This window comes from Arthrobacter sp. 10L430 (assembly GCF_056395245.1).
In genome coordinates this window covers 228686-286356 of sequence record NZ_JBFTJD010000002.1, presented here as the reverse complement: position 1 = coordinate 286356, position 57671 = coordinate 228686, and the positions used below count along the sequence as shown (strand labels likewise).

Here is a 57671-nt window from a genome sequence, read left to right as displayed (position 1 = left end):
ACTGGGAGGCGGCAGACCATGAGCTGGCCAGCTACCCCACGGAGGTGAACGAGGGGGCAGCCACTTTTGGCGGCGGCATCCAGGTGCTGCGCGGTCTGGGCTTCCTCCGCCAGGGACAGCTGGAACGGGCCTACCGGATTCTCCTGCCAGCTGTTGAAGCCCTGCGCGTCAATGATCCGCTCCAGCAGTTCCGGTTCGGTTCGTCCCTCGCTTTCTACGCCGCCGCGCGCCTGGGGGATGGAGCGCAGGCCCAGCGCCTCGAACAGGATCTGATCGCCGCCAGGCACGCCAGCGGACCCGGGTGCGAACTGCTCGCCGAAGGGTACGCGGCCGCCGCGGCTGAATATCTGGACCGCAAGGGCAGCGGCCTCGCCAAGCTTCGTGAGCTGGCCGCGTCACCTCCGGTCGCCGCGCAGCCGGGAACCAGCATGGAGTGCCTGATTCTTTGTTCCGATCTTGGCGACCGCTCGGTAATTGAAGAGCTCGCATCACTTTCGGACGCCGTCGAGGGCCGCTGGGCAGCAGGCTGGCACCAGGTCGCCCAGGCGTGGGCCACCGGGGACGCAGACGTGCTCATGGAAACCGCCGCCGGGCTGGAGGAGGCGGGCCTGATCAACCTCGCCCGCGAGGCGTATGCCCAGGCGGGCGCCATCTGGGACGCTGCGGGGGAGCGGCGCCGCGCCCGGCAGGCAGTGGCCCACCGCGAGAAATGTGACCAGGAGCTTGGTGAGCGGTTCCGGGAGAGTCCCTTCATTGCCTCGGTGCCCAGCGTCCACCTGACACGCCGGGAGCGGGACATCGTGGAGCTGGCCGTACAAGGACTCTCTGACCGGGAGATCGCCCAGCAGCTGATGGTGTCGGTCAGGACTGTTGAAGGGCATCTGTACCGAAGCTACGTCAAGCTTGGAGTGCGCCGGCGGGACGAGCTCGCCCTGGCACTTCCCAAAAAGTAATCACTTCCCAAGAGGTAAGCGCTTCCCAAAAAGTAGGCCTTTCCCAAGACGTAAGCGCTGCCTAAAAAGTAAGCCCTTCCCAGAAGTACGCGCCCTATGCCGCCGTTTTTAATGCCATGCCCGCAGTTAAACCTGTGCTTTTCCGCGCCAGCATGACCACCTGCGGAAACCAGTAGTCGAGTACCTGAAAAAACGAGTACTCGGTACTCGTGCTGTGGGTTCCAGTACGCGATTAACTGTTAGTGGCAGCGGAATGCGGAGGAGGACTCCATCGCCGAAGCTGCCACCAGCACATCAGGTCTCGCACACGAACTTCCGGCCCCAGGGACCGGGTTCAGGCGGGGCCGGCGACGTCAGAGCCTTCTGAGACCGAGGCTCTCCCCCCAGCCGTCGCCGGCCCTTACAAGTAGTAGAACAGCCGGCACGCGCCGGCACAGCGAGGGCGGCCCTCCAGTTGGACGGGCCGCTTTCGCTGCCGTTTGGACAAGACTGCTCTGTGGGACAATTGAGAGGTACCTCAAGGCATCCCAAGGAGTCCCATTGGCCGTAATATCAACGCCAACCACGCTGGAGCGCGCCCTTCCCGCGATGGATAATGCCGAGGTCCTGCGGATCCGGAACGACTTTCCCGTCCTGGACCAGCTGGTCAATGGCCGACCGCTCATTTATCTGGATTCCGGTGCCACGTCGCAGAATCCGCTGAGCGTTATCGAGGCCGAGCAGGAATTCTACGAGCAGCGGAACGCCGCGGTACACCGGGGCGCGCACCACCTTGCCGTGGAGGCCACGGAGGTATTCGAGGACGCACGGCAGACGGTTGCCGATTTCGTCGGCGCTCAGTACGAGGAAATCGTCTGGACGTCCAACGCCACGGAGGGCCTGAACCTCATCAGCTATGCGCTGTCCAACGCCAGCCTGTGGGCTGCGCAGGGGCGCGGTGATGCGCGGCTCCGGGAACTTGGGCTCGGCCCGGGGGACGAGATCGTGGTCACCGAGATGGAACATCACGCGAACCTGATCCCCTGGCAGGAACTTGCCTACAGAACCGGAGCCACGCTCCGCCACATTCCGGTGGACGACGCCGGCGCGCTGCACCTGGACCAGGCGGCGGAAATCGTGGGCGGACGGACGCGGCTTCTCGCCTTCGCGCATGCGTCCAACGTACTCGGCACGATCAATCCGGTACACGAGCTCGTGGCGCTGGCGAGGCGGGCCGGCGCCCTGGTGGTGCTGGATGCGTGCCAGTCGGCGCCGCACCTGTCCCTCGACGTCAAGGAGCTGGACGTCGACTTTGCCGTGTTCTCGGGCCACAAAATGCTGGGCCCCACCGGCATCGGCGTACTGTACGGCAAGCAGGAGCTCCTGGACGTGCTGCCTCCTTTCCTGACCGGCGGTTCCATGATCACCACCGTGACCATGGACCGGGCAGAATACCTTCCGGCACCGCAGCGGTTCGAGGCCGGGACGCAAAAGATCTCCCAGGCCGTGGCCCTCGCCGCAGCCGTCAGCTACCTGACCGAGACCGGCATCGACCGTGTCCACCGCTGGGAATCCGAACTGGGCCAGCGCATGGTGGCAGGCCTTGAAGCCATCGACGGCGTCCGTGTGCTTGGCCCGGGGGCCGGCAAGGAGCGTATTGGCCTGGCGGCGTTCGATGTCGCGGGCGTCCACGCGCACGACGTCGGGCAGTTCCTCGATGCGCGCGGAATCGCCGTCCGCGTGGGTCACCACTGCGCCCAGCCGCTGCACCGGCGCCTCGGCCTGACGGCCACAACGCGCGCCAGCGCCTATTTGTACAACACCACCGACGACGTCGACGAATTCCTGGACGCAGTGTCCGGGGTCCGCGCCTACTTCCGCGCCTAGTGCCGGGATCCATGAAGACAGGTACCGCAGCATGAGCCTCGACCAGCTTTACCAGCAGATCATCCTGGACCATTCCAAGGCCCGGCACGGGAGCGGTCTGTCAGAAACGGCAGCACCCGAGGGCGCGTCCACCGGGCAGTCACACCAGCTGAATCCTGTCTGCGGTGATGAAGTCACCCTGCGTGTCGCCGTGGACCACGGCACCGTTGCGCAGCTGTCCTGGGACGGTGCAGGCTGTTCCATCTCCATGGCCTCCGCTTCCGTATTGAGCGAGATGGCGGAAGGCATGTCTGTGGACGAGCTGCGCTCGGTGATCGGTAACTTCCGGGAAGTTCTCCGCTCGCGCGGAAAGGTCCACGCGGACCCCGAGGTGCTTGGCGATGCCGCCGCGTTTGAAGGGGTGGCCCGCTATGCAGCGCGGGTAAAGTGCGCCATGATCTCCTGGGTTGCCGCGGAGGACGCGCTCAACCAGGCGGCCTAAGCCACCGTACCGCGGCCTACCCGTCCCTCTCCGCGGCGGGCTCGAACACGTCAGGGACGCCGTCGCCGTCGTCGTCCCGCTTTTCCTCCGCCTCCACGCGGCGGTAGTGGCGGTTTCGTGCCTTAAGCACGACGGCGGCAATCGCCGCAGCGGTCACGGAACCGGCCAGGATGGCAACCTTTGCGTGATCGTCGTGGGCCGATCCCGCCCCGAAACTCAACTCGGCGATCAGCAGCGAAACGGTGAATCCGACTCCGGCGAGGACGGACAGTCCGGCGATGTCGATCCACTTCAGCCCGGCGTCAAGCGTTGCCCGCGTGGTTTTGGTGATCAGGTACGTAGCCCCGAAAACGCCGAGGGCCTTGCCCGCAACCAGCGCGGCCACGATTCCCACGGCCACGGGGTCGGCCAGGGCGGATGCCAGCCCAGCGCCTCCGCCGATGGCCACACCCGCGGAAAAGAACGCAAAGACCGGCACGGCGAATCCTGCAGAGAGCGGCCGCAGCCGATGTTCGATGCGTTCTGCCATGCCCCTTTCTGCCAAGGCCCGGTTCGCCGTGGCCTCGTCTGCCGTGTCCCTTTCCATGGCACGTTGGGGCTCCTGCCGGGACGCGAGCACGGGAACCGTGAATCCGAGCAGAACACCCGCTACCGTGGCGTGGACGCCCGAGGCGTGGACCAGCGCCCAGGTCGCTGCCGCCAGCGGCACCAAGAGGTACCAGCGGCCGATGTGCTTCTGGACGAGCACAGCAAAGAGCGCCAGCGGGACCAAGGACGCCAGCAGCAGGAGGGGCAGCAGGCCGGCCGAGTAAAAGAAGGCGATGATGCCGATGGCGATCAGGTCATCCACCACGGCCAAGGTCAGCAGGAACGTCCGGAGCGCGGCCGGCAGATGCGTGTTGATGACGGCCAGCACGGCCAGGGCGAAGGCGATGTCCGTGGCGGTGGGGATCGCCCACCCCCGCAGTGCCTCGGCGCCCTGGCCCCAGTTAATGGACGCGTAGATGAGGGCCGGCAGGACCACCCCGCCCACGGCCGCGGTCACCGGGACAACCGCCTTGGCCGGCCTCCGGAGCTCCCCGGAAACAAACTCCCGCTTCAGCTCGAGTCCGGCAATGAAGAAGAAGACTGCAAGCAGGCCGTCCGACGCCCAATGGCCCACGCTCAGCCGCAGATGCCAAGGCTCAAAACCCACTTCCAGGTCCCGCAGGCCGAAGTAGGTGCCCGCAGCGGGGGAGTTCGCCCAGATCAGCGCCGCCGCTGTCGCAATGAGCAGGAGGGCCCCGCCGACGGTTTCGAGCCGGAGGATGGCGGAAATCCGCAGGTACTCCGGGTACGTCGAACGGCTGAAGACTGCGGACTTGCGGGAGGGGGCAGGGGGTCGGCTGGGCATCTCGGCTCCTGGCTTGGGGTCGGCAAACATGTTGCCGACCAGACTTCCCGGCGCACCCTAAATACAGCTGTTCCCAGCTTAGCCCAGGAGGGCGGCCGCACCCGGAAATTGCTCAACCTGGACGCTCAGCCCGGAAAACGCTCAGCCCGGAAAATGCTCAACCGGGAAACGTTCAGCCCAAAAGCCCGGCGATTCCGATGCCGGCCGTGGCGGCACCCAACACCATGGATACTGCCACGAGGACCACATGGACGGTGAGGAACTTGGTGGCCTTGCCGCCGGCGTCCCGCGCCCGCGGGTCTTTCATCACCCGGCGCAGGAACTGCGGCCACACCACGAGCGACCAGAAACCCGAAATGACCAGGACCCAGGCCAGGACGGTGGGAACTTCCATGGCCTAGTGGCTTTCGAGCCAGGCCTGCGCCTGCTGGGACTGGATGTTCAGGGCCTTGCCGACCATCGGCTCGGCTGCTTCGGCGATCTTGCCGCCCAGGAAAGGCACGGACGAGGTGACGTTGCCCTCGAGTTCAACCCGGGTGCTGCCGCCGTCTGCGACGAGCCGCTGAACGGCTGTGACATCGATGGGGGCGCCGGCGATCTTGAGCGAGATGGTGCTCTGGCGGGAGCCATCCGCAGAGGGAGCGTCCCAGTTCTCCACCTGGGTCACTTTGAGGGTGTCGCCCACGAACTTGCGCGCGATCTCCGGCAGGCGGGTGGTGGGCAGGGTGCGCACGGAGGTGGTGCTGAAGGCCCCTGCAACGTCGCCGTCGACAGTGAAGGACTCGAGGCTGCCGCCCACGTATTCGCTCGTGTGGCGCTGGAATTCCTCGTTCGTGAAGACTGCTGTGATGCTGTCGACGGCGTGGGGAAGGGTAGTGGAAGCACTCAGTGCCATGGATCCTCCATTGTTGCAGGGTCAAAACATTGTTGCGGGGTCAGAACGCTTTTTGCTCCCCACATCCTACGGGGTGGGCACGGACTCTTCCGCACTGACGATCTTCCGGGCCGCCGCTGTGATGTTGCGGGACATGGCGGGAAAGATCAGGCTGTGGAACGGGAGCACGGCCAGCCAGTAGAGCCTGCCGCTGAGCCCTTTGGGGAAGAAGATGGCCCGCTGCCGGTACCGGCTGCCGGCTCCGTCCGGCTCCACGCAAAGCTCCAGCCAGGCGCGTCCCGGTGCGCGCATTTCCGCACGCAGGCGGAGCAGTTTGCCCCGCTCGATCCGTTCCACCCGCCACCAGTCCACTACCTCGCCTGCGACGAGATTGTGGGGATGCCGGCGGCCCCTGAGCAGGCCGGCTCCGCCGGAGAGCTTGTCCAGCCAGCCGCGGACGCTCCACGCCAGCGGCAGGGAATACCAGCCGTTGCGGCCGCCGATGCCCTCGATGATGGTCCAGACGTGCGAGGGCTCCACATCGCTGTGGAAGGTCCGCTCGTCCACATAGACCTTGTGCCCGGCCCACTGCGGGTCGCTGGGCAGCGGATCGGCGTCCGCCCCGGCGTTGGCCCACGTGGTTTCCACCTGCCCGTCGCGTTCCTTGCCAAGCGCCAGGGCCACTGCCTTGCGGTAGCCGGTGAGGCCGCCGTCGGGCTGGTTGATGTAGTTGTCGATGTCGTGTTCGGCGGAGACGGCGTCGTGCTGCAGCGACTGGACCAGCGGCACGGACATGGACAGCGGGATGGGGGTCACGAGCGCCACCCACAGCCCGGCAAGCCTGGGCGCCGGCACGGGGAGTGCCAGGACCAGGCGCAGCGGCAGCCCGGCTTCGGCTGCATATTCCTTCATCATGCCGGCGTAGCTCAGGACGTCCCGGGACCCGATGTCGAACGTCCGGTTGAGGCGCTCCTTCAGTGAGGCTGCGCCCACCAGGTAGTGCAACACGTCCCTGACGGCGATGGCCTCGATCCGGTTCCGCACCCAGCTGGGCGCCGGCATGACAGGCAGGGTCTCGGAAAGGTGCCGGATCATTTCGAAGGACGCCGAGCCGGAGCCGATCACCACTCCGGCCTGGAAGACGATGGCGTCCACGGGCCCGGCCAGGAAGACTTCACCCACCGCTTCGCGTGAGCGCATGTGGGTGGACAATTCGGTGTTGCGAGGGTGCAGGCCGCCCAGGTAGACGATCCGCTGCACCTCAGCAGCCGCGGCAGCGGCGGCCACGAGCTCCGCCATGGACTTTTCCTTGGCTTCGAAACCGGACCCGGCCGCCATGGAGTGAACCAGGTAGTACAGGACGTCCACGCCCTTAAGTGCTTCTTCCACGGCAGCGGAATCATCGAGGCTGCTGCGCACCACCTCCACTTGGTCGAACCACGGCACCCCGGCGATCTTTTCGGGGGAGCGGACCAGTACTTTGACGCGGTGCCCCGCGTCGAGCAGCCGGGGGACCAGCCTGCCGCCGATGTAGCCCGTGGCTCCGGTGACCAGCACCGTCCGCCCGCTGGTGAATGCGCTGCTGTCATTTCCGGTCTGGTCGCTCACGGGAGTCTCCTTAGGATGGCGGCATTGCTGGGCCCAACATCACCTGCCAAGCAAGCTTAGCAACGGGCCCGGCCTCCACTCCGGACGCGTGCCCGGACGCCGCTCCAAGCGCGTGCCGCGTCCACTCCGATCGCGTGCCGCGTCTCCGCCGGATGCCGCCCGGTCACCGGCAGGGGTAGGCTGGGATGACCCGGCATTCTCGCGAATTTCGGGTTTTCGTGTTGCCTGCGTTCGAAGTGAATACCCCAGGAGATCCTGCCATGAGCCCCACCGGCCAGCCAATCAAAGGCCTGCCCCTCAGCGGCCTGCGACGCGTACTAGCCGCAGACAAGACGTTCGCCCGTGTGCAGGCTGAGGCGTCCAGGACCTTCAGCGTCCGTAGTGAGGACTACCAGATCAGTGCCCCGGCGGGCCTGCGCCCTGTGCTGCTCGCGGAGATGGCGGACGGGCTCGCGAAAGCCGACGGCGGCCGTCCGGGGATGGTCCTGGCCGTCACCGCGACGGGACGCGAGGCGGAGGATCTGACCGCCGCCCTGCGCGCGTACCTGCCGGCCGATTCCGTGGCGGAGTTCCCCAGCTGGGAAACGCTCCCTCACGAGCGGCTGTCGCCGCGTTCGGACACCGTTGGACGGCGGCTCTCCGTACTGCGCCGGCTGGCGCACCCGGAGACCTCGACGGCGGGACCCCTGCGTGTGATGGTGGCTCCGGTCCGCGCCGTGGTCCAGCCGCTTGTGGCCGGCCTGGGCGAACTGGTTCCGGTCACGCTGAAGGTGGGCCAGGAGGTCCCCTTCAGCAGCGTCGTAAAGAACCTCGCCGACGCCGCCTACGCCCGCGTGGACATGGTGACCCGCCGTGGCGAGTTCGCCGTCCGCGGCGGCATGCTGGACGTCTTCCCGCCCACCGAGGACCACCCCATCCGGGTCGAGTTCTTTGGCGACGAGGTGGACCAGATGCGCTGGTTCGCCGTCGCCGACCAGCGCTCGCTGTCCTCTCCGGGCCTGCACCACCCCACCGAACTCCATGCCCCGCCGTGCCGCGAAATCCTGATCACACCGTCGGTGATGTCCCGGGCGGCCACGCTGAAATCACAGCTCCCCGCCGCAGCAGACATGCTGGAGAAGATCGCCGGCGGCATCGCCGTCGAAGGCATGGAATCGTTGGCCCCCGTACTGGTGGACGCCATGGTTCCGCTCATGGAGCAGCTGCCGGCAGGTTCCATCTCCGTGGTGATCGAGCCGGAGAAGGTCCGCACCCGGGCCCACGACCTCGCCGCCACGAATGAGGAATTCCTGGAGGCAGCGTGGTCCACCGCGTCCGACGGCGGAACCGCGCCGCTGGACCTCAGCTCCCAGGCCTCAGCGGCCCTGCACTCCGCCAGCTTCCGCTCGCTGACCGATACCCGTTCCGCGGCCTTGGGCCATGACGTGTCCTGGTGGTCCATCACCTCGCTGGCCACCGATGAGGAACTCACCCCCGACATCAACGTGCTCAACCTCCATGCCCGTGAACCGCGGGGGTACCAGGGCGACGTAGCCGAAATGATGGACTTCATCGGTTCCCACGTGCGGAACCAGTGGCGCATCGTGGTGGCCACGGAAGGGCCCGGGCCGGCGCAGCGGCTCGCAGAGCTGTTCCACGACGCCGACATCCCGTGCGCGCGGGTGGACTCCCTGGACCGGGAACCCCAGGCGGGAATCATCGAGGTGACCACCGCCGCCGTCGGACGCGGTTTTGTCCTGGACGGGCTGAAACTCGGCCTGCTCACGGAAGCGGACCTGCTGGGACGCACGTCGGCCGGGTCCACGAAGGACATGCGACGCATGCCGTCCAAACGGCGGAATGCCGTGGACCCGCTGCAGCTGCTGGCTGGCGACCACGTGGTGCACGAACAGCACGGAATCGGCAGGTTCGTGGAACTCATCCAGCGCAAAGTCGCCGGCGGCGGAGACGGCGTCCGCGAGTATCTGGTGCTGGAGTATGCGCCGTCCAAGCGCGGGGCTCCGGGGGACAGGCTGTTCGTCCCCACCGACCAGCTGGACCAGGTGACGCGCTACGTGGGCGGTGACACCCCCGTGCTGAGCAAGATGGGCGGCTCCGACTGGGCCAGCACGAAGTCGAAGGCGCGCAAGGCGGTCAAGGAGATCGCCGGCGAACTCATCCGGCTGTACTCGGCGCGCATGGCCTCCCGCGGGCATGCCTTTGGCCCGGACACCCCCTGGCAGCGCGAGCTTGAGGAAGCCTTCCCGTATGTGGAGACGCCGGACCAGCTGACCACCATCAACGAGGTCAAGGCTGACATGGAGCGTGAGATCCCCATGGACCGGCTGGTGTCCGGCGACGTGGGCTACGGCAAGACCGAAATTGCCGTCCGTGCCGCGTTCAAGGCCGTGCAGGACGGCAAGCAGGTGGCCGTGCTGGTGCCCACCACCCTGCTCGCGCAGCAGCACTACGAGACGTTCACTGAGCGGTTCTCCGGCTTCCCGCTGAAGGTGAAGCCGCTGTCCCGCTTCCAAGCCGCCAAGGAAGCCAAGGAGACGGCAGAGGGCGTGAAGAACGGGACCGTGGACGTGGTGATCGGCACGCACCGGCTGCTCTCCAAGGACTTCGCCTTCAAGGACCTGGGCCTGGTGATCGTGGACGAAGAGCAGCGCTTCGGTGTTGAACACAAGGAAGCGCTGAAAAAGATGCGCACCAACGTGGACGTGCTCGCCATGAGCGCCACGCCGATTCCCCGCACCCTCGAGATGTCCCTGACGGGTATCCGCGAGACGTCCACCCTGGCCACGCCCCCGGAGGAACGGCACCCGGTGCTCACTTACGTGGGGCCGTACACGGACAAGCAGACCTCGGCCGCGGTCCGGCGCGAGCTCATGCGCGAGGGCCAGGTGTTCTTCGTGCACAACCGGGTTTCCACCATTGAACGGACGGCCGCCAAGATCCGCGAGCTCGTCCCCGAAGCCAGGGTTGAAGTGGCCCATGGGCAGATGTCCGAAAGCCGCTTGGAACAGATCATCGTGGACTTCTGGGAGAAGCGCTTCGACGTCCTGGTGTGCACCACCATCATTGAGACGGGCCTGGACATCTCCAACGCGAACACGCTGATCGTGGACGGCGCGGACAAGTACGGGCTGTCCCAGCTCCACCAGCTGCGCGGTCGCGTCGGGCGCGGCCGTGAACGGGCCTACGCCTACTTCCTGTACCCCTCTGAAAAGCCGCTGGGCGAGGTGGCGCTGGAGCGGCTGAAGGCGGTGGCGACGCACAACGAGCTCGGCGCCGGCATGCAGCTGGCCATGAAGGACCTCGAAATCCGCGGCGCCGGCAACCTCCTGGGCGGTGAACAGTCCGGCCACATCCAGGGTGTCGGCTTCGACCTGTACATCCGGCTGGTGGGTGAAGCCGTGGCGGATTATCGCGGCGAAGCCGAGGAAAAGGCCGCCGAAATGAAGATCGAGCTGCCGGTCAACGCCCACCTGCCGCACGACTACGTGCCCGGGGAACGCCTCCGCCTCGAGGCGTACCGGAAACTGGCCGGCGCGCTCACGAACGAGGCAATAGACGAGGTCCTTGCCGAGCTCGTGGACCGCTACGGCGAGCCGCCACTTCCCGCGCTGAACCTGATCGCCGTGGCCCGCTTCCGGGTCGGTGCCCGCGAAGCCGGCCTGTCCGACGTCGCCCTGCAGGGGAACTTCATCAAGTTCTCTCCCGCGCAGCTTCCCGAATCGAAGACCATGCGGCTCAACCGCATGTATCCGGGCGCGCAGACCAAGCCGGCTCTCGACGCCGTGCTCATTCCGAAGCCGAAGACGGCAAAAATCGGAGGCCGGGACCTGCAGGACGCCGAGATCCTGGAATGGGCGAACGGCGTGATCCGCAATATCTTCTCCGACGCCCCTCTGACAGTGGGCTAGGCGTGATGGGAGGACACCACGCCGCGTCAGGAGCCGCGGCGTGGATAGCTGTTGCCTCGACGGGACCGTACGCCCTGGGCTGGTACCCTCTGGATGCCACCGGCGTACTGATCGGCGGCATGGCGACCGCGGGGACCGCCCTGGTGTGCGACTGGGACCACCGCTCCAGCACCATCGCGCACTCGCTGCCGCCGCTGTCCAATGCAATTGCGGTGGGCATCGAGAACGCCAGCGGCGGGCACAGGCAGGGCACGCATTCGGTGCTGGGGGCAGCCTTCTTCGTGCTTCTTGCAGCCATGGCCGGCCAGATCCAGCTGCAGACGGGCTCTGGGGTACTCTCGGTGGGCGCCGGCGTGCTGTGCATGTTCATGATCAACATCGCGGCCAAGGCCCTGAAGCTGTTTCCGAAGTCCGGCTGGATCACCAACTGGGTCTTCGCCCTCACCATGGCAGGGCTGGTTACCTGGTTCGCGCCGGACCAGTGGACCTGGCTGCCGGTGTCCATGCTGACCGGCGTCGTGGTCCACATCGTCGGGGACCTCGTGACCACCGGGGGAGTGCCGCTCCTCTGGCCGCTCGTGATCAGGCCACCGAAGTTCTTACGCCGCCTGCCGGTGCTGAAGAGCTTCTGGCGGCCGAACGGGGCGCTGTCCATCCCTCTCTTGGGACGGGCTGGATCCCGGCGGGAATGGCTCGTGCTCATTCCGGTCAGCGCCTACGCCATGGTGGGCATGTGCCTCGCAGCGTGGACCCTGGCGGGCACCCACTTTCCCGCCGCCCTGGCCCTCGCCGGCAGACTCGCCAACAGCCTGCCGGGCCTGCCCTGACAGTTGAAACCGCCTTAAACGCCCGAAGCTCCGGAAAGTTCCGGAGCTTCGGGTATTTAGGCTGCGCCGGGCGGGTCAGTGCTCGCCGGCGGAGTCCGAGCGGCCGAGGATGGTCTGCGGGATCCAGAAGGCGAGGGCGAACAGGCCCAGGCATACGGCCATCGGCCAGGGGTTCTCCAGCGACAGGAAGGACAGCGAGTAGATGGCTCCCAGGAAAAGGGCCATCATCACTGCGAAGAGGACAACGCTGGTGACCAGGCTGTTCTCGTTCTGGGGTGTCTGCGTGTCGATCTTGCTGGACATTCGTTCCTCCTCGGCCCCGTGGGGCTCAAACTGTGGCGGCCGCCGGCGGATCAGTAAGCGGACGAACCCTGTTCGCCCTTGACGATCGCAATTCCGGAGCTGGCACCAATACGTGTTGCACCTGCAGCAATCATAGCCTGAGCGTCCGCCAGGGAACGCACCCCGCCGGAGGCCTTGACGCCGAGGCCGGGACCGACCGTCCGGCGCATCAGGGCGACATCTTCCACGGTGGCGCCGCCGCCGTTGAAGCCTGTGGATGTCTTGACGAAGTCGGCTCCGGCCTCGACGGCTGCCTCGCAGGCCAGGATCTTCTGGTCGTCGCTGAGCAGGGCGGTCTCGATGATGACCTTCAGGATTGCCTCGCCGGCGTGGACGGCCTCGGCCACCGCCTTGATGTCGTCCACGAGCGCGCCCTTGTCTGCGGCGCGCGCGTCGGCGATGTTGATGACCATGTCGATCTCGTCGGCACCGTCCAGCACGGCGCCACGCGCCTCGAAGGCCTTGACGTCGCTGGGGGTCGCTCCGAGCGGGAATCCGATCACCGAGCAGGTCAGCACGCCGGAGCCCTTGAGGGCGGTTTTCACGGTCTTGACCCAGACGGGGTTGACGCAGACCGACTTGAACCGGTACTCGGCAGCCTCGGCACAGACCTTGAGGATCTCCGCCTCACTGGCTTCCGGCTTGAGCAGCGTGTGGTCGATATAGGAGGCGATGTTGGACGGTTCAGCACCGGCGGCAGGGGTTCCTGCGGGGCTTGTTGTAGTGCCCGCTCCCGGGCTGGCTTCGTTGCTCATGCTGGTCCTTTCCATGGGCCTCGTGGGCCGCAGTCTCCGCGGTTGTCGCGGTTCCTTGAGTGACCATCTTGCCATAGCCCGCCGCCCCTGCCGGAGGCTATGCGGCTGCAGCCAGCCGGACGTCCGGGACTGCTGTCATCAGCTCTGCCGCGCAGACGCCCGCGGCGGAATCTGAGGCCACCAGCAGGCCCAGCCTGACGCCGTCGAACGACCCCGCGTCACCGATTGCCCAGATGCCGGGCACTGACGAGCGGAAGTCCCTGCCGACGGCGACGCCGCCGGACGCGGCAGTCTGGACCCCTGCGCTGGCTGCGAGGCGGTCCCGGGCGATCCGGTCTTCGGCGAGCACCACGAGGTCGCCGTTCATGCGGCTGCCGTCATCGAAAACAATGCCGGCGGCCGGCAGTACGGAGCCGGCCGGGGAGGGGACGACGGCGGCTGGCCGGGCGGTCGTCCGGACGGGTCGGACACCCCTGGCGCGGAGCACGGCCTCGGCCTGCCCTGCGGCAGCGCCGGTGCCGACGAGGATTCCGAGCGGCCGCCGGCCAAGGACCCTCGTGACCACCTTGACGGCGTCGCCGATCTTCGCGGCGTCATCGATGGTGGAGTAGCTGAGGCACCGGCTGGAGCCCTCAACCAGCGAGTGGGCAGGCGCCGAGCCGGTGGCGATCACCAGCTGGTCATAGCCAAAGTCCATACCGTCGGCTGTGGTGACCACACGGGCCGCGGCGTCGATGTGGCTTGCAGGCTGGCCGAAGCGCACGGAGACAAACGGCAGGGCCGCGAGTTCCAGCAGCTCATCGGGCGCGTCGTCAAGGCTGCTCAGCACGGTGACAGTTCCCCGGAACCTGGCCGTGGCGAGCTGGCGGACCAGCGCCTGGGCGGCGGGGCCTGCGCCGGCGATGACAATCTTTGGCGCCAAAGCAGGCGAACCTACGGGGGATGCGGATGCGGATTCGGAGGCGGGTGCGGTGCCAAATGGCGGGAACTGTGCCGGAGCGGACATGTGGGGGTCCTTTCAGATGCTGCACCAGGCGGGCCGGATCTCGGGCCCTGTTGTGCTGATGGGACCCAGCGTAGGCGGCCGGTTTTTCGCTCAGGTTTCCCGGCTGTTGCGGAAATATCCCTGCCTGTTCGCCAGTGTTTACCCGCCGGTAATACAACCAACGCGGGGTCACTCCGCGCCCATTCCACACGCTGGGATGGGCGCGGAGTGACCCCGCGTTGCTGAGGCTGTCCGTGCGCTAGACGCGGATCCGGTAGCCCCGCTTGACCACGGTTTCCACCAGGCTGCCGTCCGGCAGGGACGACCGCAGCCGGCTCACGGTCATGTCGAGCGCGTGCACCGAGCCGCGCAGTTCCAGGAGTTCGGAGAGCGACTCCCGGGAGAGGACCGCACCTCCCGCGCCGAGGAGTGCCCGCAGGAGCAGCAGGGGCGCCGGGGCAACCTCCACCGGCTCGCCGTCGATGCGCAGCGAGCGTCCGCGCAGTTCCACGAGGCCCGAGCGGGTGTCCAGCCGGCGGACGTGGTTCAGGGCCAGGTGCTCGCACACCAGCCGGATCAGCGCGCCCATCCGGAACCGTTCCGGAACCAGCGGGGTGATCCCGGCGTCCAGCAGCGGCTGGGCCGTCACGGGACCTACGACGGCGGTGGTGACGGTGGTCTTCAGGCATTCCACGAGCTGCTTGTACAGTCCCATTTCGTGCGCTGTGCTCCACATTGCGTCCACCGCCGGGGCGCTCGTGAAGGTCAGGACGTCCAGGTTGCCGCTGCAGGCGGCCTCGATCAGGCGCGGTAGGCGATCGGCGCCGTCGGGCTTAACCCAGCGGTACGGGGTGACGGTGAGGACTGTGGCGCCGGACATCCGGAGCCGCTCGAGCTGGCGCACGTCCGTGTAGCCGTGCAGCTGCACCGCCACGGTCTTGCCGCGCACACCCTCGGCCAGCAGCATGTCCACCAGGGTGGCGGTGGTTTCGTCGCTGCTGATGCCGACGTCGGCAAGGCCGGCCGCGCGGACAGCGCCGCGCGCTTTGGGCCCCCTGACGAACATCCGGCAGGCAGCCAGGGTTTCGAGCAGTTCCTCACCGATCCCGGAGGCGTCCGCCGCTTCGCACCAGCGGCGCATGCCGTAGGCGGTCGTGGCGATGCAGAGGTCGGGCTTCGCGGCAATGATCGCCTTCGTGTCCTCGATGAGGCTGATGTCCTCGTTCACCGGGGCGATCTTGAGGGCGGGGGCGTGCAGCACTTCGGCGCCGCGGCGCTCCAGTGCCTCGATCAGGTCGCGGGAGCGGCGGTGTGAGGTGACGCCGATCCGGAATCCTTCCAGCGGAGATTCGGCAGCCTCAGGCGCAGCCGATTCCTGCAGCTGTGATCCTGTCTGGCCTGTTGCGGCGGGGGCAATGGCATTCAATGCGCTCATGTCGTTCACGAACCCAGCAGCGAGGCCGCCAGGCGTTCAAGATCGGCGGCGGCCTCGGCATGCCCGCGGTTGGCCTCAGCCACGCGCACCACCTCGCCGATGACCAGGACGGCGGGGTTGCTGCAGCCGGCGGCGGCGGAGGTGATCGTCCCTAGTTCGGCGATCGTGGTCCGCTGTCCGGGCCGGTAGCCGCGCTCGACCACGGCCATCGGCATGTCGGCGCGCATGCCGGCCCGGCGCAGTCCCGCGGCCAGGTGGTGCAGCGTGCCAATACCCATCAGGACCACAATCGTGCCGCCCAGGCCGGCCAGGTGGGTGAGCTCCTTGTCGGTCAGCGGCGCGTGGCCGGACACCACGGTGAACATGTGGCTGACTTCGCGGTGCGTCACGGGGATGCCGGCTGCAGCCGGCACCGAGATGGCGCTGGTGACGCCGGAAATCACGCGGACGGGAACGCCGGCGGCGACGCAGGAGGCAACTTCCTCGCCGCCGCGGCCGAAGACGTAGGGGTCCCCGCCCTTGAGGCGGACCACGTTGTTGCCCGCCAGGGCGCTTTCCACCATGAGCTTCTCGATGTCGCCCTGGCTGACTTTGTGGTGCCCGGGCTTCTTGCCGACGTCCACGAGTTCGGCCGAGGTAAGGGACGGGAGCTCCTGGTAGGGGGCCAGCCGGTCGTAGAACACGACGTCGGCATCGCGCAGCGCCTTAACGGCCGCCACGGTCAGCAGTTCGGTGGTGCCGGGGCCGCCGCCCACGAGAGTCACGTGGCCGACCGGGCCGGCTGCCGGTTCTGCAGCCACCGGGATGCCGGTTGCGCGGCACCTGTCCAGCAGGGCCTCCCAGCCAGGCTGGCCGTCGTCGATCGCCGCCACGAGGAACGGGCGTTCAGGCAGCGGGCCGTCATGCCCGGCACCCTGCGGGGTGCTGAGGCGGTAGACGACGGCGCCGGCGGCCTCGTAGCGGCGCGCGGCCTGGCGGGCTGCGTGGTCGGAGCCGGTGACCAGGACTTCACGGCCGGTGAGATCAATGCTGAGCTGCATGCCTATACCTCGTTCTCATCGCGGGGCCTCATGGGGATGGAAGCCCCGATCAGGACCTTCCCTTTTTCCTCTGCCGTGGCCGGGCGCATCTGGCCGCGCTCGTCGGGGACGAAGGAAATGGAGTCGTCCTTCTGGTCGGGGGCGTTGACGAAGGAGCGGAACCGGCGCAGGCGCTCCGGATCCTTCAGGGTGTCAGCCCATTCGTCCTCGTAGGTGTCAACATGCTTGGCCATGGCCGCCTCGAGTTCCTCGGCGATGCCCAGGGTGTCACGCACCACCACGTCCTCGACGTGCTTGATGCCGCCGTCGAGCTCCTCCTGCCAGCGGGCGGTGCGCTGCAGCCGGTCCGCGGTGCGGATGTAGTACATAAAGTAGCGGTCGATGTACTTGATCAGTGTCTCGTCGTCGAGGTCCTTGGCCAGCAGCTGGGCGTGGGCCGGGGTGGCACCGCCGTTTCCGCCGACGTACAGGTTCCAGCCGTCGGCGGTGGCGATCACGCCGACGTCCTTGCCGCGGGCCTCGGCGCATTCGCGGGCACAGCCGGAGACGCCCATCTTTAGCTTGTGCGGGCTGCGGAGGCCGCGGTAGCGCAGTTCCAGCTGGATGGCCATGGCCACCGAGTCCTGGACGCCGAAGCGGCACCAGGTGGAACCGACGCAGGACTTCACCGTGCGCAGGCTCTTGCCGTAGGCCTGGCCGGACTCGAAGCCGGCATCCACGAGTTCCTTCCAGATTTCCGGGAGCTCTTCCAGCCGCGCACCGAACATGTCGATCCGCTGGCCGCCGGTGATCTTGGTGTACAGGTTGTACTTCTCGGCCACGGCGGCAATAACGCCGAGCTTCTTCGGGGTGATCTCGCCGCCGGCGATGCGGGGGACCACCGAGTAGGTGCCGTCCTTCTGCATGTTGGCCAAGGCGCGGTCGTTGGTGTCCTGCAGTGTGCCGCGGCCGGCGTCGAGCACATAGGCGCTGTTCTGGCTGGCCAGGATGTTGGCGATGGTCGGCTTGCAGATGTCGCAGCCGGCGCCGGTGCCGTACTTGGCCATGATCTCTTCGAAGGAGGTCAGTTCGAGGACGCGGATGGCATCGAAGAGTTCCTGGCGGGACAGCTCGATGTGCTCGCAGAGTGCCTTCGAGACTTCGACGCCGGACTTGGTCAGTTCGGTTTCGAGCAGCTTCTTGAGCATCGGCACACACGAACCGCAGCTGGTTCCTGCGCGGGTGCAGCCCTTGAGCTCGCCGAGTTCCTGAACGGGAGCGTTGCCGTCGCAGGCCCCGCAGCCGTTGACCGTGTCCCGGATGGTCCCCGCAGACACGTTGTTGCAGGAACACAGAATGGCGTCGTCCGGCAGCTCTGTCTCAGGGGCGTCGCCGCCGCCGGCCGCCGTCAGGTAGGCACCCGGCTCAGCGGGAAGCTCACGGCCCAGGAGCGGGCGCAGGCTGGTGTACGGAGTGGCGTCGCCGACGAAGATGCCGCCGAGCAGGGTCTTGGCGTCATCCGTGGTGACGATCTTCTGGTAAACACCGCGGGCAGGGTCCGCGTAAACGATTTCGAGGGCGTGCTCGGTCTTGGCAAAGGCATCACCGAAGCTTGCAACGTCAACACCTGACAGCTTCAGCTTCGTGGCGGTGTCAAAGCCAGGGAAGGTCGCCTCGCCGCCGTGCAGGCGGTCTGCCACGATTTCGGCCATGGTGTTGGCCGGAGCAACGAGGCCCAGGCACATGCCGCCGAAGTTCGCCACTTCACCGATGGCCCAGACACCGGGGACCTGGGTGGAGCAGTCATCGTTGATAACCACGCCGCCGCGGGGGCCAAGATCAAACAAGGACTCCTCACCCTCGGCGGCGCGGAAGAGTTCATCGCGGGGCCTGACGCCGATGGCCACGATCACAAGGTCAGCCGGGATGGTGCGGCCGTCGGCCATCAGCACGCCGGTGACCTGGCCGTCGTCGTCGGCAAGAATTTCGGTGGGGAACACGCCGCCGTGGACCTCGAAGCCCTTGGATTCGATTAGGCGGCCCAGCGCCTGGCCGGCGCCTTCATCGAGCTGGGTGTTCATCAGCCACGGGGCGCCGTTGATGACGACCGGGGTTGCCCCGAGATGCTCGGTGCCGGCTGCGGATTCCAGACCCAGCAGCCCGCCGCCGATGGTGACGGCATTGATCTTGCGGCCAAACTTCTCGGTGAGCTCGGCGATGGACTTGTTGATCGCCCAGACGTCTTCGAGCGTGCGGTAAACGTGCACGTGCTCGGCGCCGGGGATCGGGAGCCTGGCCGCATCAGAACCGGTGGCAACCACGAGTTCGTCGTATTCGTACGTGCTGCCGGCGGCGGTTTCTACGGTCTTGCCCGTGGTGTCGATCTTAACTACGCGCTCGCCGGTCTTCAGATTGAGTACGTCGTGGTCCCACATGGCCGCGGCGCCAAGCGTGAGGTCAACGGTGCTGTCTGTGAGGGCCTTGCTCAGGGCAACGCGGTCATAGGGCAGGTGCGCTTCCTCCGTGAGAACAGTTACCTGCCAGCCTTCGAGGCCACGCGCATGCATAGCATCCGCAAAACGGTGGGCTGCGGGGCCGCCGCCGGCGACCACGATGCGGCGTGGTGTCTCTGTGCTTGAAGTCTGTTCGGTCACTGTGGGCCTTTCGCTGGGCCGCAGACGGTGCTCTGCAGCTTGTCCATCCAGACTAGGCAAAGGGAATTTCGCTTCAGTTTCCCTTATGTTTCGTGAACTTAACTTCTGCATCACGAACAGGTTTCGGGACAGGTGAGGTGTCTTTTACGTTCCGGACACATTGACTGCACGCCTCTGAAACACCGGCAACCTAGCTTGAATATACCGCCGCATTGGCGGCTGAAGCAGGCCGCAATACGCCTCGCGGGAACCGGCCTTCCGCCGGGAAGCAGGCACAGGGAGAGGAGCCGACATGACGGCAACACTGGAACTTGAGGATCTTGAAACCGGATACGCCACTGGCTGGCACCGGGTCTGCGCCGTGGACGAACTGGAGCTCGCCTGGGGCGAAGCGGCACTTGTTGCCGGCCGCCAGCTGGCGTTGTTCCGCACCGCACCCGGTGAGGTTTTCGCCGTCGCCCAGGAGGATCCGGCCACCGGCGCCTTCGTGATGGCACGCGGCATCCTCGGATCGCGCGGCACCCGCCCCACCATCGCGTCGCCGCTGCACAAAGAGGTTTACGACCTTGAGACCGGCGAGTGCTTCGGCGATGCCGGACTGCAGCTGGCCACGTTCAACACCCGCGTCGAAGACGGCCACATCGAAATCGAGCTCTAGCCCGACGCTCCTACAGCCCCAAGGCCTCGCGGACGTCGCCCAGCACCTGGTCCAGGGCGGCCCGCGCGGCCAGCCGGGCCTCCGGCAGTTCGGCGGCAGATCCCACGCTCCGGATGACTTCCAGGTAGCACTTGAGCTTCGGCTCGGTGCCGCTGGGGCGGATGATCACGCGCGTAAGGTCTCGGGTCAGGTAGACGAGGCCGTCCGTCGGTGGCAGGTCGTCGTTGCCTTCGGCCAGGTCGATCGACGATTCCACGGCGGAGCCGCCGAACGATTCCGGCGGGCTCACGCGGAGCCGGTTCATCATGGCATCCAGCAGGCCGAGGTCCGCTACCCGGATGCTCAGCTGATCGCCCGCGTGCAGGCCGTGCACCAGGTACAGCTCGTCCAGCGTGTCGAAGATGGTCTTGCCACCCGCCTTGGCAGCCGCCGCGAGCTCGGCGATCAGGACCGCCGCCGAAATGCCGTCCTTGTCCCGGACGAGGTCGGGGGCCACGCAATAGCCCAGCGCTTCTTCGTAGCCGTAAAGCAGGCCAGGCACGCGGGAGATCCACTTGAATCCCGTGAGTGTTTCCTCGTGCGCGTAGCCGGCCGCGGCGGCGATGCGCTGCAGCAGCCGTGAGGATACGATCGAATTGGCGAACACGCCGTCGTGCGTTTCTTCTGTGGAGGCCGCCAGCCGCTCCACAACGTGCGCGCCCAGGAGCGCGCCCACTTCATCGCCCCGCAGCATCCGCCATGCGCCTGTGTCCGGGTCCTTGGCCGCCACCGCAGCCCGGTCGGCGTCGGGGTCATTGGCCAGGACGATGTCCGCATCAGCCTGCGCAGCGGCGGCGAGGGCAAGGTCCAGGGCCCCGGGCTCCTCCGGATTGGGGAAGCTGACAGTAGGAAAGTCCGGGTCGGGCTCGGCCTGCTCGCTGACCAGCGAGACGTCGGCGAAGCCGGCGGCTTTGAGAACGGCAACGGCCGTGTCGCCGCCCACTCCGTGCATGGGCGTGAGCACGATCTTGAGGTCGCGGGCGGGGAAGAGGTCCCGGTTTGCCAACGCCGCCGTGGCGGCCTCATAGTCTGCGGTGATGCCCGGCTCCAGCACGGTCCAGCCGTCCTCGGCCAGCAGGATGGTGTCCAGCGCTCCCACCGTGTCGATCTCCGCGGCGATCAGGGCATCATACGGCGCAACGATCTGCGCGCCGCGGCCGCTCTCCTCCACCGCATGGCGGCCCAGGTATACCTTGTAACCGTTGTCCTGCGGCGGGTTGTGGCTGGCTGTGACCATCACTCCGCCGTCGCAGTCGAGCGCCCGCACGGCATAGGCCAGGAGCGGGGTGGGCAGCGCGGCCGGCATGAGGAAGGTTTCGATGCCTGCCGCTGTGAAGATCGCGGCGGTCTCTTCGGCAAAAATGTCCGAGTTGTAGCGGGCATCAAAGCCGACGACGGCGCGCGGCCGGGTTCCGGGCGACGCGTTTTCCACCGCTGCGGCCAGGAAGCCCGCGAAACCCGACGCTGCGCGGCGGACCACCACACGGTTCATCCGGTTGGGCCCGGGGCCTAGCGCTGCCCGGAGGCCGGCTGTGCCGAACTGCAGGGTTCCGCTGAAGCTGTCCTGCAACTGCTGAATGGCCGCCGGTGTGCCGGCTTCGGCGAGTGTCAGTAGCTCGGCCAAGGCCGTGGAGGTCGCGGGATCCGGGTCCTGGTCGGCCCAGGCGCGGGCGTCGCTGAACAGCTGGGAATCGGCAGCGGAAGAGGTCATAGGAACCAAACTATCGTCAAAGCAGTGCAGAGCGGTGCCGGACAAGCCATCCGTCCGGTCACTTCTCGCCGGGATGCCGGGCCCTCGGCATCCCTTGACACCGGAAATTCTGGACACGTAGTGTCTCGGAATGAAGATGAACCAGGGCGTGGAGTGGGCCCTGCACTGCTGTGTGAATATGGCATGGACTCCTGTGGGAGAGGCCATCAGCAGCGCCAAGCTGGCCGAGCTCCACAAGCTGCCCCCGGCGTACCTGAACAAACAGCTTCAGGCCCTGGTGCGTGCCGGAATCCTTGACTCGGTTTCGGGGCCGAAGGGAGGCTTTCAGCTGTCGCGGCGGCCGGACAAGATCACCGTGCTGGACGTTGTGCTGGCCATCGAGGGCAGGGACCTGGCCTTCCGCTGTGACGGCATCCTCAAGAACGGCCCGGGCGGCGACATGGGAGAGGACTACACGCGGAGCTGCCTCATCTCACAGGCGATGCGCCATGCCGAGCTGGCCTGGCGCACGGAGCTCGCCCGCCAGAACGTGGCAGGTATTGCGCAGTCCATCGAGCGCAGGTTTCCGGACGCGCGGCCTGACACCCTGGCGCAGCTCCTCGGAACAGACAACCGGCCGGAAAGCTGACGGCTCACAGCCTGGCGATGATCTCCGCGAGGAGCTTGGAGATGCGCGGCCCGGCTGCATGGCCCGCTTCGAGCACTTCCGCGTGGCTGAGCGGAACCGGGCTGATGCCGGCGGCGAGGTTGGTCACGAGCGAGATGCCGAACACCTCCATGCCGGCGTGCCGTGCGGCGATGGCCTCCAGCGCGGTGGACATGCCCACGAGGTCGGCGCCGATCCGCTTGGCGTACTGGACCTCGGCCGGCGTTTCATAGTGCGGCCCGGTGAACTGCGCGTACACGCCCTCGTCCAGCGAGGGATCTACCTCACGCGCCAGGCCGCGGATGCGGGACGAGTAGAGGTCTGTCAGGTCAACGAAGGTGGCCCCTTCGAGCGGTGACGTGGCGGTGAGGTTGATGTGATCCTTGATCAGCACAGGCGTTCCGGGTGCCCAGTTTTCGTTGAGTCCGCCACAGCCGTTGGTGACCACCAGGGCCTTGCAGCCGGCGGCGGCCGCGGTGCGGACTCCGTGGACAACGGCACGGACGCCCTTGCCCTCGTAATAGTGGGTGCGGGCCCCGAGCACCAGTGCGCGCTTGCCTTCCCTGGTCAGCACCGAACGGATGGTGCCCACGTGGCCCTCCACGGCAGGGGCGGAAAAGCCCGGCACCTCGGAGGCCATCAGGGTGGCCGTTGTCTCACCGATCAGGTCGGCTGCCTCGCCCCAGCCGGAGCCGAGGACCAGCGCGATGTCGTGCGACTCGACGCCGGTTTCTGCAGCGATGTAGTCGGCAGCCGTGCGGGCCGCCTCGAACGGGTCAGTGTTCAGGAATTCTGTATTACTCACTGGTACAAGCTATCGTGCGGGCGCCGCGGTGGACAGCGCAAAGTCAGCCGCCCGGGGACCGCGGGGTCAGCCCTGGTTGTTGGTGGTGCGGCGCCATGTGGGAGAGAATGGTTGATTGTGACTATGCACCCCGATTTCAGCGCACCCCGAATCGCAATTCTCGGCGGAGGCCCGGGCGGCTACGAAGCCGCCATGGTTGCCGCCTCGCTGGGGGCCAAGGTCACCATTATTGAGCGTTCCGGCCTCGGCGGATCAGCCGTGCTGACCGACGTCGTGCCTTCCAAGACGCTGATTGCGACGGCGGACCTGATGACCCGCGTCGGTGAGGCGGGGGAGCTGGGGGTCAAGTTCGATGTCGACGGTGGTGACTTCGTCCCCGTGATGCGTGCGGATCTCAAGCACATCAACGACCGGCTGCTCGGCCTCGCCCGCCAGCAGTCCCGGGACATCACGGCCGGCCTGGAGCAGCAGAACGTCCGCATCCTGCTCGGCTCCGGCAAGCTGGTGGACAACCGCACCATCGAAGTCCTGACCGCCGACGGCACGGAGACTGTCGAGGCCGACGCCATCCTGCTGACCGTGGGGGCCCACCCGCGCGAGCTGCCGACTGCGCGGCCTGACGGTGAACGCATCCTGAACTGGGCCCAGATCTACAACCTGGACGAGCTTCCCGAAGAACTGATCGTGGTGGGATCGGGCGTGACCGGCGCCGAGTTCGCCTCCGCGTACAACGGCCTGGGTTCGAAGGTCACCCTGATTTCCAGCCGTGACCGGGTGCTCCCCGGTTCAGACACTGACGCCGCGGAGGTGCTGGAAGAGGTGTTCGAGCGCCGCGGCGTGCACGTCCTGTCACGCTCTCGGGCCGAAACTGTGGAGCGGACCGAGGATGGCGTGGTGGTCACCCTCGGCGACGGCTCCAAGGTCACCGGAAGCCATTGCCTGGTCTGCGTGGGCTCCATCCCCAACACTGCCGGAATCGGTCTCGAAGAGGCTGGCGTCGCGCTCACCGAGAGCGGCCACATCAAGGTCGACGGCGTTTCCCGCACCACTGCGCCGAACATCTATGCCGCCGGCGACTGCACCGGCGTTCTCGCGCTGGCCTCCGTCGCAGCCATGCAGGGCCGAATCGCCATCGCGCACTTCCTCGGCGACAGCGTGACGCCCATCAAGCTGCACCAGGTGGCGTCCAACATCTTCACCTCGCCGGAGATCGCCTCCGTGGGTGTTTCCGAGGCCGAGATCGAGTCCGGCAAGTACCAGGGCGACATCGTCAAGCTCACGCTGAAGAGCAATGCCCGCGCCAAGATGCGCAACGCCAAGGACGGCTTCGTCAAGATCTTCGCCCGCAAGGGCTCGGGCACGGTGATCGGCGGTGTCGTGGTGGGGCCGAACGCGTCTGAACTGATTTTCGCGATCTCCATCGCGGTGAAGCAGAAACTGCACGTGGACGATGTCGCCAGCACCTTCGCGGTCTACCCGTCACTGAGCGGTTCCATCTCCGAAGCAGCCAGGCGCCTGCACGTCCACATGTAGCAGTTTGCTCCTAGCCAGCGCCCGGACGCGCGCGTAAAATCCTGACTGTCGATCCTGGGATTGGCGGCTCCGGGACGCGACGCCCGACCCACGTGCGGTCAGCTAAGCGGAGAGTTTCCGGATGCTCGGACCGCGGAAGCCAGGAGCTAGTCATGAATACGGTCAGAAAAGTCGCAATGAACTCTGCCCTCGTCGCGGGCCTCGTGGGTGGAGGTGCGTATCTCGCCATGGGCTACCCCGTTATTGCATCAAGCACCAACGCCGGCAGCCAGTCCAGCACGGACTCCGCCAAGGGCAGCCACCAGGCCAACGGGATTACGGAGAAGCTGCTGACCGGGAGTACTGCCACGAGGGTGCGGAGCGCGGTCCTCGCCGCCAACCCCGGCGCGACTGTCCACCGTGTTGAAAACGACGCTGAGGGAGCCGTCTACGAGGCACACATCACGAAGGCCGACGGCTCGCTGGCGACCGTGAAGCTGGACGCCTCCTTCAACATCACCGCCACGGAAGCCGGCCGGGGACGCTATTAGGACCAGGCGTACGGGGGAACGGCGTCGCCGCGCGTAAAGGGCTTGAACCAATCCCGGACGTCAGGCTTTCCCGCGCCGTTGGCGCCTGCGTCGTCCGGGAGCAATTCACCGGAGTGCAGTGCTTCACCGGCGTGCACTGCTTCATCAGGGTGCAGTGCTTCATCGGAGTACAGGGCTTCACACTCGGCGTCCTCGAGCAGGACTTCCTCAACGTTCGCCCGCCACTCATCGGGAAGATCGAGTTCGTAGATGTCCTCGGTGATCTCGGCCTGATCGAGTAGGCAACGCACGGCGAGCTCGCCCGCAAGGCAGCCGGGAGCGGTCCATCCCCGCGCCAGGGACGCGGTGACGTCCGCCGCGACCACAATGAACTTCTGCGTGAACTTCGCGTCATACCGTGCGGCGAACTGCGGCGGCAACGAAGACAGAACTGAGGTCCCGGCGATGTCGGCCGGCGTGACTGCGCCCAGCTTGCTCAGCGTTCCCAGATCCCGGAACAGCTGGTCGATGAGGACACTGGATGAATTCCACAGGAGGCCGGCCAAGAGGCACGTCTGCCGCACGGACATCTGCCGCTCGTCCGGAGCGACGGACGCCATCTCTTCCAGGTCCTCAGGATCAAACTGAAGCCGCTGCTCTGCGGTCATCTCATCGGGGTGCGGGTCCAGGCCCAGGAGCTCAAGGCTCAGGCCGGTGAGCTTCCCGGCGTCAGCCAGCAGCTCTTCGGTGATGTCGTCGTCGTCGTCGGCACTCATGGCACCGATGCTACCTGTCATCCGGGTATTGCCCGCGAACTGTGACGCGGCCGAGCGGGGACCCGGCCCTTACGCAGCTGCTGCCTGGAAGTGTTTTTCGATGAGTCCCTTGATGTCCTCGTGGCAGCCGCCGCAGCCGGTGCCGGCGCGGGTGGCCGAGGAAACCTCTGCCACGGTGGAGCAGCCCGCCGTCACCGCCTCGGTGATCTTGCCTCCGCTGACGCCCGCACACCGGCACACGGTGCTTTCCGGGTCACTGGAGGCGCCGGCTGAGGCCAGCTGGTCCGGACCGTCAAGCCGCAGGAGCAGGGATCGGTCGGCGGGCAGCTCAGCACCGCGTTCGAAGAGCTGCACCAGCTCGCCGGCGGTCCGGGGCATGCCCACGCTGACCAGGCCCTCGAGCACACCGCCGCGGGTGGTCATTTTCACGTAGCGTCCGTGCTCGGGATCGGCCCACTGGGCGATCTGGAGCCGCGGCCGGCCGTTGACCGCTCCCGCCGTCAGGACTTCCTCGTCCCACGGCTCGGCCGAGTTGTCCCCTGCCACGGCCATGTTCATGCCGCGTGCCTTGAGCACGATCACGCCGGGCTTCTCCTGGGGGAGGGCGGGCAACGAGTCCGCGTCCTCCTGGGGGCCCTCGGCAAGCAGCAGAAGGTATTCGGCGAGCCATTCGGCCTGCCGCCAGCCCGGTCCCACCAGGCCGGACGGTCCCCGGGCGGTGCGGCATTCGATGCAGTCCGGCTCCGGGCAACGGACCTCGGCGCAGTCGCCGATGGCGAAGATGTGCGGTTCGTGGTGGGCGCGGAGGCGGTGGTCCACGAGGATTCCCGTCCCCGTTGACAGCCCGCAGCCCTCCGCGAGCTCGGTACGCGGACGGACGCCGCAGGAAAGGACCAGGAGGTCGCCGTCAATCGCCGAACCGTCGTCGAGCAGCAGAGCCGAGAACCCGCCGTCGGGAGCGTTGTGCTCAACGCCCGTGGAACGGGCGTTGCCGGCAACGCGGACACCGCAGTTGCGGAGGCTGGCGGCAAGCACCGCGCCGCCCCCGCGGTCGATGTTGCGGCCCAGCGGGTGCGGACCGTTGTGGACCACGGTAACCGTGGCGCCTTCCTCGGCCGCCGCGAGGGCCGTCTCGAGACCCAGGACACCGCCGCCGAGCACCACCACCCGCTTGCGCCCGGCAACAGCCTGGCGGAGCACCTCGGCATTGCTCAGGTCACGCAGTGCCGTGACGCCTTCCGGCAGGACCGGCGCCGCAGGGTCGGGGTTGATGCCGGTGAGGTTGGGGATGACCGGCCGGGAACCTGTGGCGAAGACCAGCCGGTCGTAGTGGGCCGAGGTCCCGTCAGAGAGAATGACGTTCTGCCGTGCCCGGTCCACGCGCTTGACCTTGACGCCCAGCCGGACGTCAACGCCGTCCGCGGCGAGGGCCGCAGCGTCGGCCAGTGCCAGCGCTTCCGGAGTGGTGCGGCCCACGCCGAGGTCGGCCACCAGCACGCGGTTGTAGGCGGCGTCGGCCTCCTGGCCGATGACCGTCACCCCGACCTGTCCGGCCCGCACGCCGGGCAGGAGCTCGTCGACCAGCCGTGCGGCCACCGGACCAAATCCGACAATTACAATCTGCTCGCTCATGAGGCCTCCGATGTCTGAAGAACACTGGTGTTTAGTACGTTCGCGGCCAGCCGGACCCATACCTTGTTGAATTTGAATTCGGGCATCCCGGAGATGGGATCCGTGGCGGCTTCCGTCAGCCGGTTCGCGCTCTCCAGCTCCGGGAAGTGGAACGGCAGGAACACGGTCTCGGGACGGATGGCCGTGCTGAGCTCTGCCCGGCAGACCACCTCGCCGCGCTCGTTTGCCACCGAAACCAGCGCACCGTCGGTGATGCCCATTGCCGCTGCGGCCGCGGGGTGGATCTGCATCCTGGCTTCGGGCTGGGAAGCAAGGAGTTCGGAGACACGCCGCGTCTGGGCTCCCGACTGGTAGTGCTCCAGCAGGCGGCCGGTAATGAGGGTCATGGTTTTGGCCGCCGGGTCCGTATTCGCTGCCGGAGTCCGACGGCGGCGGGGCGCCACCGGGGTCATGACGGCTTTGCCGTCCGCGTGCGCAAAGGCGTCCAGGAACAGCCGCGGCGTGCCGGTGCTTCCGGCGGGGTACGGCCAGTAGGCGGCCTCGCCCTTGTCCAGCATGGCGTAGTCGATGCCTGAGTAATCGGCCAGGCCGCCGGCGGATGCCAGCCGGAGCTCTTCGAAAACCGTCTCCGGGTCGTCGCTGAAGGTGGACGGCGCGTCCAGGGCCTCAGCCAGCTGCGACATGATCCAGAGCTCGCTGCGGGCTCCGGCAGGCGGTTGAATTGCCTGGCGGCGGCGCAGGACGCGGCCTTCCAGGTTGGTCAGCGTGCCTTCCTCCTCGGCCCATTGAAGCACCGGCAGGACGAGGTCAGCCTCTGCGGCGGTCTCGGACATGAAGAAGTCGCAGACCATGAGGAAATCCAGGCTGCGGAGTCCGTCGATGACCGAGTTGGCGTCCGGGGATGCGACGGCGATGTTGGAGGCATGCACGAAGAGGCAGCGGACGCCGTCGGGCTGTCCCAGGGACTTCAGGAGCTGCACGGCCGGTAGTCCGGGACCGGGGATGAGGTCCTCCGGCACATTCCAGACCTTGGCCATGTGCGCCCTGGCCGCGGGATCGGTGATCTTGCGGTAGCCGGGCAGCTGGTCGGCCTTCTGGCCGTGTTCGCGGCCGCCCTGGCCGTTGCCCTGGCCGGTGAGGGTGCCGTAGCCGCTGCGGGCGGTGCCCGGCAGCCCGAGCAGGAGGCTGAGGTTGATGGCCGCAGTGGCGGTGTCGGTGCCGTCCACGTGCTGTTCCACGCCGCGGCCGGTGAGGATGTAGCTGCCGCCGCGGCGGGCGCCGTCGGCAAGCCGGCGTGCCGTCTCGCGGATGAGGTCGGCGGGAACGCCGGTGATGGACTGGACGCGCTCAGGCCAGAACGCGTTGACGCTGCGGACCAGTGCGTCGTAACCGCTGGTGCGGGCCTGGACGTAGTCCGTGTCCACGAGTCCTTCGTGGATGACCACGTGGGCGAGGCCGAGCAGGAGGGTGAGGTCGGTGCCCGGCAGGGGCTGGAGGTGGAGGCCGCCGCCGTCGGCTGTGAAGGCCGCGGTGGCGGACCGGCGGGGGTCCACCACGATCAGACCGCTGGCGTCGCGGACGCCCTGCAGGTGCTGGACGAAGGGCGGCATGGTCTCGGCGACGTTGGAGCCGAGCATCATGATGGTGCTGGCGGTGTCCAGTGCCTCCAGCGGAAACGGCAGCCCGCGGTCGAGGCCGAAGCTGCGCATCCCGGCCGCCGCCGCGGAGGACATGCAGAACCGGCCGTTGTAGTCGATGCGGGACGTGCCCAGCGCGATGCGGGCGAACTTGCCCAGCTGGTAGGCCTTCTCGTTCGTGAGGCCGCCGCCGCCGAAGACTCCGACTGCGTCGGCTCCGTACTTCGCGCGGGTGTCCTTGACAGCGGTGGTGATGCGGGCCAGAGCCTCGTCCCAGGTGATGGGGCGGTGGACGCCGTCGGGACCCTTCATCATCGGCTCGGTGACGCGCCCCGGGTGGTGCAGGAGGGATGCCGAGGTCCAGCCCTTGCGGCAGAGGCCGCCGCGGTTCGTGGGGAACTCGCGGCCGCTGACTTCAAGGGCCGGCGCAGCCGGCACGGGGTCTGACCCCGGCTGGACAGCCGGGGTCAGAGCCGCTGGAGACTTGAGCGTCATGGCGCACTGCAGGGCGCAGTAAGGGCAGTGCGTGTCGGCGCTTTTGGTCATGTTAGACGTGTCCCATCGCGTTTCGGTTGGCGTTGCGGATGTAGCAGAACCAGCAGACCGCCAGCATCAGCACATAGGCGCCGACGAAGCCGTAGAACGCCGGGGTGTAGGAGCCGCTGGCCGTGTTGGAGGCGTTCAGGACCTGCGGGATAACAAACCCGCCGTAGGCGCCGATTGCGGAGATCAGGCCGAGGGCCGAGGAAGCCAGACGCTGAGTGGTGACCGTGCTGGCACCGGAGCGGGCTGCCCGGCTGGAGATGGCGAAGATCACCGGGATCATGCGGTAAGTGGCGCCGTTTCCGAAGCCGCTGGCGGTGAAGAGCATCAGGAACAGGACCAGGAAGAGCCAGAAGTTCTTCAGGGGGAGCGTCCAGATCATCGTCAGCGTGATGACGGCCATGGAGGCGAAGGCTGCAACGGTCATGCGGGCGCCGCCCATGCGGTCAGCCATGCGTCCGCCGTAGGGGCGGGCCAGGGAGCCGACCAGCGGGCCGAGGAAGGCCAGCGAAAGGGCTACGGTGCCGACTCCGATGGAGGAGAAGGCGGGGAAGTAGTCCTTGATGAGCTTCGGGAACACGCCGGCGAAACCGATGAAGGAGCCGAACGTGCCGATGTACAGCAGGGCCATAATCCACAGGTGCGGTTCCTTCAGGGCGGCCAGCGATCCGGCCACGTCTCCCTTGGCACTCGTGAGGTTGTCCATGTACTTGTAGGCGCCGAAGGCAGCGATCAGGATCAGCGGAACCCACATGAGGCCTGCGACCGGAAGGTTGACGGTGCCGGCGGCAAGGAGCGTGATGGCGATCGGAACGGCAAGCTGCGCGACGGCGGCACCCATGTTTCCGCCCGCGGCGTTCAGTCCCAGGGCCCAGCCCTTTTCACGCGCCGGGTAGAAGAAGGTGATGTTCGCCATGGAGCTGGCGAAGTTGCCGCCGCCGAAGCCGGCCAGGGCCGCCACGAGCAGCATGACGCCGAACGGTGTGTCCGGGTTGGAGACGCACATCGCCAGGCCGACCGAGGGAATCAGAAGGAGTGTCGCCGAAACGATCGTCCAGTTCCGGCCGCCGAAGCGCGGGACCATGAAGGTGTAGGGGATGCGGAGCGTGGCGCCTACGAGGCTCGGCATGGAGATGAGCCAGAAGATTTCCGACGTGCTGAAGGTAAAGCCTGCGGCCGGAAGCTGGACCACAACGATGGACCAGAGCTGCCAGACAACGAAGCCGAGGAATTCGGCGAAGATGGACCAGTTGAGGTTCCGGCGCGCAATGGCGCGGCCCTGGGTTTCCCACTGGTGCTTGTTCTCTGCATCCCAGTTGGCGATCCAGCGGCCGGGGCGGACCTCAAGGGCGGGGGCGTCTGTGGTGGGGTCTGAAGCGGGCTGCGCGTTGGCGGAACCTGAGGCGCTTCCGAGCCACGGCTCGGCGGCAAGATCGAGGGAATTGCCGGTGCCGGTATCTGCGGGGCGGTCAGCAGTCACGGTGTACCTCCTTGGGGAATGTTGTTCTTCCAAGGTAGGGAAGCCGCGTTTCGCGGACGGTCGCGGTTTGTTAACGTGCTGTGACATTTGCCTATCAGCCTTCTGCCTGCAGCGTTAGGCTAACTGGGCGACGGCATTTTGAGACAACCCGATTTGTCCGCATGGTGGACGATTTGTCCATTGAATGGACTGCGGGAACTAATATTGAACTCTGTTTTATCCCGTAGTTGGACGGCGGTCGGAAGCATCGTCCGTCCAGTCCTAGTGAAAGCGCCACTACATGTCATCCACTGCCACCTCGCAGCCCGGCTCCGCCAAGCAGGTGAACTCGCGCGGCCGCGTGATCGTCGCGAGCCTCATCGGCACCACCGTCGAGTTCTACGACTTTTACGTGTACGCCACCGCCGCGGTGCTCGTCTTCCCGAAGCTGTTCTTTCCGGGCCAGAACGAAACCACCCAGCTGTTGAGCTCCTTCGCAGTCTTCGGCGTCGCGTTCATCGCCCGCCCGCTTGGATCCGTGGTCTTTGGCCACTTCGGGGACAAGTTCGGCCGCAAGGGCACCCTCGTGGCGTCCCTGCTGACCATGGGTATTGCAACGTTCCTGATCGGCTGCCTGCCAACGGCCACGGTGCCGGGCTGGCAGTTCTGGGCTCCGGCGCTGCTGGTGATCATGCGCTTTGCACAGGGCCTGGCCCTCGGCGGCGAATGGAGCGGTGCAGCCCTCCTTGCAACCGAGAACGCCCCGGCCAACAAACGCGCCATCTACGGCACGTTCCCGCAGCTGGGCGCGCCCATCGGCTTCATCATCGCCAACGTGATCTTCCTAGTGGCCAACTACACCCTCACCCCGGCCGCCTTCGAAGCCTGGGGCTGGCGGGTGCCGTTCCTGCTCAGCGCCGTCATGGTGATCATCGGCCTCTACGTGCGGCTCAAGCTCATCGAAACGCCGGCCTTCACGAAGGTCCTCGAATCCAACGAAGTGGCCAAGCTCCCCATCGGCCGGGTCTTCAAGTCCAGCTGGCGTCCGCTCATCCTGGGCACGTTCATCATGCTGGCAACGTATGTGCTGTTCTACCTCATGACCACCTTCACGCTGACCTACGGCACCCGTCCGGCCACTCTGGAAGCGGCCAAAGCGGCAGCGGAAAAGACCGGCAAGCCGATGACCGAGGCCGCAGCCGCTGCCTTTGTCCCGGGCCTGGGCTACACGCGCAACGACTTCCTTTGGATGCTGATCGCGGGCGTGGTGTTCTTCGGAATCTTCACGCTGGTCTCAGGCCCGCTGGCCGAAAAGTACGGGCGCCGCAAGATGCTAATCGCCGTCACGTCGGGCATCTTCGTCTTCGGCCTGCTGTTCGTGCCGCTGTTCGGCGGCGGCTTCGTGGGCACCATGGCCGTGCTGATCCTCGGCTTCACCCTGATGGGCCTCACCTTCGGACCCATGGGCGCGCTGCTGCCGGAGCTGTTCCCGACCAACGTCCGATACACGGGATCGGCCGTGAGCTACAACGTCTCCAGCATCCTCGGTGCGGCCGTGGCGCCGTTCATCGCCGTGTGGCTGTGGGAAACGGCGAAGGGTAGCCCGGTCCTGGTGGGCGTGTACCTCAGCGTCATGGCAGTTCTGACGCTGATTGCACTCTTCCTGAGCAAGGAAACCCGGGACCTGGACTACGAAAACAACGTGGCCTGACGCGTCGGTTCCTGCCGGCCCACTGGTTCGGCAGATGAAAATGCCCGGTGTGAATTCACACCGGGCATTTTCATGTGCTGTGTCGCGTCACCCCGGGGTGGGGCGGCCTTAGCGCGGTTCAGTCCTCGATGGTGGTGATGACGGCGCCCGCGGCCACCGTCAGGCCCGCTGTTGCGGCCAGTCCGGTGATTGTGCCGGAACGGTGGGCGGTCAGCGGCTGCTCCATTTTCATGGCTTCAAGCACGACGACGAGATCCCCTTCGGCGACGACGTCACCGTCGGACACGGCCACCTTCACGATGGTTCCCTGCATGGGGGAGGTCAGCGCATTGCCGCCGGCCGCCACTGCGGCGCCGCCTGAGCGGCTCCGCTTCTTGGACTTGGCCGGCTTTCCGCCGCCGGCGGGCGCGCCGCCGAATCCGAGTGACGCGGGCAGTGCCACTTCAAGGCGCTTGCCGCCGACCTCCACCACGACGGTCCGGCGTTCGCCGGCTTCCTCCGCTTCGGAGACGGCCCCGGTGGGCGTCCAGGCGGGGAGGTCGTTGACGAACGCCGTTTCAATCCACCGGGTGTGGACCTTGAAGGGGCCCTCGGTGGGGGCGAAGTCCGGGTTGCTGACGACGGCCAGGTCGAAGGGGATGACGGTGGGGATGCCTTCCACCACCATCTCCTCCAGAGCCCGGCGGGAACGCTGCAGGGCCTGGGCGCGGGTGCTGCCGGTGACGATCAGCTTGGACAGCATGGAGTCGAAATTGCCGCTGATGACGTCGCCCTGCTCCACGCCCGAGTCGATGCGGATGCCCGGGCCGGTGGGGTTCTTAAGCGCGGTGATCGTGCCCGGGGCGGGCATGAAGTTGCGGCCCGGGTCCTCGCCGGTGATGCGGAATTCGATGGAGTGCCCGCGGACCTCGGGATCACCGTAGCCCAGTTCCTCGCCGCGGGCGAGGCGGAACTGTTCACGGACGAGGTCGATCCCGGTAACTTCCTCGGAGACGCAGTGCTCCACCTGGAGGCGGGTATTGACCTCAAGGAAGGAGATGGTGCCGTCCTGGCCCACGAGGAATTCGCAGGTGCCGGCGCCGAGGTACCCGGCTTCCTTCAGGATGGCTTTGGAGGACTCGTAGAGGCGCTGGTTCTGTTCTTCGGTGAGGAAGGGGGCAGGCGCCTCCTCGACGAGCTTCTGGTTGCGGCGCTGCAGCGAGCAGTCGCGGGTGGAGACGACGACGACATTGCCGTGCGCGTCGGCGAGGCACTGGGTCTCAACATGGCGGGGGGCGTCCAGGAAGCGCTCGATGAAGCACTCGCCACGGCCGAACGCCGCGGTGGCCTCACGCACGGCGGATTCGAAGAGCTCGGGGATTTCCTCGCGGGTGCGGGCTACCTTGATGCCGCGTCCGCCGCCGCCAAAGGCCGCCTTGATGGCGACCGGCAGGCCGAACTTGTCCACGAATTCGAGGATTTCCTCAGCGGATTCAACGGGATCGGCGGTGCCGGGAACCTGCGGGGCGCCAACCTTCTCGGCGATGTGGCGGGCCTGGACCTTGTCGCCGAGGGCGGAAATGGCCTCCGGGGACGGTCCGATCCAGGTGATGCCTGCCCCGATAACCATGGCCGCGAACTGCGCATTTTCAGCGAGGAAGCCGTAACCGGGGTGGATGGCATCGGCGCCGGACTGGTGGGCTGCCTCGATCAGCTTTTCCATCACCAGGTAGGATTCTGCGGCAGTATTGCCGCCCAGTGCATAGGCCTCGTCTGCCAGCCGGACATGGAGGGCATCGCGGTCGGGATCGGCATAGACGGCAACGGAGGCTATGCCTTCGTCACGTGCTGCGCGGATGATGCGGACTGCGATCTCACCGCGGTTCGCGATCAGGACCTTGGTCAGTCGCTTGGAGCTCGTCAGGGCGGCGCCTGCGGAGCTTGGGACGGTGGTGCCGGCACCTGCGATGGCGCTGGCGCTAGGGCCGCCGCTCGCCGCGGACTGCTCTGGACTTGCGGACTGCTCCGAATTTGCTGACAAGGCGTCTCCTTCTTTCCTTCAGGGAGCCTAGCGCGATTTTGAGGGTTCCGCCGATATTGCTTGCGGATTCCGCGCGTAATGCCCCGAACCTTTGTAGGGAAGCTACAAAGAGTTGCGAATCAACTCACTCTGCGCGGACCTCCGCGGGATCAACGGCCCCGCCGGTCCAAAGGTCGGTGACGTCCACCGCCGCCTGCCCCAGCAACCCGCGCAGGGTCGAGATGGAGAGTCCGACGACGGTGTGCGGGTCGCCGTCGACCTTGCGGATGAAGGCTCCGCCGTAGCCGTCGATCGTGAAGGAGCCCGCGCACTGGAGCGGCTCGCCGGTGGCGATGTAGCTGTCGATCTCGGCCTCGCTCATGTCCATGAAGTGCACCTCGGCTGAGCAGACGGAACCGAGCGTCGCCCCGGAGCCGGGGCCGCCGTCGTCATTTGAATCGGTGTCCCGGCAGTCCACGAGCCAGTGTCCGGTGTGCAGCACGCCCATGCTGCCGCTCATCCGGAGCATCCGCTCCTTGGCGACCTCCGGGGTGTAGGGCTTGCCGTGGGCCTCGCCGTCGAACTCGAAGACCGAATCGCAGCCGATCACCAGGGCGCCCTCGGCCTCCGGAAGCGAGGCTACGGCCTCGGCCTTTGCCCGGGCCAGCAGCAGGGCGGTATCGTGCGGGTCGGTCACGCCGTAGCGGGCCTGAACGGCGTCCTCGTCCACATCGGAGACGAGGACCTTGTGAGCGATGCCTGCGTTGCTGAGCAGCTTGGTGCGGGCGGGGGACTGGGAGGCAAGAATGAGGCGGGTCACCGCTCCAGCCTAATCCCGGAAGCCGTTTCTTATCCGCTGCAACAGCCCCCCTTAAATGTCACAGCCCACAGGAACACTTGCATCATCGACGGAATCAGGGATCGGAAGGGGCCTCAACAATGGCCGGACGCGATGATTACGACAGCCGTGGCTTGATCACCATGGGGAACCGCATGCTTCGGGAAATGACTTTGCCCGAGGATACTGCCGGGCTGATCGAACACTACCGGCGGCTGGACGAGCTGAGCTCTGCACTGAGGACCGTTAGGACGCGTCTTGAAGTCGCGGTCGTCCTCAGTCGTGTGCCGGCAGCTACGTCCGGGATGGGGGCCTCCCCGATGGCCGCCGAAGCGGATGACCGGCTTCGACGGGCCCTCAGTAACGTGATGGCCCTTAATGTCAGAGCCCACAGCGACACTTGAGCTATGAACGGTAATTGGGGGTCCGACGCGGTTCCGGCCGCAGTGGGGTACGGTTGCGCCTGCAGCTGCTGTCAGGCGCCGGCAACGGACGATGCAGCCTTAGTCCTGTGCGCAGGCATGGCCGAGCAGGACGGTGGCCGCCTGATTGATGAGATCCGGACACTGGAAGACAGAAAGTCTGCCTTGGCTGCCCGTCAGGCCCGCCTGTCCGTCGCCTTCGACCAGCTGCAGCGCCGGCAGCAGTCTGACGTCGGGATCCCCGCTGACCGGCTCGGGGCAGGCATTGGAGCACAGATTGCCCTTGCGCGTGGCGAATCCCCGGCCAAGGGAAACCGGTTGTTGGGCCTGGCCAAGGCCTTGGTGATTGAGATGCCGCACACGCTCGCTGCCTTGGAGGCGGGGCAGCTGAACGAGTGGCGGGCCACGTTGCTGGTGCGCGAAACGGCGTGTCTGTCCTCCGCGGACCGCAGTAGCGTCGACGAGGAACTCGCGCCCGACGCAGGAACGCTGGCCGGTGTAGGAGACCGGGCACTGGTGGCCGCCGCCCGTACCGCCGCCTATCGCCGCGACCCGCGCTCCGTCACGCAGCGCGCCGCCCACGCCGCCACCGAACGGCACGTCAGCCTCCGTCCCGCTCCGGACACCATGTGCTACTTGACCGCCCTGTTGCCCGTCTCGGCCGGTGTGGCCGTGCACGCAGCGCTCAGCCGCCACGCGGACTCCCTCCGCTCCGGCGGGGATGAACGTTCCCGGGGGCAGATCATGGCCGACGCCCTGGTTGAAAGGATCACGGGTACACCAGGCGGGATCACGGGGATCGAGATCCAGCTCATCATGACCGACCGCACGCTGTTCCAGGGCGACTCCGAACCGGCCCGGCTGCCCGGTTACGGTGTAGTCCCGGCGGGCTGGGCAAGGGATGCCGTCAAGGAAGCCGCTGCAATGGAAGGCGGGATCTCCGCCTCCAACGACGTTGAGGCCTGGCTGCGACGGCTCTACACGGCTCCGGGTGCCGGAGAGCTGGTTGCGATGGATTCCCGGGCCAGGCTGTTCCCCGCCGGGCTGCGCCGCTTCATCGAGGCCCGCGACCACACCTGCCGCGCCCCGTACTGTGATGCTCCGGTCCGCCACTATGACCACATCGTTCCGTGGCATCGCGGCGGACCCACCACCCACGGAAACGGTGCCGGGCTCTGCGAAGCCTGCAACCACACTAAAGAAGCGCCTGGCTGGACAGTGAAGCCCCTTGGTTCCCGCGACGCCGGCTGGCTCAGGCACACTATCGAAATCCGGACCCCGACGGGCCACAGTTACCGCTCCACTGCGCCACCTTTGCCCGGAACTCAGCTTGACGCTTCGAACGCGGAAGCCTGCCGGCGCAGACGTCAACTCCGGCGCTCCGCGAAGGTTCGTACGCGGGCAAGGGCTGTGCTCGCGGCGGAAGCTCCTCGCGCGGCCTGAGCTGGCAGCGAGTGGCGTCCACATTCGATCAGCTGCTTGAACATCAGGTGGGGCGACAGGATGAGAATGCACCTCCACGCCGCAGGAGCGGTGCGAAAGCTGCCAGCAGCGCCAGACGAGATCAGCCGGCCGGAGCTTCGGCGGGTTCGGGCACAGAGGCAGCGGCCGCCGTCGTGCTTGGTTTGCGGAGGCGCGCGCCTTCCACATCCACGTCGGGCAGGATGCGGTCCAGCCAGCGAGGCAGCCACCAAGCCTTATCGCCGAGCAGGTACATCACGGCCGGGACGATCGTCATGCGGACCACGAACGCGTCCACCAGCACGCCGAAGGCCATGGCGAAGCCGAGCGGCCGGACCATGGTCAGGTGCGAGAAGATGAAGCCGGCAAAGACGCTGACCATGATGATCGCAGCGGCGGTGACCACGGCTGCGGCGTGGCTGAACCCGCTGCGGACGGCGTGCCTGGCCGGTTCCCCATGCATGTACGATTCGCGCATTCCGGAAGTGATGAACACCTGGTAGTCCATGGCCAGCCCGAACAGCACGCCTATCAGGATGATGGGCAGGAAGCTCAGCACCGCACCCGGGTTCGCGACGTCGAACACGGTCCCCAGCCAGCCCCACTGGTAGACGGCAACCACCGCGCCGAACGCGGCGGCGAGTGAGAGCAGAAAACCGCCGGTGGCGAGCAGCGGCACCACGACGGAGCGGAACACCAGCAGCAGCAGGATCAGGGAAAGCCCGACGACGATGGCCAGGTAGGGCGGCAGGGCGTCACCGAGCTTCGTGGAGACGTCCACGTTACCGGCGGTCTGGCCGGTGAGCCCGATGCTGACTCCCGTGGCGTCCCTGATTTCCGCGTTCCTGCCGCGGAGCTCGGAAACCACCCTGACGGTGCTGGCGCTTGCCGGGCCTTCTTTGGGGATCACTTGGAACACCGCGGTGCGGCGGTCCTCGCTCAGCGCCACGGGGACCGCGGCGGTGACGCCGTCCACGCCTCGGAGGATGTCGGCGACGTCGAACTGCTTGGTCTGCGCTTCGGACTCGCTAAGTCCGGCGGGGAAATCGCCCACCACCACGATGGGGCCGGTGACGCCTTCGCCGAAGCTTCGGCCGGTGACGTCATAGGCTTTGAAGGCCTGGGAATCCACCGGTTCGGAACCGCCGTCGGGGAGCGCCAGCCGGAGCTGGCTGGCCGGCAGCGCCACCAGACCGAGCAGGACCACGCCGGCGAGCAGCGCCAGAACTGGGTGGCGCGTGACCAGCCCACCCCAGCCGTGGCTGCTCCGATGCTCTTCCTTGGCCCGGTCCTCTGCGTCGTGGCCGGGCGCGGCGTTGTGCGCCTCGGCTTTCGCCCAGGCCCTCTTGGAGATGAGCTTCGTGCCCACGAGCGAGAGGACTGCCGGAGTCAGGGTCAGGGCCACGACGACGGCGACGGCCACGGTCGCGGCGGCCGACACACCCATGACGGCGAGGAACGGCAGTCCGGGGACCACCAGTGCGGCCAGGGCAATGATCACGGTCAGCCCGGCGAAAAGTACGGCGTTGCCCGAGGTGCCCGTAGCCAGCGCAACCGATTCTTCGCCCTCCATGCCGGCCAGCAGCTGGCTCCGGTGGCGGTTGACTATGAACAGTGAGTAATCGATGCCGACAGCGAGGCCCAGCATCAGGGCGAGCATGGGCGAGATGGAACTCATGCTAATCACGCCCGTCAGGGCAAAGGTTCCGCCCACCCCGGCCGCCACGCCCACGAGGGCCATGAGCAGCGGCAGCCCGGCCGCAATCAGAGTGCCCAACATGACGATGAGGACCAGGGCGGCGATGGCAATGCCTACGATCTCGGAGATGCCGAACAGTTCCGAGACATCCTCGGTGATTTCCTTGCTGGCCAAGGCGGTGACGCCGGCGGAGTCCACCCCACTGGCGATGTCCTGGACCTGCTCCCTGACCGAGGGCGCCAGGGCATTGATCGAGGTCTTGAACTGGACCTGGGCAATGGCGGCCTTGCCGTCAGCGGAGACAAAACGCATCCCCTGGGAAGCGGCGAGCTGGCGCTTGGCGAGTGCGAGTTTTGCCGCGCCCGTCTCCAGTTCCTTGATGCCGGCGTCGAGCTTTTCCCGACCCGCAGCGAGGGCTGCTTTCTGCTGCGCCAGCTGCCCTTCAACCGCAGCCGCCGGAAGCCCGGCCGCAGACATTTGCTTCTCGGCGGCGTCGAGCCGGGCCTTGCCCGCCACGAGCTGGGCGCGTGCCTTATCCAGCTCGGTCTGTCCCGCCGCCGCCTTCTGCTCACCGGCGGTGATGGCCTCGGCGGCCTTGTCCAGCTGCGCCTGGGTGGCGAACGGATCCACGATCCCCTGGACATCGGGGAGAGTCTCCAGCTTGGCGAGGGCGGCGGAGACGGCGTCCTTTCCGGCCTGGCTGAACCGCGCGTCATTGGCTTCGAAGACAATTCCCGCGGAACCTCCCGAAGACTGGGGAAGATCCTGCTTCAGCTTGTCCAGCATGCGCTGGGTTTCAGTACCCGGGATCTGGAAATTGTTGGACATGGTTCCGTGGAACGCTGCTGCTGAGCCGCCGACAGCCACGAGGACCGCCAGCCAGAGCGAGATGACGATCCACCGGTGCCGGTAGGAAAACTTGCCGAGTCGGTAAAGCAGAAGTGCCATGTCAGGACCGTTCTGAGGAGTGCGGGGCAGGGGAGTCGCTTTGTAGGGGCTGGGATGCCGGAGAATCCGGGTGCTTCGGAGCCGGGGCGGCGAAGCCGGAACCCAGCAGTGCCATCGAATCGATCAGCAGTTGCCGGAGGATGGCCAGTGATTCCGCCGAGAGGTCTGTTCCGCAGCGGCTGAACCACACCTCCATCGCGGCCTTCCCGCAGGAGATGACGGAACCGGCGAGGGCCCGCAGGTAGAGCTCGTCCATGTCCCCGTCCATGTCCACGGCCGGGTTCCGGGCGGCGCGCTCGCGGGCGGCAGCGATGATCTGCTCGGTGCAGTGGTCCCACGCCTCAAGCTCGGACCGGGCCAGCAGGGGACTGGCCTGAGTCAGGCTGAAGAGCTCGGCCATCGGTGCGACCGTCATGGGGTCGGCGAGCTCAACGAGGGCTGCGCGGGCTGACTCAAGGATGGGCTCGTCCGCCGGTCGGAGCCGGAACTGCTCCAGCGCAGTGTCGAGGAAGCCGTGCGTCACCGAAGCGATGGCCGCCTCGGTGCTGCTGAAGTAGTTGAAGAAAGTGCGGCGCGAGATGCCTGCCGACTCGGCAATGTCCTCCACGGTGAAATTGCCGGGCCCTGCGCTGCGCAAAAGCCCCAGGGTGGAATCCGAGATGGCCTGGCGGGTCGCGGCTTTTTTGAGTTCGCGCCGTGTAGGTGGTGCCGGCTGCTGGGCGGCCGGCGGAGAAGTGGAAGTGGACACGCACTTACACTACGTGCATCTTTGCACTCTGCGCAAGAAAAGCCCTCAACGTCAGCCTCAACCGTCATAGGTTCCGCACAGGATTCATATGTACTTCACAGGCCCTTCATAGCCGCCACTTATGTGTGTGGTGCAAGCTGGTCTCATGGCCGGTACGGCCGGCGAGGATGGAGCCGTCTCCGTACGGCAGATCCAGGAGAGAGATCATGAAGCGTACGAAGAAAATGGCACTCAGCCTTGGCGTGGCGGCCGTGGCGCTTGGTGCCGGGTTTGGCGTGACGGGAATGGCTGCCGCATCGACGGCCACTCCGACTCCAGCGCCCAGCTCCAGTAGCCCTTCCGGCAATGCTCCCGACGCGCAGCGGTTCGACGGCGGGGGCAGGCGTGGGCACGGACACGGTCACGGGGAACACGGCGATAGGGCCGCGGCGCTCGCGGCCAAACTGGGCGTCGATCAGGCCAAGGTCGCCGACGCGCTGAGGACATTCCGCGACGCAAACCGGCCTTCTGCGCCCCGCTCCGACGGGCAAAAGCCGGACCAGGCTGCGATGGAGTCGGCATTGGCCGCATCGCTGGCAAAGTCCCTCGGAATCGACGAGGCCAAGGTCAAGACCGCAGTGGAAGAACTGCGCACTGAGGCGCAGAAGAGCCGGGCGGCAGCTTTGAAGTCGCGCCTCGACCAGGCGGTTACTGACGGCACGCTGACGCAGGCTGAGGCGGACGCGGTGACTAAGGCGGTCGAAAACGGCGTGATCGGCGGCGGCCACTAGCCTTCCGAATGCTGCGCCGCTTCCGAATGCTGCGTGCCCTGTCCGGCGCGGGCTATGAGGCGCGGTTGACCGCGGCCAGGATAGCCGCGCCCAGTTCGGCCGGCTTGGTGAACTGCGGCCAGTGCCCCGTTGGCAGGTCCACCAGCTCGACGTCGCGGATCCGTGCCAGTTCCTCCACGTACGGGTGGCCCGCGTCCATCCACTCGGTGAGCAGGGTCGTCGGGAACTCGCAGGCGATCACGGTGGCCGGGACTTCGTAACGCCGCTCGTCATGAAGATGCTGCCGGTCATAGGCCACGCCTTTGGGCTCCGGGATGGCGCGTGCCCGGAACATGGTCCGCAGCCCGTCGTCCAGATCGACGAGGTCCTCGTCGTCGAAGCCGTCCCACGGCGGAAGCGGCACGTCGTCCCCTTCGGCCGGTAGTTGGTCGTTGATGACGCCGCCCTCTCCCAGCGGACCGCTGTCCACGTAGATGGCATGAACCACGCGGTCCGGACGCCTGTCGATGGCGCCATGGATGATGGCGCCACCGCCCGAGTGGCCCACCAGCACCACCGGGCCGTCGAGCGCGTCTACCGCCGCCACGACGGCGTCGATGTGGTCGCGCAAGCCTATGCCGGCACGCGGTGCGTCTGCTGCCTCCAGGCCGGGCAGCGTCATGGGGTGGACGCGGTGCCCCGCCGCGACGAGCGGGGGCGTCACCTCCGACCACGAAGAAGCGTCCAGCCAGAATCCGGGAACCAGGATGACGTCCATGGACGGTACCCTACCCCAACGCCCGCGCACGGCAGGTGCCCCGGCGGCGATTCGGCTTAGCTATGCCTGGTGTCGGCCAGCTCCCGCCCTGCGCAGCCGCGGCGGAACCATCGGCGGCGGCCTGGTCATCCGCGGGGGAGTCATCCGAGAAGGGATCACTGGAGAGGGGGTGCGTTGTAAAGCGCCTCGTCCAGGACGCCCCGGCGCTTGGCCACAATGGCGGGTACGAGGGCCTGCCCTGCCACGTTGACAGCCGTGCGGGAGGCCGGCAGCGCCTACGGAGTTAGCTGACGCCGGCGATAGCGGATGTGGGTGGTCAGCGGTGAGTGAAGCACCTCGGCGGGTTCGAAGCCGAAGGATTCAACCCCGTCGAAGATGCGCTCGCCCGAACCGAGCAGGACCGGTGCGATGTCGAGGGTGAGCTCGTCGATCACGCCGGCGATCAGTGCCTGTCGGACGGTCGAGGCCCCACCGGCGATGTCCACGCCGTTGTCCCCGGCGGCCTGGCACGCTGCGGAGTAGGCCGCGTCGAAGCCCTCGGTGACGAAGTGGAAGGTCGTCCCGCCGTCCATCTGGATAGGGTCATGGCCGTGATGGGTCAGCACGAACACCGGCGCGTGGTACGGCGGTTCGGCTCCCCACCACCCGGTCCATTCCTCATCCCAGTCCCCGCGGATCGGGCCGAACATGTTCCGACCCATCACATACGCGCCCCGCGGGCGCATGAGCCACTCGTTCGCGACCTTGTCGGCATGGTTCGCTCGCGGGTCGCTGATGTGCCAGCCGTGCAGCTCCAGCCCCCGCTTGCCCAGAGGGTCCTCGCGGCTCTGGTCCGGCCCGGCGACGAAGCCGTCCAGCGAGATTGACATGTGGCAGGTGGTGTCTGGCACCGCGAACCTCCTGAGTCAATGCGACTTGCATGCGGTCGCGTGGTGGATTGTGGCGATGCTAGCACGGGGTGGCATCCTCGCCGACCGCCTCCGGCGGCGGGTCGCCGACAGGGTTTCCTCCTAAGCCAAACCGGGGCCGGATTGTGGCCAGTGACGGCCATAGTCCGGCCTTCAATTCAATCGCGGCCCTCCAATTCGCCCACGAGTGGGCCGAATCTGGTCAAGATCAGCCACGATTCGACTCGCAGAAGCAGTACTGACTGTTCTTGTATTTGCCATTTCATTCGGATTGTCACCCGCGGCGATCTGGTTGCTGCCGGCTGGGATAAGTTGTCGGAAATATTCTCCGGACCATTGCCCCCGGTTGTCTCTGCGCTTCTGATCCTGGCGTTCTGGATGCCACCACAACTCCTGCGATTCGATTTAGGACAGTAGGACTACCATGTCGGAATGAAGACGCCGGCGCGATCAGCTCTCCCTTCCTGGCTTTCTGAAATGCGCGGTGGAAATGCAAGAACGGAACTCACTGTGTCTGAGTTCTTTCCAATGGACCTTCCAGCATTTTGCCGGGTCTTCAACCCTGCCCGCGCTACCGGAGTCACCAGGAGCTGGACAGAAGTGGCTGGAAAGGCCGCCACTATTACCGGTCGCACGCAATGGCGGGATGTCTCCATCCATCCCGGTGCCTCTGGACTGCCCCGCTTGGACCCGATAATGGGCGGCATCGACACGGAGGTAGCGGATGCGTTGGCGTCCGTTTTGGGTGAACACACCCAGACTCCAGACTCTGTCTATTTTCTTGCGTGGGAGGGTTACGCCGGCCTAAATGATGCCTACCGTGGTTCGGAGACTGTCCTTGGCTCTTATGGCAGGCAGATGCATGTGCTGCACGGTTCGCTTGCAGATGTGGGCCCATCTGCAGCAGCTAGAGAGGCGGATATGCCTCTCTGGTGGATCCCCGAGGACGGTTCCTGGGCAGTCGGCAATGACATCTATGCGCGCAGCGTGTACGTAGGGGGATCTGCAGAGTGCATCGAAGACGTACTCCGGACACCCGTGCTGGAGAGCGTCCGAGTGGCAGCAAGCGAGCAAGTGGTCGCAGAGGATTATTAAATAGCGACGTTTACTGCCCCGACATCGGCCCGCTGGGCCAGCTGATCATCGGCTCCGCTATTCGGTTCGAGGAACCGTTACGAGGACAATTTTGCCCCCTAGCCATTCGAAGGCGAATCGCTAGGGGGCAAGGATCATGACTTCGCCGGTTTACGCAGCAGCCGTGCCACGAACAGGACGGTGATCAGGCACAGTCCAGCGTTCGCTCCAATGGCGAAGGTGACGCGAGAGGCCTAAGTGCTCTCTGCCCGTCACGCTGTGATCGCCGTATATTCGGCACCCATCCAACGCTTTGTGAAGCTGTTCCCACAGCGCATATGGCAGACATCTCCCTGGGCCGGGGATTTCGACGGGCTCAATCAGCGGTGGGCGGTTGGGCCCGGGATTTCGACAGGCTCAATCAGCGTGAGCCCTACCCGAGCATCGCGCGCTTGAGTGTGTCGAGGCCGACGGACCCGACGTTCAGTGCCTTGGTGTGGAACGCCTTGAGATCAAAGCCGGGCCGGGATTCCAGTTCCGAACGGATCTGCTCCCACAGCCGTTGGCCCACTTTGTAGGACGGTGCCTGGCCCGGCCAGCCGAGGTAGCGGGCGAATTCGAACTGCAGCTGCCCCTCGCTGATCTCCAGGTTGGCTTTGAGGAAGTCGAAGCCCTTTTCCGGCGTCCACGTACCTGATCCCCAGCGCGCCGGTACCTCTAGCTCCAGGTGGACGCCGATGTCGAAGACCACCCGGGCAGCCCGCATCCGCTGCATGTCCAGCATGCCCATGTGGTCGCCGGGGTCCTTGAGGTAGCCAAGCTCCTCCATCAGCTTCTCCGCGTACAGTGCCCAGCCTTCGCCGTGTCCGGAGGTCCAGCAGACGTTGCGGCGCCAGCTGTTCAGGAGTTCGCGCCGGTAGACGGCAGTGGCGATCTGGAGGTGATGCCCGGGCACGCCCTCGTGGAACACGGTGGTGGTTTCCGCCCACGTGGTGAACGTGTCCTCGCCAGCCGGCACGGACCACCACATGCGTCCGGGACGGCTAAAGTCGTCCGACGGGCCGGTGTAGTAGATGCCGCCCTCGTCTGTCGGAGCGATGAGGCACTCCAGGGTCTTCATGACATCCGGGATTTCAAAGTGAACGTCGGCCAGGTCGCCCACGGCACGGTCCGAAAGCTCCTGCATCCACGCCTTCAGGGCATCGGTGCCCTTCAGCTGGCGGGAGGGATCGCTGTTCAGGATTTCCTTGGCTTCCGCGATGGAAGCCCCGGACCGGATCTCACTGGCAACGGCTTCCTGCGCGGCGATGATCCGCTCCAGTTCCCCGATGCCCCACGCGTACGTTTCCTCCAGGTCCACGGCCGCCCCGAGGAAACCGCGGGAGGCCAGGGCGTACCGTTCCCTTCCGACGGCGTCCTTTTCGGGGGCGGCGGGCAGAAGTTCATCCCTGAGGAACGCTGCGAGTCCGGCATAGGCGGTGCGGGCGGCGGCAGTGCCGGCGTCGAGTTTTTCCTGGAGCCCGGCCGGCAGGGGGCCGTCGGCGGTCTTGGCGCCGGCCGCGAGCTTCGCGAAAAAACCGTCACCTGCTGCGTACTTGGTGGCCTGTTCGATGACGATCGACACCTGGCGCGAAGCGGATACCCGTCCGGCTTGCCTGGCTGAGCGGAGGGACTCGATGTAGCCGCGGATGGCGCCGGGTACGTTGCCGGCCCTGCCGGCTATGTGTTCCCAGTGCTCCTCGGTCTCCGTGGGCATGAGGTCGAAGATGGAGCGGATGTTCTGGGCCGGAGATTCAATGTTGTTCAGTTCGGCGGTATCCCAGCCCGATTCGTGGAACTCCAGCTGCAGCCCGAGGCGTTCACGCAGGGCATCCAGCGTGACGGCGTCCACGTCGTCCACGGGAGCCAGCCCGGCGAGGGCATCGAGGGTCTCGCGGGCTGCGGCAGCGAATTCTTCGATCCCGGCAGGCGAAAAGTCCTGAAACTCCGTGTCGTGGCCAGGCACGCCCAGGGTGGTGGCAAGGCTCGGATCGAGCCGGATGAGCGTGTCCGTGTAGGCGTCTGCGACGGCATCGATGGCGGTTTTGGGGCGCACGGGCGCTGAGGTTTCACTAGTCACCCCAAGAGACTAACCGCGGAAGCCCAGTTATGAAAGACTTACTGAACTTTGCGGGGGCTAGCCCCGGCTTCGCTTCCAGGCGCCCGGACCGGGCGTCGGCGCCAGCCGCAGCTGCTCCCGGCGCACCCAGTGGCGAACGCTTGGCTTCGTGGAATCGGCCGTCTCGGCTGAGCCGATGGAAAGGACGACGGCGGTCAGCGCCGCCAGCTCCTCGGGCGTCGGTTCTCCTTTGACGACCGAGAAGAGCGGGGTTTCGGGCGCCGCGGTTTCGACGGGCTCAACCGGCCGCTTTGCGGCCGGAATTTCCGATGGATCGGTTGCCGGGGTCACAGCGGGATGTTTCCGTGCTTCTTGGTGGGGAGGCTGGCGCGCTTGTCGCGGAGCGCCCGGAGTCCCTTGATAATCTGCAGCCGGGTGTCCGACGGGGCGATGACCGCGTCAAGATAACCGAGTTCCGCAGCTTGGTACGGGTTGAGCAGCTCCTCCTCGTACTGCCGGATGACGTCGGCGCGCCTGGCCTCAACGTCCCCGCCCGCCTCGGCGACGGCGGCGAGCTCGCGCCGGTAGAGGATGTTGACGGCACCCTGAGCGCCCATGACGCCGATCTGGGCAGTGGGCCAGGCGAGGTTGAGGTCGGCGCCGAGCTTCTTGGAGCCCATCACGATGTAGGCGCCGCCGTAGGCCTTCCGCGTGATCACGGTGAGCTTGGGCACCGTGGCCTCGGCGTAGGCGTACAGGAGTTTGGCGCCGCGGCGGATGATGCCCTGGAACTCCTGGTCCTTGCCCGGCAGGAAGCCCGGCACGTCCACGAGGGTGATGATGGGAATGTTGAAGGCGTCGCAGTGCCGCACAAAGCGTGCTGCCTTCTCGGAGGCCGAGATGTCCAGGGTGCCGGCGAACTGCATGGGCTGGTTGGCCACGATGCCGACAGTGTGGCCTTCGACCCGGCCGTAGCCGATGATCACGTTCGGGGCGTACAGGGACTGCATCTCCAGGAAGTGGGCGTCATCGACGATCTGCTCGATGACCTTGCGCATGTCGTACGGCTGGTTCGCCGAGTCCGGGATCAGCGTGTCCAGGGCGAGGTCGTCGTCGTCGAGCTCCAGGTCCTGCTGGTGCTCCAGGACGGGGGCCTCGGAAAGGTTGTTGGAGGGCAGGAAGTCCAGCAGTTCCCGGACGAACTCGATCGCATCGGCTTCATCCGACGCCAGGTAGGTGGAGGTGCCCGTGGTCGCATTGTGCTGCCGGGCGCCGCCCAGCGTCTCCATGTCCACATCCTCGCCAGTGACGGTCTTGATGACGTCGGGGCCGGTGATGAACATGTGGGAGGTCTTGTCCACCATCACCACATAGTCGGTAAGGGCGGGGGAGTACGCGGCGCCGCCGGCGCAGGGGCCCATGATGAGGGAGATCTGCGGGACGACGCCGGAGGCGTGCACGTTGTTGCGGAAGATGTCCGCGAACATCGCCAGCGAGGCCACACCCTCCTGGATGCGGGCGCCGCCGCCGTCGTTGATGCCCACCACCGGGCAGCCGTTGCGCAGCGCGAACTCCTGGACCTTGACAATCTTTTCGCCGTTAACCTGGCTCAGCGAACCGCCGTAGACGCTGAAGTCCTGGCTGTAGAGCGCCACAAGGCGTCCGTCCACGGTGCCGTAGCCGGACACGACGCCGTCGCCCAGCGGCTTCTTCTTTTCCATGCCGAACGCGGTGGAGCGGTGCACGGCCAGGGCATCGAACTCGACGAAGGAGCCGGCGTCCACGAGCAGGTCGATGCGCTCGCGGGCGGTGTTCTTGCCGCGGGCATGCTGCTTCTCGATCGCTTCCGGGCCGGAGGGCTGCTCTGCGCTGGCCTGGCGGTCGCGGAAATCGGCAATCTTTCCCGCCGTCGTGGTCAGATCGTGGCTCATGAAGTGTCTCCGGCTCTGTAGCTGATCGGTGTTGTAGCAGCGTAACGCGGGCACCTGTTGCGATGGTGAGAAACTCCGTTAAGTAGCTTCCGTACAAATCAAAGGCCCTGATGGCTAGTCTAGTGACGCTTATTGCGCAGGCCGCTGTAGGGATCCTACAATTTTCGTCCGTGGCGGCGGCGGGGACATGCATGTTACTCGCCGGTAACATAATGCGGCTAGAGTGTCCCTATGACTTCAAGCGATGATGCTTTTCCTCCCACTGCAACGCCCTACCAAGCCGCCGGTTCGCTTCAGGGCCGCACCATTCTGATGTCCGGCGGGAGCCGCGGCATAGGCCTGGCGATCGCGCTGCGCGCGGCGCGCGACGGTGCCAACGTGGTGCTGCTGGCCAAGACCGGCCAGCCCCACGCGAAACTCCAGGGCACTGTCTTCAGCGCCGCCGGGGAGGTGGAAGCCGCCGGCGGAAAGGCTCTTCCCCTGGTCGGGGACGTCCGCAATGACGACGACGTCGCGCGCGCGGTCGCCGCCGCCGTCGAACACTTTGGCGGGATCGACATAGTGATCAACAACGCGTCAGCCATTGATCTGTCCCGGACGGACGCAGTGGACATGAAGCGGTACGACCTCATGCAGGACATCAACGTCCGGGGCACCTTCCTGCTGTCCAAGCTGGCCCTGCCTGCGCTGCGAAAATCCGACGGCGGCCACATCCTCACGCTCTCGCCGCCCCTGAACCTTGACCCCAAGTGGGCAGGCATGCATCTCGCCTACACCATGGCCAAGTACGGCATGAGCCTGACCACCCTGGGCCTGGCGGAGGAGCTCAAAGCGGACGGCGTCCGCGTCAACTCACTGTGGCCCTGCACCCTGATTGATACCGCCGCCATCCGGAACATGCCGGGAGGGGAGGCGATCGTACAAGCCGCCCGCGGCCCCCAAATCATGGCGGACGCGGCCCACGCCGTGCTGACCGGCAGCAACGTCAAGGAGGGCGCCGCGGCAACGGGGAACTTCTACACGGATGAACAGGTGCTTGCCGCCACGGGCGTGACTGATTTCCGGCCCTACAGCCTGGGCGCCGCCGAGGATCGGCTGGTTCCTGACATCTTCCTCTGATTTCCCTGGCTGCTGCCCCGGATCGGCCGCTCCTGCCCGGCAACTCGATAGGATGCAACTATGGATGCCGCACGCCCTGACGAAAGCCCTGAAGCGCAGGAAAACCTGACCGGAGCGAAGGGGCTGCCGGAGCGCCCCGCCCTGGACCGGGATGCCCTGTCCAGCGTGGAATTCCTGTCCGCACACGGCATCTCCCAGCTGCAGGTGGTGGACACCACCGGCTCCACCAACGCCGACCTCCTGCGCGCCGTCACCGTCGAGCCCAAGGCGTGGCAGGACCTTGCCGTCCTCACCGCCGAGCACCAGACGGCCGCCCGCGGGAGGCTGGACCGCATCTGGGAGGCGCCCGCGCGCAGCTCAGTCCTGGTCTCGATCGTCCTTCGACCGGTCAACGCGGACGGCCGGCCGCTGCCCACACAGACCTACTCCTGGCTCTCGCTCCTGGCCGCCCTCGCGCTCCGGGACGCACTGCTGGAGACTGCCGGGCTGCGGGCTGAACTCAAATGGCCCAACGACGTCCTGGTCCGGGGCAAGAAGATCGCCGGCATCCTGGCCCAGCTCGGTCCGATGGGGGACGGCTCCGTGCCCCCCGTGATCCTGGGTACCGGGCTGAACGTCACGCTGACCGAGCCGGAACTGCCGGTCCCCACCGCCACCTCGGTTCAGCTTGAACGTGCCGGGACAGTGGACCGCACCGCACTCCTGAAAAGCTACCTGTCCCGCTTCTGCACGCTCTACCGCAGCTTCTGCAACGCCGACGGCGACCCCACAGCCGGTCTCGCCGGCGGTCCCTCACTCCACAAGCGGATTGAAGCCGTCATGGTGACGCTGGGCCAGCAGGTGCGCGCGCACCTCCCCGGCGACCACGAAATCACCGGGCATGCCTCCCGGCTCGACGACTCCGGCTCCCTCCTGGTGGTGGACGCCTCGGCCCACGAGCATGTGGTGACGGCCGGCGACGTGGTCCACCTGCGTCCCTGGTCCCCGCCGGAGGCGTCCACGGAAAGCGGCAATGCGTAAAGACCTCCTGCCGGGGGAGCAGGTCATAGTAGTGACCCGCCCGCAGCCCAGGATGCTGTTCATGCCGGCGGTGGTGTTCATTCTCGTCCCGGCGCTCGCCGCCTTCGCCAGCGCCTGGATTATCCGGGGCGGGCTGCGGAGCTTGCTTCCGGTGGTTTCCGCCGACTGGACCTTCTGGCTGGTGGCCGGATGTGTGCTCGCCGCGCTGTGGGCCATCTGCGGCTATTGCCTGCCGCGGCTGCTGCGGTGGCAGGGCACGCGCTACTTCCTGACGAACCGGAGGATACTGGCGCGCTACGGCATGCTCCGCCGGCGCGACCAGCAGGTGTTCCTGGCGTCGGTGCGTAATGTCACGGTCACCCAGACCGTGCTCCAGCGGATGTTGCGCTCGGGGACTATATCCTTGGATGCCGGGCACCAATTCAGAGCCGTACTCCGGGATGTGCCGGAAGTGGCCACGTTTCACAGGTTCGTACTGGACGCGCTGGACGAGCTTCCGAAGGAAGAGTTTTTGGAATGGGGTCACGCGGCGGACGAGTCCGACGCCGGGTTTCCGCGGGATGTGAGAGAAGGTGGAAGAGATGAGCGATGAGGATCAGCGCATGAGCCAGGGACAGGGCGCCGGCGAGGTGACCGATGCCGCCGTCGGGTCTCCTCCCACCGCAACCATGTCCGCCGAGCGGATAGCCATGAAGGCCCTGGAGACCAGGCTGCTCGGCGGTGAGCGCAAGCTGCGCCGCCGCGAAGTGGCCGGTGGTGCGGGACTCTCGCTGCTGTCGGCACGGAAGCTGTGGCGCGCCCTGGGGTTCCCCAACCTCGGTGACGATGACGTTGCCTTCACCGAACGCGACCAGGCCGCCCTGAATACCGTGGTGGACCTGGTCCGCACCGGCAAGCTCACCGAAGAGGCAGCCATTTCCGTCACACGTGCCATCGGCCAGATGACCGACCGGATGGTGGTCTGGCAGATCGAGGCACTCGTGGAGGACATGGTCCATGAGCAGGGCGTCACGGACGCCATGGCCCGCAAGCGCCTGGTGAATGAACTTCCCGCGCTTGTGGACCCGCTTGAGGAGATGCTCGTCTACTCGTGGCGGCGCCAGCTTAACGCGGCGGTCCAGCGACTGGCCGTCCGGGCCGAGGCCGGGCTTCAGGCCAGTGAGGAAGGCCGCGAAGGGGACGAGGACGACGCTCCGCTGCCCCTGGCGCGGGCCGTGGGCTTCGCCGACCTGGTGTCCTACACAAGCCTTTCCCGCCGGATGAACGAAAAAACCCTGGCCAAGCTGGTGCAGCGGTTTGAAAACAAATGCGCCGAGATCATCTCCGTAGGCGGCGGCCGGCTTGTGAAGACCGTGGGCGACGAAGTGCTCTACATCGCCGAGACCCCCGCGGCCGGCGCGGAGATCTCACTGGCGTTGGCTGAGGCCTTCACCAGGGACGAAATCCTTCCCGAGGCCCGGGTTGCGATGGTGTGGGGACGGATTCTGTCCCGCCTGGGCGACATCTACGGGCCCACAGTCAACCTTGCCGCGCGCCTGACGACGCTGGCTGATCCGGGCACTGTGCTGGTGGACTCCATGACCGCCGCCGCCCTCGACCGGGACGAGCGCTTTGTCCTCCTCCCCAAGGAAGCGGAGAACGTCCGCGGCTTCGGCGAGATCCAGCCCGTGATGCTGGCACGGGGCCAGGGCAAGGGCCTGGTCCTGGACTGAGGCCAGTGGGCAGCCCTCCCCATCGCGGATCGCAGCGCCCGTGGGTAGGCTTGCCGGGTAAAGGAGAGCCCCGCACCGGGCTCTCCTTGGACAAGCCGCCAGCGCCCATGTAATAGTCGGAACTCAGAATTGTTCCGGCGTCTCTATGGGGGAGTGGCGGAATGTCACGGCCTCTGGTGTTCACCAGGGGTCCGCAGGCTGCACTCAGGCGGCTGTGATTTCGGGGGAATAATAACGCTGTGTCAACTTTGTTCGGCAGGCTGGGGCTCAGGAACCGCCGCAACAAGCTCATCACCGGTACCGTTTTTTCCGCGGCCGCAGCAGCCCTCGTGGCCGGCGCCGTCATCTACCCTGGCTTCAAAACCACCGAGGTGGACCTGAACGACGGCGGCGTGTGGGTGGTCAGCAAGGCCCGTAACGCCGTGGGCCGGCTGAACTACCCGTCGAGCGTCCTGGACGGAGCCGTGACCCCGGCCAGCACCACGTTCGACGTCCTGCAGAACGCCGGCAAAGTGTTTGTTGATGACGCGTCGGGCTCAACCCTGAACCAGGTGTCCGCGGCGAACATGCGGCTGGGCGGGGACAAAAAGCTTCCGGGCTCTGCGCAGGTCAGCTTCGGCACGGAGGTCATCTCCGTCACGGACCCCGCCGCCGGCAAGATGTGGGCGATGTCGCCGTCAACCGTCAATGCCTTCGATGAGGAGTCCAGCGATCCGGCGGTGGCGGGCTCGCAGGGGCTGGTGTCCGCCGTCGGGTCCGATGACAGGGTCTATTCCGCGGATCCCAAAACCGGGCATGTGACGGTCACCGCCGTGAACTCAAACGGCGAGCCCACCGATACCCAGTCCAGCACGTGGAACGGCCTGAAGGGTGCGGGCGATCTTCAGCTTGCTGTGGTGGGGGACCAGCCGGTGGCCCTGGATGCCGCCGCCGGGCGGCTGTTCCTTCCGGGCGGCCGCGAGGTGGCTTTGCCGGACGCGCGGGACGCGAAGCTCCAGCAGTCCGGTCCGGCGTCGGACTCCGTGGCAGTGGCCACTCCCAAGGCGCTGCTGAAGCAGCCGCTGGACGGCTCGACGGCGAAGACCGTCACCTTTGGCGGGCAGGGCGTTCCCGCTGCCCCCGTGCAACTTGGCGGCTGCGTGCACGCCGCCTGGTCCGGTGCGAACAAGTATGTCCGCGACTGCGCCAACGACTCGGACGACAAAAACGTGGCGGTCCCTAAGGCCAGCACGTCGCCAAGCTACGTGTTCCGCGTCAACCGTGATGTCGTGGTGCTCAACGACGTCAATTCCGGGAACGTCTGGCTGGTCAACCAGAACATGCAGCTGGTCAACAACTGGGACGATGTGGTTCCGCCGAAGAACCAGTCCGATGACCAGGACGAGGAGTCCGCGGACAACAACACCATCAACATCCTGCCGGACCGCACCAAACCGAACCGTCCCCCGGTAACCAAATCCGACGCCGTCGGCGTACGGCCCGGCCGCACCACCGTCCTGAGCGTGCTGGACAACGACTCCGACCCCGACGGCGACGTCCTCACCGCCTCCGTGGGGAACGAGAGCCCAAAATCGGGAAGCCTCGAAAGCATCTACGGCGGATCAGCGTTCCAGATCACCGTCCCCGCCGACGCTGCACCCGGGACGGAGGCCTTCGACTACAGCGCGGCCGACGGCCGCGGGCTGTCTGCCGGCGGCAAGGTCACGCTGAACGTGGTGGGCCCGGACGAGAACAGGCCGCCGGCCTTCAAGCGCGGCGATCCCACCACCCTGCTCGTGGAGCAGGGCAAGACCGTGAGCCAGAACATCCTCACGGACTGGGCCGATCCCGACGGCGACGACCTCGTCCTCATGTCAGCGACCGCCGATAACGAGCAGGACCAGGTGAAGGTCCGCCGCGACGGGCTGCTCACCTTCCAGGACTCCGGGGCCACAGCCGGCAAGAAAAGCGTCACGGTATCCGTGTGGGACGGACGGGCCACCACCACCGGAAAAGTGGTGGTGAACGTCCAGCCGCCTGGCGCCCTGGCGCCCGTCGTTAACGCCGACCATGTGACCGCCGTCGTCGGCCAGGATCTTGTCATCGCGCCCCTAAAGAACGACGTCGACCCCAACGGCGGCGCCCTGCGCCTCGCTCAGGTGGAGGCCAGCGGGCCCGCGGAACTCGGCCCCGTCACGGACGGCGGGACCTTCACCTTCCGCAGCCGGACTCCCGGCCCCGTCTACCTGACGTACATTGCCAGCAACGGTCCGCAGAGCAGCCAGGGCCTGATCCGGGTGGACGTCGAATCAGGCAAGGACACGGGAAAGCCCGTCGCAGTGCACGACGTCGCCCTCATGCCGGTGGGCGGCAGTGTGCTCCTGGACCCTCTCGCCAACGATTCCGATCCGTCCGGTGGCGTCCTGGTGCTGCAATCCGTCGCACTGCCGGAAAACACCACCGCCTCGGTCAGCGTGCTCGATCACAGCGTCCTGCGGATCACCGACATCGCCGGCGCCAAGGACCCGTTCCTGTTCCGCTACACCATGTCAAACGGCAGGACGTCCGCCACAGGCAGCGTCTCCGTTGTCCCGGTTCCCGCTCCGGCGGTGGTGGAGGCGCCGCAGCCTAAACCCGATGAAGTCAACGTCCGCGTCAACGACGTGGTCACCATACCCGTGCTGGACAACGACACCCATCCGCAGGGCGAAAAACTGACAGTGGACCCTCTCCTGCCCCAGCCTGTGGCCGCCGAGGACGGCAAGAGCTTCGTGTCGGAAAATACCCTCCGGTTCATCGCCGGAAGCCAACCCAAGACCGTGCGGGCCATCTACAACGCCGTGGACCCGCAGGGCCAGAAGAGCGCTGCAGCCGTCACCATCCACATCCTGCCCCTGGAGGGTGCCGAGAACTCCCGTCCGCAGCCCAGGAACCTGACAGCCCGCGTAGTCGCCGCAGGCACCGTGCGGATCCCGGTGCCGCTGGACGGCATAGACCCCGACGGCGACTCCGTCCAGCTCACCGGCATCGACAGCACGCCCGGCATGGGCACAGCGACGGCCGGAAGCAACTTCATCGACTTTGTCGCAGCCGGAGACGGCGGCGGGACAGATTCCTTCCGCTACAAGGTGGTGGACCGGCAGGGGGCCGTGAACACGGGCACCGTGACCGTGGGCATCGCGCCGCGCAGCGATACCAACCAGAAGCCCACGCCCGTGGACGATGAGGTCAAAGTCCGCCCCGGCCGGCAGATCGCCGTTGACGCCGCCGGCAACGACACCGACCCCGACGGCGACCTGATCCGCGTCCTGGGCGACGGCATCGAGGCGGACGCCGCACTCAAGGCCGAAGTCAGCAAGCAAAGCGGCCGCATTCTCCTGCAGGCACCCGCAGCTGAGGGCACCGTCAACGTCCGCTACACCGTTGCCGACGAGCGCGGCGCCTCGGCGCAGGCGGCCATCACCATGCAAGTGGACAGCAAGGTCCCGCTCCAGGCGCCCATCGCCAGGGATGACCGGGTGACGTCTGCCCAGACTCTGGGCAAAACCGCCGTCGACGTCCCTGTGCTCAAAAACGACGAAGACCCGGATGGCGTCGGTGAGAACCTAAAGGTCACCAGCGGGAGCGAAACCGCCCGCCCGGGCCAGGACGGCAACATGATCGTCGAACTGACCGAGCAGCCGCAGTTGGTGCCCTACGGCGTCGAGGACGTGGACGGCAAGAAGTCCACCGCGATTATCTGGGTGCCGGGCATCGGGCAGCAGGTCCCGACCCTCGCCAAGGACGACGTCCTGGAGGTCATTGCCGGCCAGTCCGTCACGGCAAACCTGGCGGAGTGGGTGAAAGTCCGGGAAGGCCGCTCACCCCGCCTGACCCAGACCGACCGGATCAAGCTCATCGGGGCGGACGGCAGCGACCCCGTGGCAGGCAACGGCACCGCAGTCGAGTACACCGCAGGCAAGGATTACGTGGGCCCGGGGTCCATCAGCTTTGAAGTCACGGACGGCTCTGGCCCTGATGATCCTGCCGGCCTGAAGTCCACCCTGAGCATCCGGACCAAGGTCCTGCCTGACCCGAACCGAAACAACCCGCCTGCGCTGCTGGGCGGAGCCGTTGACGTCCCGCAGGGCGACTCAGCGCGCATAGACCTGGCCGGGCTGACCTCCGACCCGGACCGGGACGACGTGCCGAACATGAAGTACGAAGTCCTCGGCGCGGTGCCGCAGGGCTTCAACGCGGACATCGACGGCGCATCCCTGAAGGTCTCGGCGAAGGACGGGGTGCGTCCGGGCGAGGCAGGCTCTGTGCAGGTCAAGGCGAAGGACCCGCGCGGGCTGGAAGCCGTCGCAACGTTCCGCCTCTCCGTCACTGCCTCCAACCGCGCCAAGGCGGTGGCCAACGACGACATCGAGGCCGATGCGGCGGCCGGCAAGCCCGTGACTGTGAAAGTGCTGTTGAACGACTCCAACCCCTTCCCGGACGTGCCCCTCAAGATCATTGGCGTGGCGACCGAAACCGGCCAGGGCTCGGCCGCCACCTCGGGGGACTCGGTGACGGTCACGCCGTCGGCCGGTTTTTCCGGAACGCTCATTGTCTCCTACACCGTGGCGGATAAGACCGACGAAGCCTCCCGCTACGCCACGGCCCGGATCCGGCTGACTGTCAAGGACAAGCCGCTTGCGCCCACCACGCCGCAGGCGCAAAGTGTCGGTGACCAGACCGCCCTGCTGAACTGGACCGCGCCCGCGGACCGCGGCTCACCCATCACCAAGTACACGGTCTACGGCGAAGGCGGCTACCGGCAGGATTGCCCGGCCAACTCGTGCACCCTGAACAACCTGGTGAACAACACCAAATACCACTTCCAGGTCACGGCCACGAACGACTTCGGCGACTCCGATCGTTCGCCGGTCTCGGCTGAGGTCCGCCCCGACGTCAAGCCCGACACCCCTCTTGCTCCCGCGATGAGGTTTGGCGACAAACAGCTCACCATCACGTGGAAGGCGCCGGCCAGCAAGGGCTCGCCGGTCAAGTCCTACGACCTCGAGATTTCGCCGGCGCCCGCCGGGCAGAATGCGCAGGTCCAGAACCTCACGGCCGCGACCTACGTCTGGAAGGGCCTCCAGAACGGCGTTGCCTACAAAGTGCGCGTCCTGGCCAAGAACGACGCCAGGGACCCTTCCGAATGGAGCCCCTACTCCGCCGCGGAAACCCCAGCCGGAGTCCCCGTGACACCCGCCGCGCCGACAGTTTCCGGCGCCGGCTCCGTGGGCAACCAGAGCCAGCTGCAGGTGAACTGGACCGCGCCAAACAACAACGGCGACGCCGTGTCCGCCTACACGCTGACAACACTGCGCGGAGGGACCGCGGTCAAGAGCCAGCAGGTGGCTTCCGGAACGTCCCTGAACGTTTCGGTGGCAAACTCCGAA

Annotated in this window: 44 protein-coding genes and 1 pseudogene (2 of these 45 running past the window's edge); 19 read left to right on the top strand and 26 right to left on the bottom strand. The window is 66.7% G+C overall.

Annotated features, from left to right (window positions below; genetic code table 11):
• From AC1DDG_RS03490 to sufU, 3 genes are all read left to right on the top strand, one after another.
• Positions 1 to 953, top strand: partial view of a LuxR C-terminal-related transcriptional regulator gene (locus AC1DDG_RS03490; RefSeq protein WP_476874967.1) — the final stretch only. It extends 1792 nt beyond the left edge of the window; 953 of the gene's 2745 nt are visible here — the last part of the coding sequence; the start codon falls outside the window, past its left edge; the stop codon is at positions 951 to 953.
• A gap of 540 nt (positions 954 to 1493) precedes the next feature.
• Positions 1494 to 2819, top strand: coding sequence for a SufS family cysteine desulfurase (locus AC1DDG_RS03485; protein WP_476874966.1), 1326 nt, complete (start codon positions 1494 to 1496; stop codon positions 2817 to 2819).
• 31 nt (positions 2820 to 2850) lie between these two features.
• Entirely contained in the window at positions 2851 to 3300 is a 450-nt protein-coding gene (gene sufU, locus AC1DDG_RS03480; protein ID WP_230119837.1) for a Fe-S cluster assembly sulfur transfer protein SufU, read from the top strand.
• Between the two features lie 16 nt (positions 3301 to 3316).
• On the opposite strand, the gene nhaA is transcribed toward sufU, so the two are convergent.
• The 4 genes from nhaA to AC1DDG_RS03460 all read right to left on the bottom strand — a co-directional run bounded on the left by nhaA (position 3317) and on the right by AC1DDG_RS03460 (position 7175).
• Positions 3317 to 4693, bottom strand: coding sequence for a Na+/H+ antiporter NhaA (gene nhaA, locus AC1DDG_RS03475; RefSeq protein WP_476874965.1), 1377 nt, complete (start codon positions 4691 to 4693; stop codon positions 3317 to 3319).
• A gap of 172 nt (positions 4694 to 4865) precedes the next feature.
• Positions 4866 to 5087 carry an SCO4848 family membrane protein gene (locus AC1DDG_RS03470; protein ID WP_476874964.1) on the bottom strand — a complete coding sequence of 74 codons (222 nt, stop codon included), beginning with the start codon at positions 5085 to 5087 and terminating at the stop codon, positions 4866 to 4868.
• 3 nt (positions 5088 to 5090) lie between these two features.
• Complete coding sequence (locus tag AC1DDG_RS03465; protein ID WP_230119834.1) at positions 5091 to 5588, bottom strand: DUF2505 domain-containing protein; 498 nt, start codon at positions 5586 to 5588, stop codon at positions 5091 to 5093.
• Positions 5589 to 5654: 66 nt separating this feature from the next.
• Positions 5655 to 7175 carry an SDR family oxidoreductase gene (locus AC1DDG_RS03460; RefSeq protein ID WP_476874963.1) on the bottom strand — a complete coding sequence of 507 codons (1521 nt, stop codon included), beginning with the start codon at positions 7173 to 7175 and terminating at the stop codon, positions 5655 to 5657.
• A gap of 260 nt (positions 7176 to 7435) precedes the next feature.
• Between AC1DDG_RS03460 and mfd the strand changes: the two genes are divergently transcribed.
• Together mfd and AC1DDG_RS03450 are read left to right on the top strand one after the other, a co-directional pair.
• Complete coding sequence (mfd, locus tag AC1DDG_RS03455) at positions 7436 to 11083, top strand: transcription-repair coupling factor (protein ID WP_476874962.1); 3648 nt, start codon at positions 7436 to 7438, stop codon at positions 11081 to 11083.
• A gap of 5 nt (positions 11084 to 11088) precedes the next feature.
• Positions 11089 to 11910: a metal-dependent hydrolase gene (locus AC1DDG_RS03450; RefSeq protein WP_476874961.1), complete on the top strand. Its 822-nt coding sequence runs from the start codon at positions 11089 to 11091 to the stop codon at positions 11908 to 11910.
• A gap of 75 nt (positions 11911 to 11985) precedes the next feature.
• Here AC1DDG_RS03450 and AC1DDG_RS03445 read toward each other — a convergent pair whose 3' ends face one another.
• The 6 genes from AC1DDG_RS03445 to nirB form a co-directional block, all read right to left on the bottom strand.
• The gene (locus tag AC1DDG_RS03445; protein ID WP_230119830.1) at positions 11986 to 12213 is read right to left on the bottom strand and encodes a hypothetical protein; all 228 of its coding nucleotides are present in this window, start codon (positions 12211 to 12213) and stop codon (positions 11986 to 11988) included.
• A 50-nt stretch (positions 12214 to 12263) separates the two neighbouring features.
• Positions 12264 to 13007 (bottom strand): deoxyribose-phosphate aldolase, encoded by a 744-nt coding sequence (gene deoC / locus AC1DDG_RS03440; RefSeq protein WP_476874960.1) that lies wholly within the window; start codon positions 13005 to 13007, stop codon positions 12264 to 12266.
• A 97-nt stretch (positions 13008 to 13104) separates the two neighbouring features.
• Complete coding sequence (locus AC1DDG_RS03435; RefSeq protein WP_476874959.1) at positions 13105 to 14013, bottom strand: FAD-dependent oxidoreductase; 909 nt, start codon at positions 14011 to 14013, stop codon at positions 13105 to 13107.
• A gap of 238 nt (positions 14014 to 14251) precedes the next feature.
• Complete coding sequence (locus AC1DDG_RS03430; RefSeq protein WP_476875023.1) at positions 14252 to 15418, bottom strand: uroporphyrinogen-III synthase; 1167 nt, start codon at positions 15416 to 15418, stop codon at positions 14252 to 14254.
• A gap of 14 nt (positions 15419 to 15432) precedes the next feature.
• The gene (gene cobA / locus AC1DDG_RS03425; protein ID WP_476874958.1) at positions 15433 to 16467 is read right to left on the bottom strand and encodes a uroporphyrinogen-III C-methyltransferase; all 1035 of its coding nucleotides are present in this window, start codon (positions 16465 to 16467) and stop codon (positions 15433 to 15435) included.
• Positions 16468 to 16469: 2 nt separating this feature from the next.
• Entirely contained in the window at positions 16470 to 19100 is a 2631-nt protein-coding gene (gene nirB / locus AC1DDG_RS03420; protein WP_476874957.1) for a nitrite reductase large subunit NirB, read from the bottom strand.
• A gap of 292 nt (positions 19101 to 19392) precedes the next feature.
• Between nirB and nirD the strand changes: the two genes are divergently transcribed.
• A complete protein-coding gene (gene nirD, locus AC1DDG_RS03415) occupies positions 19393 to 19758 on the top strand; it encodes a nitrite reductase small subunit NirD (protein WP_476874956.1) in 366 nt (121 codons plus the stop codon).
• A gap of 10 nt (positions 19759 to 19768) precedes the next feature.
• On the opposite strand, the gene AC1DDG_RS03410 is transcribed toward nirD, so the two are convergent.
• The gene (locus tag AC1DDG_RS03410) at positions 19769 to 21508 is read right to left on the bottom strand and encodes a phospho-sugar mutase (RefSeq protein WP_476874955.1); all 1740 of its coding nucleotides are present in this window, start codon (positions 21506 to 21508) and stop codon (positions 19769 to 19771) included.
• 130 nt (positions 21509 to 21638) lie between these two features.
• Here AC1DDG_RS03410 and AC1DDG_RS03405 point away from each other — a divergent pair, with 130 nt between their 5' ends.
• Positions 21639 to 22136 (top strand): RrF2 family transcriptional regulator, encoded by a 498-nt coding sequence (locus AC1DDG_RS03405; RefSeq protein ID WP_476874954.1) that lies wholly within the window; start codon positions 21639 to 21641, stop codon positions 22134 to 22136.
• A gap of 4 nt (positions 22137 to 22140) precedes the next feature.
• Here the strand turns inward: AC1DDG_RS03405 and AC1DDG_RS03400 are convergent, their stop codons facing one another.
• On the bottom strand, positions 22141 to 22959 hold the full coding sequence (locus AC1DDG_RS03400) for a purine-nucleoside phosphorylase (protein WP_476874953.1): 819 nt from the start codon (positions 22957 to 22959) through the stop codon (positions 22141 to 22143).
• A gap of 117 nt (positions 22960 to 23076) precedes the next feature.
• On the opposite strand from AC1DDG_RS03400, the gene AC1DDG_RS03395 reads away from it, so the two are divergent.
• Complete coding sequence (locus AC1DDG_RS03395) at positions 23077 to 24492, top strand: NAD(P)H-quinone dehydrogenase (protein WP_476874952.1); 1416 nt, start codon at positions 23077 to 23079, stop codon at positions 24490 to 24492.
• Between the two features lie 152 nt (positions 24493 to 24644).
• The gene (locus AC1DDG_RS03390) at positions 24645 to 25022 is read left to right on the top strand and encodes a PepSY domain-containing protein (RefSeq protein ID WP_476874951.1); all 378 of its coding nucleotides are present in this window, start codon (positions 24645 to 24647) and stop codon (positions 25020 to 25022) included.
• Here AC1DDG_RS03390 and AC1DDG_RS03385 read toward each other — a convergent pair.
• From AC1DDG_RS03385 to AC1DDG_RS03370, 4 genes are all read right to left on the bottom strand, one after another.
• The gene (locus AC1DDG_RS03385; RefSeq protein ID WP_476874950.1) at positions 25019 to 25777 is read right to left on the bottom strand and encodes a hypothetical protein; all 759 of its coding nucleotides are present in this window, start codon (positions 25775 to 25777) and stop codon (positions 25019 to 25021) included. The genes AC1DDG_RS03390 and AC1DDG_RS03385 overlap by 4 nt on opposite strands.
• Before the next feature lie 69 nt (positions 25778 to 25846).
• Entirely contained in the window at positions 25847 to 27409 is a 1563-nt protein-coding gene (locus tag AC1DDG_RS03380; protein ID WP_476874949.1) for an FAD-dependent oxidoreductase, read from the bottom strand.
• Positions 27406 to 29592 (bottom strand): molybdopterin oxidoreductase family protein, encoded by a 2187-nt coding sequence (locus tag AC1DDG_RS03375; RefSeq protein WP_476874948.1) that lies wholly within the window; start codon positions 29590 to 29592, stop codon positions 27406 to 27408. Before AC1DDG_RS03375 ends, AC1DDG_RS03380 begins: the two co-directional genes overlap by 4 nt.
• A 1-nt stretch (position 29593) precedes the next feature.
• Positions 29594 to 31069, bottom strand: coding sequence for an MFS transporter (locus AC1DDG_RS03370; protein WP_476874947.1), 1476 nt, complete (start codon positions 31067 to 31069; stop codon positions 29594 to 29596).
• A gap of 280 nt (positions 31070 to 31349) precedes the next feature.
• On the opposite strand from AC1DDG_RS03370, the gene AC1DDG_RS03365 reads away from it, so the two are divergent.
• Entirely contained in the window at positions 31350 to 32759 is a 1410-nt protein-coding gene (locus AC1DDG_RS03365) for an MFS transporter (protein ID WP_476874946.1), read from the top strand.
• A 118-nt stretch (positions 32760 to 32877) separates the two neighbouring features.
• Here AC1DDG_RS03365 and AC1DDG_RS03360 read toward each other — a convergent pair whose 3' ends face one another.
• Positions 32878 to 34662, bottom strand: coding sequence for an acetyl/propionyl/methylcrotonyl-CoA carboxylase subunit alpha (locus AC1DDG_RS03360; RefSeq protein ID WP_476875022.1), 1785 nt, complete (start codon positions 34660 to 34662; stop codon positions 32878 to 32880).
• Between the two features lie 241 nt (positions 34663 to 34903).
• The gene (locus AC1DDG_RS03355) at positions 34904 to 35578 is read right to left on the bottom strand and encodes a Maf family protein (protein WP_230119922.1); all 675 of its coding nucleotides are present in this window, start codon (positions 35576 to 35578) and stop codon (positions 34904 to 34906) included.
• 185 nt (positions 35579 to 35763) lie between these two features.
• On the opposite strand from AC1DDG_RS03355, the gene AC1DDG_RS03350 reads away from it, so the two are divergent.
• Positions 35764 to 36000 (top strand): hypothetical protein, encoded by a 237-nt coding sequence (locus tag AC1DDG_RS03350; RefSeq protein WP_476874945.1) that lies wholly within the window; start codon positions 35764 to 35766, stop codon positions 35998 to 36000.
• A 117-nt stretch (positions 36001 to 36117) separates the two neighbouring features.
• Positions 36118 to 37461 carry an HNH endonuclease gene (locus tag AC1DDG_RS03345; protein ID WP_476874944.1) on the top strand — a complete coding sequence of 448 codons (1344 nt, stop codon included), beginning with the start codon at positions 36118 to 36120 and terminating at the stop codon, positions 37459 to 37461.
• A 121-nt stretch (positions 37462 to 37582) separates the two neighbouring features.
• Here the strand turns inward: AC1DDG_RS03345 and AC1DDG_RS03340 are convergent, their stop codons facing one another.
• Together AC1DDG_RS03340 and AC1DDG_RS03335 are read right to left on the bottom strand one after the other, a co-directional pair.
• On the bottom strand, positions 37583 to 40126 hold the full coding sequence (locus AC1DDG_RS03340) for an MMPL family transporter (protein WP_476874943.1): 2544 nt from the start codon (positions 40124 to 40126) through the stop codon (positions 37583 to 37585).
• A gap of 1 nt (position 40127) precedes the next feature.
• Positions 40128 to 40874 carry a TetR/AcrR family transcriptional regulator gene (locus AC1DDG_RS03335; RefSeq protein ID WP_476874942.1) on the bottom strand — a complete coding sequence of 249 codons (747 nt, stop codon included), beginning with the start codon at positions 40872 to 40874 and terminating at the stop codon, positions 40128 to 40130.
• 206 nt (positions 40875 to 41080) lie between these two features.
• On the opposite strand from AC1DDG_RS03335, the gene AC1DDG_RS03330 reads away from it, so the two are divergent.
• On the top strand, positions 41081 to 41644 hold the full coding sequence (locus AC1DDG_RS03330) for a hypothetical protein (RefSeq protein WP_476874941.1): 564 nt from the start codon (positions 41081 to 41083) through the stop codon (positions 41642 to 41644).
• A gap of 52 nt (positions 41645 to 41696) precedes the next feature.
• On the opposite strand, the gene AC1DDG_RS03325 is transcribed toward AC1DDG_RS03330, so the two are convergent.
• The 3 genes and pseudogenes from AC1DDG_RS03325 to AC1DDG_RS03315 all read right to left on the bottom strand — a co-directional run bounded on the left by AC1DDG_RS03325 (position 41697) and on the right by AC1DDG_RS03315 (position 43291).
• The gene (locus AC1DDG_RS03325) at positions 41697 to 42401 is read right to left on the bottom strand and encodes an alpha/beta fold hydrolase (RefSeq protein WP_230119926.1); all 705 of its coding nucleotides are present in this window, start codon (positions 42399 to 42401) and stop codon (positions 41697 to 41699) included.
• Between the two features lie 10 nt (positions 42402 to 42411).
• A pseudogene (locus AC1DDG_RS03320) lies at positions 42412 to 42673 on the bottom strand (hypothetical protein); the annotation flags it as partial.
• A gap of 3 nt (positions 42674 to 42676) precedes the next feature.
• Positions 42677 to 43291: a dihydrofolate reductase family protein gene (locus tag AC1DDG_RS03315; RefSeq protein WP_476874940.1), complete on the bottom strand. Its 615-nt coding sequence runs from the start codon at positions 43289 to 43291 to the stop codon at positions 42677 to 42679.
• Positions 43292 to 44005: 714 nt separating this feature from the next.
• On the opposite strand from AC1DDG_RS03315, the gene AC1DDG_RS03310 reads away from it, so the two are divergent.
• Positions 44006 to 44404, top strand: coding sequence for a hypothetical protein (locus tag AC1DDG_RS03310; protein WP_476874939.1), 399 nt, complete (start codon positions 44006 to 44008; stop codon positions 44402 to 44404).
• Between the two features lie 412 nt (positions 44405 to 44816).
• On the opposite strand, the gene AC1DDG_RS03305 is transcribed toward AC1DDG_RS03310, so the two are convergent.
• Genes AC1DDG_RS03305 through AC1DDG_RS03295 form a run of 3 tightly spaced genes read right to left on the bottom strand, consistent with a single transcriptional unit; the run spans position 44817 to position 48412 of the window.
• Positions 44817 to 46502: a DUF885 domain-containing protein gene (locus AC1DDG_RS03305; protein ID WP_476874938.1), complete on the bottom strand. Its 1686-nt coding sequence runs from the start codon at positions 46500 to 46502 to the stop codon at positions 44817 to 44819.
• A 57-nt stretch (positions 46503 to 46559) separates the two neighbouring features.
• Complete coding sequence (locus tag AC1DDG_RS03300; RefSeq protein ID WP_230119925.1) at positions 46560 to 46805, bottom strand: acyl-CoA carboxylase subunit epsilon; 246 nt, start codon at positions 46803 to 46805, stop codon at positions 46560 to 46562.
• A 23-nt stretch (positions 46806 to 46828) separates the two neighbouring features.
• A complete protein-coding gene (locus AC1DDG_RS03295; protein ID WP_476874937.1) occupies positions 46829 to 48412 on the bottom strand; it encodes an acyl-CoA carboxylase subunit beta in 1584 nt (527 codons plus the stop codon).
• A 231-nt stretch (positions 48413 to 48643) separates the two neighbouring features.
• On the opposite strand from AC1DDG_RS03295, the gene AC1DDG_RS03290 reads away from it, so the two are divergent.
• The 5 genes from AC1DDG_RS03290 to AC1DDG_RS03270 all read left to right on the top strand — a co-directional run.
• Complete coding sequence (locus AC1DDG_RS03290) at positions 48644 to 49531, top strand: SDR family oxidoreductase (RefSeq protein WP_476874936.1); 888 nt, start codon at positions 48644 to 48646, stop codon at positions 49529 to 49531.
• Positions 49532 to 49591: 60 nt separating this feature from the next.
• Positions 49592 to 50551: a biotin--[acetyl-CoA-carboxylase] ligase gene (locus AC1DDG_RS03285; protein WP_476874935.1), complete on the top strand. Its 960-nt coding sequence runs from the start codon at positions 49592 to 49594 to the stop codon at positions 50549 to 50551.
• Positions 50544 to 51143 (top strand): PH domain-containing protein, encoded by a 600-nt coding sequence (locus tag AC1DDG_RS03280; RefSeq protein WP_476874934.1) that lies wholly within the window; start codon positions 50544 to 50546, stop codon positions 51141 to 51143. Before AC1DDG_RS03285 ends, AC1DDG_RS03280 begins: the two co-directional genes overlap by 8 nt.
• A 10-nt stretch (positions 51144 to 51153) precedes the next feature.
• On the top strand, positions 51154 to 52263 hold the full coding sequence (locus tag AC1DDG_RS03275) for an adenylate/guanylate cyclase domain-containing protein (protein ID WP_476875021.1): 1110 nt from the start codon (positions 51154 to 51156) through the stop codon (positions 52261 to 52263).
• A 239-nt stretch (positions 52264 to 52502) separates the two neighbouring features.
• Positions 52503 to 57671, top strand: partial view of an Ig-like domain-containing protein gene (locus AC1DDG_RS03270; RefSeq protein WP_476874933.1) — the 5' portion only. Its footprint extends 936 nt past the window's final position; only the first 5169 of its 6105 coding nucleotides appear in the window; the start codon lies at positions 52503 to 52505; its stop codon lies beyond the right edge, outside the window.

Coding starts and splice junctions, on each gene's coding strand:
- AC1DDG_RS03345 (WP_476874944.1), top strand. CDS start 36,118: ATGGCCGAGCAGGACGGTGGCCGCCTGATTGATGAGATCCGGACACTG.
- AC1DDG_RS03325 (WP_230119926.1), bottom strand. CDS start 42,401: ATGGACGTCATCCTGGTTCCCGGATTCTGGCTGGACGCTTCTTCGTGG.
- AC1DDG_RS03435 (WP_476874959.1), bottom strand. CDS start 14,013: ATGTCCGCTCCGGCACAGTTCCCGCCATTTGGCACCGCACCCGCCTCC.
- AC1DDG_RS03365 (WP_476874946.1), top strand. CDS start 31,350: ATGTCATCCACTGCCACCTCGCAGCCCGGCTCCGCCAAGCAGGTGAAC.
- AC1DDG_RS03295 (WP_476874937.1), bottom strand. CDS start 48,412: ATGAGCCACGATCTGACCACGACGGCGGGAAAGATTGCCGATTTCCGC.
- AC1DDG_RS03275 (WP_476875021.1), top strand. CDS start 51,154: ATGAGCCAGGGACAGGGCGCCGGCGAGGTGACCGATGCCGCCGTCGGG.
- AC1DDG_RS03450 (WP_476874961.1), top strand. CDS start 11,089: ATGGGAGGACACCACGCCGCGTCAGGAGCCGCGGCGTGGATAGCTGTT.
- AC1DDG_RS03405 (WP_476874954.1), top strand. CDS start 21,639: ATGAAGATGAACCAGGGCGTGGAGTGGGCCCTGCACTGCTGTGTGAAT.
- nhaA (WP_476874965.1), bottom strand. CDS start 4,693: ATGCCCAGCCGACCCCCTGCCCCCTCCCGCAAGTCCGCAGTCTTCAGC.
- AC1DDG_RS03470 (WP_476874964.1), bottom strand. CDS start 5,087: ATGGAAGTTCCCACCGTCCTGGCCTGGGTCCTGGTCATTTCGGGTTTC.
- AC1DDG_RS03350 (WP_476874945.1), top strand. CDS start 35,764: ATGACTTTGCCCGAGGATACTGCCGGGCTGATCGAACACTACCGGCGG.
- AC1DDG_RS03290 (WP_476874936.1), top strand. CDS start 48,644: ATGACTTCAAGCGATGATGCTTTTCCTCCCACTGCAACGCCCTACCAA.
- AC1DDG_RS03390 (WP_476874951.1), top strand. CDS start 24,645: ATGAATACGGTCAGAAAAGTCGCAATGAACTCTGCCCTCGTCGCGGGC.
- AC1DDG_RS03310 (WP_476874939.1), top strand. CDS start 44,006: ATGGGCGGCATCGACACGGAGGTAGCGGATGCGTTGGCGTCCGTTTTG.
- AC1DDG_RS03445 (WP_230119830.1), bottom strand. CDS start 12,213: ATGTCCAGCAAGATCGACACGCAGACACCCCAGAACGAGAACAGCCTG.
- AC1DDG_RS03330 (WP_476874941.1), top strand. CDS start 41,081: ATGAAGCGTACGAAGAAAATGGCACTCAGCCTTGGCGTGGCGGCCGTG.
- AC1DDG_RS03465 (WP_230119834.1), bottom strand. CDS start 5,588: ATGGCACTGAGTGCTTCCACTACCCTTCCCCACGCCGTCGACAGCATC.
- AC1DDG_RS03280 (WP_476874934.1), top strand. CDS start 50,544: ATGCGTAAAGACCTCCTGCCGGGGGAGCAGGTCATAGTAGTGACCCGC.
- AC1DDG_RS03380 (WP_476874949.1), bottom strand. CDS start 27,409: ATGAGCGAGCAGATTGTAATTGTCGGATTTGGTCCGGTGGCCGCACGG.
- nirD (WP_476874956.1), top strand. CDS start 19,393: ATGACGGCAACACTGGAACTTGAGGATCTTGAAACCGGATACGCCACT.
- deoC (WP_476874960.1), bottom strand. CDS start 13,007: ATGAGCAACGAAGCCAGCCCGGGAGCGGGCACTACAACAAGCCCCGCA.
- AC1DDG_RS03375 (WP_476874948.1), bottom strand. CDS start 29,592: ATGACCAAAAGCGCCGACACGCACTGCCCTTACTGCGCCCTGCAGTGC.
- sufU (WP_230119837.1), top strand. CDS start 2,851: ATGAGCCTCGACCAGCTTTACCAGCAGATCATCCTGGACCATTCCAAG.
- AC1DDG_RS03385 (WP_476874950.1), bottom strand. CDS start 25,777: ATGAGTGCCGACGACGACGACGACATCACCGAAGAGCTGCTGGCTGAC.
- AC1DDG_RS03410 (WP_476874955.1), bottom strand. CDS start 21,508: ATGACCTCTTCCGCTGCCGATTCCCAGCTGTTCAGCGACGCCCGCGCC.
- mfd (WP_476874962.1), top strand. CDS start 7,436: ATGAGCCCCACCGGCCAGCCAATCAAAGGCCTGCCCCTCAGCGGCCTG.
- AC1DDG_RS03285 (WP_476874935.1), top strand. CDS start 49,592: ATGGATGCCGCACGCCCTGACGAAAGCCCTGAAGCGCAGGAAAACCTG.
- AC1DDG_RS03340 (WP_476874943.1), bottom strand. CDS start 40,126: ATGGCACTTCTGCTTTACCGACTCGGCAAGTTTTCCTACCGGCACCGG.
- cobA (WP_476874958.1), bottom strand. CDS start 16,467: ATGCAGCTCAGCATTGATCTCACCGGCCGTGAAGTCCTGGTCACCGGC.